This is a genomic window from Flavobacterium alvei (genome assembly GCF_002920895.1).
GTDB classification, from domain to species: domain Bacteria; phylum Bacteroidota; class Bacteroidia; order Flavobacteriales; family Flavobacteriaceae; genus Flavobacterium; species Flavobacterium alvei.
This window is the reverse complement of sequence record NZ_PQVG01000003.1, coordinates 403,700-461,370: the sequence shown is the minus strand read 5'-3', so window position 1 is coordinate 461,370 and position 57,671 is coordinate 403,700. Positions and strand designations below refer to the sequence as shown.

The window sequence follows — 57,671 nt, the reverse complement described above, 5'->3', positions numbered from 1 at the left end:
TCCGCCGGATTACTCGATGGAAACTAGATACTTGTCTATTAAAAAATTCTTGTTTTTCTGTTTTTAATAGTTGGAAAATCACGAGAAGGTTTCTCTTTAATTTACTAATATGAACATAAAAAAAGATCCCACAGGTTTTTACACTTGTGAGATCTGATAAAATGTTATTATTTGATAAAATTGCTTGATTTTTCTAAAAAACCTGACTAGCAATTTGATGAATATTGTCCGATTTTCCCATAGAATAATAATGTACGCAAGGCACACCAAATTCAATTAATTCCTTGGATTGCTGCACGGCAAACTCCACCCCTATTTGACGAACGGCAGCATTATCTTTGGCTTGTTCGATCGAATGAATTAAATCCTGTGGCATATCCAACCAAAAAACTTGAGGCAACAATTGCAAATGACGTTTCACCGCTACAGGCTTGATTCCTGGAATAATTGGCACGGTAATTCCAATGGCACGAGCGGCCTCCACAAACTTGAAATAACGTTGATTGTCAAAAAACATTTGCGTCACGATGTAATCGGCACCTGCATCCACTTTTTCTTTTAGTCGTTTTAAATCAGCTTCCAAGCTTGGTGCTTCGATGTGTTTTTCCGGATAACCGGCAACTCCCACACAAAAATCGGGTGCATTTTGCATTGGCAAAGTATCGTGCAAAAACTGTCCGGCATTCATCGCCTTGATTTGTTTGACCAAATCTACTGCATAGGCATTTCCACCTTTGGTAGGTTCAAAATATTTTTCGCCTTTCATTGGATCACCACGAAGAGCCACCAAATTATCGATTCCCAAATACTGGCAATCTACCAATAAATATTCGGTTTCTTCTTTGGTAAAACCGCCACACAACACATGCGGAATGGCATCCACTCCATATTTATGTTGGATGGAAGCGCAAATCCCAACAGTTCCGGGACGCATACGAGTGATTCGACGATCAAAAAGTCCGTCTTTTTCGATATAAACATACTCTTCTCTTGAAGTAGTTACATCAATAAACGGCGGTTTAAACTCCATCAACGGATCAATATTTACGTATAAATCATTGATATTTGTCCCTTTTTGAGGCGGAACAATTTCGAAAGAAAACAAAGGTTTCCCTTTTGCGTTTTCTATATGTTGTGTTACTTTCATTTGTTTTAGTTTATGGTTTATAGTTTATAGTTTGTTGTTACTATAAACAACAAACTTACAAACAACAAACTTTTTAATCTGCTATGTTTGGGTTCAACCATTTCATTGCCATATCAGTTGAAATACTTCTTCTTTTGGCGTAATCAATTACTTGGTCTTCTTTTATTTTTCCGAGTCCAAAATATTTGCTTTCCGGATTTCCAAAATAATATCCAGAAACCGAAGAAGCCGGCCACATCGCCATACTTTCGGTCAAAGTTACTCCTATTGCTGCCTCAACATTCAGTAATTTCCAAATGGTTGGTTTTTCTAAATGGTCGGGACAAGCCGGATAACCTGGTGCTGGACGAATTCCTTTGTAATTTTCTTTTATCAAATCTTCTTTTGACAAAGTTTCATCCGAATCATATCCCCAAGATTCTTTACGTACTTTTTCGTGTAAATATTCGGCGAAAGCTTCTGCAAAACGATCTGCCAAAGCTTTGACCATAATCGAATTGTAATCGTCTAAATTATCACGGTATTCATCAGCCCATTCGTCCACACCAAAACCTGTAGTCACACAAAAAGCTCCCATATAATCGGTTACACCGTTGTCTTTTGGCGCAATAAAATCGGCCAGCGCCATATTCGGAGCTCCTTTTGTTTTTTGGGATTGCTGACGCAAGGTCAAGAATTTCTCCAATTCTTTTCCGTTTTCATCATACAATTGAATATCATCATCATTGACTTGATTCGCAGGGAAAATGCCGTAAATTCCTTTGGCTTGTAATTTCTTTCCTTTCAGAATCACTTGCAACATCGCTTGTGCATCTGCAAAAACAGAAGTCGCTTGTTCGCCAACCACCTCATCTGTTAAGATTGCTGGATATTTTCCGTGCAATTCCCAAGTTTGAAAAAACGGCGTCCAATCGATGTAAGGAACCAAAACATCCAAATCTACTTCGATCACTTGTTCGCCAATTACATTTGGTTTTACTGGAGTAAAATTAGCCCAATCCAATTGCAATTTATTTTTACGGGCATCTTCAATACTCAAGAAATTCTTGTCTCTGGAACGTCCCAAGAACGACTCCCTAAAAGCATCATAATCGGTCCTGATATCGGAAGTATATTGTTCTCTATTATCGTCCAATAAATTTCCGGCCACGGTTACCGCTCTCGAAGCATCGTTTACGTGAACCACGGTTCCTTTATATTGAGGTGCAATTTTCACGGCAGTATGAGCGCGTGAAGTCGTTGCTCCACCAATCATCACCGGAATATCCATATTACGCTTATCCAATTCTTTGGCGAGATACACCATTTCATCCAAGGATGGCGTGATTAATCCACTCAAACCAATAATATCTACATTATGTTCGACAGCTGCCGCGATAATTTTTTCGGGAGGAACCATTACTCCAAGGTCAATGATTTCGTAATTGTTACAAGCCAAAACCACCGAAACGATATTTTTTCCAATATCGTGAACATCGCCTTTTACGGTTGCCATCAATATTTTTCCGTTACCTTCTTTGTCTCCCACTTGCTTGGCCGCTTCGATGAATGGCAACAAATACGCCACGGCTTTTTTCATTACACGTGCCGATTTTACCACTTGTGGCAAAAACATTTTCCCAGAACCGAACAAATCTCCAACGACATTCATTCCCGCCATCAAATTGATTTCGATGACTTCGATTGGTTTAGTTGCTGCTAGTCTAGCTTCTTCGACATCTTCTTCAATAAAAGCATCCACACCTTTTACCAAAGAGTGCGTGATTCTTTCCTGCACCGTTCCCAAACGCCATTCCTGTACTTCTTTTTCATTGGTTTTTGGTCCGCCTTTTACATTCTCTGCAAAATCCAACAGCCTTTCGGTGGCATCATCACGACGATTTAGAATCACGTCTTCCACGTGTTCCAACAAATCTTTTGGAATTTCGTCATAAATAGAAAGCATTTCCGGGTTTACAATCCCCATCGTCATTCCATTTTTAATGGCGTGATACAAGAAAACCGAGTGCATCGCTTCTCTCACCACATCATTTCCTCTAAACGAAAACGAAACGTTACTCACACCACCGCTGATGTGTGCGTGTGGCAAGTTTTCGCGAACCCATTTGGTTCCCCTGAAGAAATCCAAAGCATTCAAACGGTGTTCTTCCATTCCGGTTGCCACTGGAAATATATTCAAATCGAAAATAATATCCTGCGGTGGAAAGCCCACTTTGTTGACCAAAATATCATACGAACGTTGGCAAATTTCAACACGTCTTTCGTAATTATCGGCTTGTCCCACTTCGTCAAAAGCCATAATGATGGCAGCAGCTCCGTAGCGTTTAATCAATTGAGCGTGATGGATAAATTGCTCTTCACCTTCTTTCAAAGAGATTGAATTCACCACACATTTTCCTTGAGCCACTTTCAAACCGGCTTCAATAATGTGCCATTTCGAGCTGTCGATCATAATCGGCACACGAGCAATATCCGGTTCGGCAGCAATCAGGTTCAGGAATTTCACCATCGCATATTCGCCATCCAGCATTCCCTCATCCATATTAATGTCGATGATTTGCGCGCCACCTTCCACTTGCTCTTTGGCAATGCTTAGTGCTTCATCGTATTTTTCCTCTTTGATTAATCGAAGAAATTTTCTGGAACCCGTTACATTCGTTCTTTCCCCAATGTTCACAAATACGCTTTCCGGCGTAATGATTAAGGGCTCCAATCCCGATAAAACCAAATTTCTTCTTGCTTCTACTTCTGCCATTTTTTTATTTTTTTATTTACAACAACGGAATAAATTCCGTTGCTACAAAATGCGTCGTTCCTACGGAACTCTTATGTTGCTAGCGCGAGCGTCCCGCTCGTGCGTATTTTGTTTTTCAAAATCTTTTACCAGCCTTTGTTTGTGTGCACGAGCGGGACGCTCGCGCTAGCTGGTGGGTTATTTAGTTTTTCTTGTCCTTGATATATTCCTTATATTCGTCAACCATTGCTTTATGTAAAGAATCTTGTTGACGTTTTTCTTCTTCTTCTTTTTTGATTTTTTCCTCTCTGTTTTTCTCAAATGTCTCCTCTAACTTGTCTGAAAGAAAAACATTTCCAAAAGCACCAAATCCTATTATTTTAGTTTCACCTTCCCAAGTTACTTTGGTAGTCGAAAACACAAGATAGTTATCAGAACTTACAATGCTATTAATTAACTGCTCAACTATAACGCCTCCCAAAGCTGTTCCAATACTTCTGCCAACATTGTTATAATTATTGTCTGTACTATTTGCAATGTCACTTACAGCATTTGCCATATTAAAAGCAAGCACTTTAGATTTTACAGCCGATTTATGTTTGTCTTCATTAGGATTTGAAATGACCGCAATTAAAATAATAAATGCTGCTATACCAAAAGTCAAATAACCTTTTTTCATTTTGTTTTTATTTTATTTATTGTTCAACTTTTGTAAATTTATATACAGCACCCACGTTTGCGCTAGCTTGGGAATTGCAAATCTGCAATATCTGTTAAAATTAAAAACTCATTTTTTGTTTATTAAAAATATACTCCTTTTCAATTTCATTTAAAATCAAAAATATTTTTTCAAAACACTCCTCATTAATTTCTTTAAACTCTTTTTTCTTTCTACGAAGATAAAATGATAATTGTTCTTTTCTAATTTGTTTAAAATTTTCGGCTTTATCAACATCTTTTAATATTAGCTTTGAAAAAAAAGGGTCATAATACATTTCAATCATATTTAACTCCTTATCCATATACGAATGCCTATGAACAATAATATTCCTTCTTTCATCTGAATGGCTTTTTAAAATATTATTTAACTCATCAAGAGAATTTATAAGTTTATCAGAACCTTCAACTTTATGTATTTTTTTCAACATACCTGCCTTTCTAACGGAACCCTCTTTGAATCCAAAATTAAAAATTGCGTTCACTACTTGAAGCACACGATCATAAAGAGAATCTAATCTAATAAAATAATTTTCAACATTATAAGAAAGATGATAACCACGACCAACATCATCTTTGATTGAATATCTATAATTAGATAATAAACTTATAGCTTGTTCAAGTTGTCTACAAAGTGAAAATAAATGAACGGCATAAAAAGATGTATAACGAATATAATGCTCCAAATCAGGAATATTATTCTCTTTTATTACTTCCATATCAGCAAATCCAACACCTTTTATAAAAGGTTCTAAATCATTATTAATTTGCTGACAAAAATTATGTTTTATTAAATCATCTATATTCATACTTTAAAATAAAAAATCTTTAACGTTTTCAGAAAACAATTTTAATACATACCTACAAGGTTTTTTTAAACCTTGTAGGTATGTATTCTACATCACCGCAGTCGAAATCCTCGGTTTGTAATCCTTCGCAATATCGGCAATCAACTTGATGTGTTCCGGGGTTGTTCCGCAACAACCGCCTATGATGTTTACCAAATTATCTTCCAAGTAGCTTCGTATTTGTGCTTGCATTTGCTCTGGAGTTTCGTCGTATTCTCCAAAAGCATTTGGCAATCCTGCATTGGGATGCGCCGAAACATTGAAAGACGTATTGTGTGACAAAGTTTGCAAATATGGTTTTAATAAATCGGCACCCAAAGCACAATTGAAACCTACGCTCAACAACGGAATATGTGAAACCGAAATCAAGAAAGCTTCCACCGTTTGCCCTGAAAGTGTTCTTCCTGAAGCATCTGTAATCGTACCTGAAACCATAATCGGAATATCGATGTTGCGTTCTTGTTTCACTTGTTCGATGGCGAAAAGTGCTGCTTTGGCATTCAGCGTATCGAAAATCGTTTCTACCAAAAGTAAATCGCAACCACCATCCATCAAGGCTTCCACTTGTTGTTTGTAGGCAATGCGCAAATCGTCGAAAGTTACCGCTCTGTAACCCGGATCGTTCACGTCCGGCGACATACTTGCCGTACGGTTTGTTGGCCCAATGGAACCGGCAACAAAACGAGGTTTGTCTGGGTTCTTGGCAGTAAATTCATCGGCTACTTGACGGGCAATTTTTGCCGATTCGTAGTTGAGTTGGTAGACATATTCTTCGAGATGATAATCCGCCATTCCAATAGTTGTTCCTGAGAAAGTATTGGTTTCCACAATATCGGCTCCCGCTTCGAAATACAAGGCGTGAACTTCTTTTATCGCTTTTGGTTGGGTTATGGACAACAAATCGTTGTTCCCTTTGAGCGAATGTGGAAAGTCTTTGAAACGTTCTCCACGAAAATCTTCTTCGGAAAAATTATAGCGTTGCAACATCGTTCCCATTGCTCCGTCGAGTACGAGAATTCGTTTTTTGATTTCTTCTAGAATGTTTGGCATATTTTATTTTTTATTTTTTCACCGCAAAGTCGCAAGGATGCAAAAGCTTTTTGTTATTTTCTTTTTTACCGCGAAGACGCAAAGGCGCGAAGTTTTATTTTATTTTGATGTTGCATAAAACCTCAATAAAGAAAATTCTATACGTTAATTACATTTTGATTAGCCTAAAAATGAACTGTTTCCATTACAATTTAGTGCTAAAAATAATCGGTGCAAAGTAAAGACATAGCGCGATTAATCGCAAACATAAGAAGGGTTTATTGTTTGCCTTTTAAGGATTGAGTAATTTCATTCATTTTATCCACTTTTTCCTGAAAATCGCCTTTTAGGGTTTTGCGGTATTCGTTCAGGTTTTCGACCATTTTATTGATGTCGTCGGGGATAATTTCTTCGAAAAATTCGCGCAATCTTTTAGCAGTTGTTGGTGATTTTCCATTGGTGGAAATGGCGATTTTCACGTTTCCTTTGGTTACGATTCCACCTAAATAATAATCACACAAAGGCGGTGTATCGGCGATGTTGCAAATCAAATGTTTTTTTCGACATAAATCGTAAACTCGTTTGTTGACTTCTAAATTATCGGTGCAAGCAATCACCAAATGTCGTTTTTTGAGCATTTTTTTCTTAAACTTGGATTGCGTCAATTTTACCGAAGGATGTTTTTCGACTAATGCTTCTAATTCTGGCAAAAATTGTTTCGCCACAACCTCAACATTGGCATTGGGACTGGATTTGAGCATAAAGGACAATTTTTCTAAACCCACATTTCCTCCTCCAACAATGAGTACATCGAGTTGGTGCAGTTTAAGGAAAATTGGGTATAGTTCATTTCTTTCCATTATTCTCTGGCGCAAACTTTATTGGAAATAAATTCCTTGTAAAATCCTTTTAATTTATTGCGCTCTTTTACCACTTCGCCAATAACGATGATGGCTGGCGAGCTCAAATTATTTTCTTGTACTACTTTCGAAATAGTATCAATGGTTCCAAAACCTACTTTTTCGTTGGACATTGTTCCGTTTTGAATAATAGCCACTGGAGTTTCTCCTTTGGATTCGTTTTGAAATAAACTAACAATTTGTTCCAATTTACTCATTCCCATCAAAATCACAACAGTTGCCGTAGATTTTGCTGCTAAAGCTACATCTTTTGACAATTGATGATCTGAAGTTGTTCCTGTAATGACCCAAAAGCTTTCGGAAACGCCTCTTTTGGTCAAAGAAATTCCCTGATTAGCAGGAACCGCAATGGATGATGAAATTCCAGGAATTACCTCTGTTGGAATTCCAAAGCTTTGAATGTATTCTATTTCTTCGCTTCCACGACCAAAGATGAATGGATCGCCTCCTTTTAGTCGGACCACATTACCATAAGTCAGCGCATTATCCACAATTAATTGATTGATTTTGTCTTGCGAATATTCGTGACAACCTTTTCTTTTTCCAACAAATATCTTGATGGATTTCTTAGGTGCATAAGCCAATATTTCTTCGTTTGCCAAAGCATCATACAAAACCACATTGGCCTTAGCCAACGCTTTTGCACCTTTGATAGTGAGCAAATCGGGATCGCCCGGACCTGCTCCTACTAAAGTTACTTTGGGTTTAACGATATTATCCATTTGCTAATTCTTTAGCTCTGTAGGCTTCGATAGCTTCAAAAAAATCGGTCGCTTCTTGAATGTATTTTGTTGCGAATTCCTCAGACGGTTCGTTTTGATTGATTTGATAAACCAAGTCTTTGAAAGTAGATTTCAATTCAATTTTATTGGTTTCTATAAAAACAGTATCGAATAAATCAATGATTCCAGCGTGGTGATTTGTTTTTTGGTTTTCGGATAATAATAATGCTTTCGCTCCATTTACAAATCCAGCATAAGCTAAATAAATAGCATCTGACCATTTCTTGTCATTCAAAGCTTCACTTGCAAAAATTATTTTTTCTTTAGCTTCAAAAATCAAAGTAGCTACTAAATCAATTACTACACCAGCACATTCGCCCACACCAATAGCTTTTACATAATTATCGGCATTTCCCCAATCGATAAAATCTTCGTCAGTAAGATTAGAAGTTTCAGCAAGAGGTGTCAATAAGTCGAAGAAATATTTTTCGCCTTGAGCATCATAATAGTCCAAAAAGGATTTTTCGTTGGCATTCGCTTCAAAATCATCCAAAATAGAACGCAAAGCAGCTGGCCCACGACGACTAGGAATTTTGATTACTTTATCGGCAAATCTTCCTTGTCCATTTCCTAAATTTCCTCCTCCTAACAAAACTTGAAGCCCTGGAGCCACTAATTTTCCTGAATTGATTGACATTCCTTGAAAACCAATATGTGCCATATTGTGTTGTCCACAAGCATTCATACAACCACTAATTTTTATAACAATTTCTTGATTGTTAGCATATTGAGGATATTCAGCAGCCAAAACTCTTTCTAATTCCGTAGCAATTCCTGTACTGCTGGCAATTCCAAGATTACAAGTATCGGTTCCAGGACAAGCGGTAATGTCGGCAGTAGAATTATATCCTAAAGCTACGAAATCTAATTTCTTCAATTCTTGGTAAAAAAAGACTAAATTATCCTCTTTTATATTTCGAATAAGAATGTCTTGTCTTAATGAAAAACGCAATTCGTTAGCTCCATAATTTTTTATCAAATCGGCTAGTAATCTGGCTTTGTCTGTATAAAAATCGCCCACAAGAACTTTGATTCCAATGGCTACATATCCTGCTTGTTTTTGCTGAATTACATTCGATTTTTTCCAAGCTTCGAACGCTTCAAGATCATCAATTTCTACTTTTGGAGCAACTAATAATGGGTCTGGAATTGGACCATCAAAAGCAGTTGTATCAATCTCGAAAGTTTTACACGACAAAGCTTTTTTCTCTTCTTCGACCAATTTCAAGAACGCTTCTACTCCTAAATCTTTGATTAAGAATTTCATACGAGCCTTCAAACGTTTAGATCTTTCGCCGTGACGGTCAAAAACTCTAAGAATTCCTTCGGTGGTTGGAATAATTTGATTGGCAGGAACAAATTCTGATAATAATTCGGCGTGATGCGGTTGTGAGCCTAATCCTCCACCCAACATAATTTTAAAACCTCTTTCGCCATTTACAATTCTAGGAATAAACCCTAAATCGTGCAAATAACTCAGTGCAGTATCTTTATCAGAAGAAGAAAATGACATTTTGAATTTACGTCCCATTTCCTGACAAACCGGATTTCTCAACAAAAACTGAAACATGGCGTGTGCATAAGGCGACACATCAAAAGGTTCATCAACATCTATTCCAGCAGTTTCACTGGCAGTAATATTTCTAACAGTGTTTCCGCAAGCTTCACGAAGTGTAATATCGTCTTTTTCTAATTCAGCCCAAAGTTCAGGTGTTCTGTCTAAACTCACAAAGTGAATTTGGATATCTTGACGAGTTGTAATGTGCAAACGTCCTCTTGAATATTCATCAGAAACTTTTGAAATTCGATGCAATTGCTCGCTCGTTACTTTCCCGAAAGGTAATTTGATACGAATCATTTGAACGCCTTCCTGACGTTGACCGTAAACACCACGCGCTAAACGAAGGCTACGAAAACGCTCATCATCAATTTTCCCATCACGGAATAAAGCAATTTTTCTTTCTAAATCGATGATATCTTTTTGAACTATTGGGTTTTCTATTTCTGTTCTAAAACTTTCCATATCTTTTTTTTAGTGTTGGTTGTTAGTTGATGGTTGTTAGTTGATGGTTGTTAGTTGCGTTACTAAAAACCATCTATAATCAACTATTTAATAAATCCTACTCCTGCTGTTGTATTAGTTGTTGCATCAATCAAAATAAAGGCTCCATTTGATTTGTTGTCGGTATAAGCATCAAAATAAATGGCTTTGCTCAACTTGATAGTCACTTCTCCAATTTCGTTAATACTCAATTGGCTTGCTGATGTAACCCCTGAATAATCGGTAGCGATTACATTTTTCACGCTATCGATTTTGGCCAAAACCCTGTTGGTGTTGTGTTGTACAAAATATTTGGCTCCAGCTACTAATTTTTTGCTGTCCATCCAACAAACAGTTGTTGTAATGTCTTTTTCTACTTTAGGTAATTCGTTTGATTTTACAATCATATCGCCACGAGTTACATTAATATCATTTTCCAATTCGATTGTAATTGATGAACCCACGCTTGCCTCGTCAAATTGTTGATCAAAAAAGTGAATTTTGGTTACTTTCGATTCTGTCAAAGAAGGAAGAACTGTTACAGCATCTCCAACTTTAATAGTATTACCATATAATTTTCCAGCATATCCTCTAAAATCGTGGTATTCTTCTGTTTTTGGGCGAATAACCGTTTGCACAGGAAAACGAGCTTGACCATTATCATACACATCTTTCGATTCTAAATTTTCTAAATGCTGCAGAATGGTTTGTCCTGTGTACCAAGGCATTTTTCCTAATGTTTCTACCACATTATCTCCAGTCAAGGCGCTCAACGGAATGTAACTCACGTTTTGTTCTTTGTAAGCACTTTTGGCATTCAATGCTTGAAAGTCGGCTACAATTTTATTATAAACTTCTTCTGAATAATCAACCAAATCCATTTTGTTTACAGCAACAATCACATCTTTTACTCTCAATAAATTATTGATAAAAAAGTGACGGTAGGTTTGCTCAATCACTCCTTTACGAGCATCGATCAAAATGATAGACACTTGCGAAGTCGAAGCTCCTGTAACCATATTTCTTGTATATTCTACGTGACCTGGAGTATCGGCAATGATGTAACTTTTTTTGGCAGTCGAAAAATAAATGTGTGCTACATCAATCGTGATTCCTTGTTCTCTTTCAGCTACCAAACCATCGGTAGCCAAAGAAAAATCGAGGTAATCGTATCCTTTTTGCTTGCTGCTTTTTTCTATTGCTTCTAATTTATCTGTAGTCAAGGATTGCGTATCATACAATAATCTTCCGATTAAAGTACTTTTTCCGTCATCTACACTTCCTGCTGTTGCTATTTTTAAAACTTCCATTCTTTTTTTTGGTTGTTGGTTGTTGGTTGATGGTTGTTGGTAGTCTTAACTATCAACCATCAAACAACAACTATTAATTATTAAATTTTAAAGATGATTATTGAAGATACCTAAACTATCAACCAAAAACCATCAACCATCAACTATTAAAAATATCCTTGTTGTTTTCTTTTCTCCATTGCTGCTTCCGAACGTTTGTCGTCAATTCTAGCACCTCTTTCAGAAATAGTCGATTGTCTAATTTCGCCCACCACTTCTGAAATTGTTCCTGCATAAGAATCAACTGCAGCCGTACAACTCATATCTCCAACGGTTCTAAAACGAACTACTCTTTCTTCTGTTGGTTCATCTTCTTCTTGAAAAACAAAAGGGGAATGTGACCAAATCATGCCGTCTCTCAAGAACACTTTACGCTTGTGCGAAAAATAAATCGATGGTATTTCGATTTGCTCTTGCTCGATATAACTCCAAACATCTAATTCTGTCCAGTTCGAAATGGGGAAAACACGAACGTTTTGACCATTTTCAATTTTTCCGTTCAATAAATCAAATAACTCAGGTCGTTGGTTTTTCTCATCCCATTGACCGAAATCATCACGAACCGAGAAAATACGCTCTTTAGCTCTTGCTTTTTCTTCATCACGACGGGCACCACCAATACAAGCATCAAATTTAAATTCTTCGATAGCATCCAAAAGTGTAGTGGTTTGCAAGCTGTTTCTACTAGAATATTTCCCAGATTCTTCCACAACTTTACCTTCGTCAATAGCATCTTGAACATTACGAACAATTAATTCCAACCCTAATTCTTTTACCAAACGGTCTCTGAATTCAATAGTTTCTGGAAAATTGTGCCCAGTATCTACGTGCAACAATGGAAAAGGAATTTTGGCAGGAAAGAATGCTTTTTGCGCCAAACGCACTAATGTAATTGAATCTTTTCCGCCAGAGAAAAGCAATACAGGTTTGTCAAATTGAGAAATTACTTCTCTAAAAATGTAAATCGCTTCGCTTTCTAAAGCATTTGTTTTTAATACTGAACTCATTCTTTTTTGTTTAAGAGTTTAAAAGTTTAAAAGTTTAAGGTTGTTGTAACCTCTACTAAAATCTCATAAACCATTATTATTATTTTCTATTCTCTTGATTCTATTTTCTAAAATCTGCCTTTTTACTTTTGGTGTAAACCACATTCTTTGTGACTCGATTCCCAAGACCATCTTCCCGCTCTAATATCTTCTCCCTCTGCAATTGCACGAGTACAAGGCGCACAACCAATGCTTATAAATCCTTGTTTATGTAAAGCATTTTGCGGAACATTATTATCATCAATGTATTTTTGAACGTCTTTCAATGTCCATTTCAACAAAGGATTGAATTTGATGATGTCGAAATGGGCATCATATTCAAACAAATCTAAATTATTTCTATTCTCTGATTGTTCGGCTCTTAAACCTGTAATCCAAATAGAATTTCCTTTCAAGGCTTTGGTCAATGGCGCTACTTTTCGAATAAAACAACATTCTTTTCTGTTCTCTACCGATTCATAAAAACTGTTTGGCCCTTTTTCTTGAAGTAATTTTTCTACCGCAGCAGCTTCTGGAAAACAAACCTTAATTTCTTTTTTATATTTTTTCAAAGTTCTATGAAAAACATCATAAGTCTCTTGAAACAAACGCCCAGTATCCAAAGTAAAAATAGTAATTGGCAAATCGTTTTTGGCAATTAAAGCCGTAACCACTTGGTCTTCCTGCCCAAAAGAAGTAGAAAAAACCACTTTATCTTTGTATTCATTAGCCAAAAACGCCAAAGTTTCCTCAATGGAAAATTCTTTGGTTTTTTCTAATAAAGTATTCACTATTGATACACTCATCGATATAAAATTATATTATTAAATCTATTACCCTATCGGTTTTGTAGATTAGTGCGCAAAAATACGACTTTATTCTAAATAACAAAATAATATTAAAAAAAAATTAAGAGTTAAAATGCAATGTCTGCCAGGGTGTTATTTTCTAAAATCATCAAAGTATTGTCCCGTACTTCCATCATTAGTTTGCGAACAGCACAAATAGATTCGTCTGTGCAATCATCGCATTTTTCATAAAAATTGTGACTAGCGCAAGGCAACAATGCAATGGGACCTTCAAGAATTCGATACACTTTTGCCATATTGATATCTTTGGGTTCTTTGATGAGATAGTAACCACCACCTTTGCCTTTTTTGGCACCCAAAAAACCAGAATGTCGCAAGAGCAACAAAATACTTTCTAAAAATTTGAGCGAAATATGCTCCGCTTTTGCAATTTCAGCAATTTGAACTGGTGTATTGTCTTTCTGGCGAGCCAAAAAAGTCAATGCTTTGATTCCGTATTTTGTTTTTTTTGAGAGCATTCGGTTAATAAAAAATTAAAAATCTTGATATACTACGAAACTACAAACTTTTTCATATTTAACTCTTTTAAATTTAAATTTTCTTGCGATAAAACAAAAAAACTGTTTAAAATTTCTTCTAAACAGTTTTTGTTCATTTAATTTAAATCTAAAACACAGAGCCTTTTTCTATCTTTTTTGGTCGAAAGTATATCTAATTCCCAAAAGACTCCTAATAGTAACATCATCTTCAACTCTGAATTCAGGTGTTAGTTCTAAAACAACAGCTATTCTCTTAAAATCTTTGATAGGGAAAATTTCTAATGACGCTGGAACTACAATTGCATTCACTTCATCAAAACCACGGAATGGGCTTACATTAAGTCCTATTCCAATTGAAAATCTATGATACTCCTTAGTTTTAAAATTATAAAAAGCATTCAATTCAATTGGCAAATTATCAATATAATTATTAGCAAAAATCTTCATTTCGAAACTTATCTTCTTGGTTTTCTCAGTATTTATTCCAAAAACATAACTAGAATATCCTGTTACTGCAAGTTGCGCACTAGTGTTATTGCTAATAGAAAATAAAGTTAAAAAAACTATATATTTAAAATAATTCCTTTGGATAACATTTTTGTTTAAAATCATCGTTTAAAATTTTATAAGTTTATCAAAATTTATTGATGCTTGCGCTTAATATTAATATGAGAAAGATTATACTCTTGTTCCATTGAATCCGTGAATTGTACTATTGTTTGACCAAGATCATCATCCTTACTTTTACTGGGTACAGTTACTGAGATTGATACTCCTCCTGGTACGGCTGGAGGGATTGTCATAGATACAGACGCAGATTGTCCGCCATCAAGTTCCATCCATTTTTCCACCATTAAATTGCCAAATGCAACAGTAGTCCAATTACCAATAAAAAACTGATAATCGTACCACTTATTATTTCTAAAATGACTTCTTTTACGTTTGTCAAATTCTTTTTTGACTTCATTGCCACTAGTCCCTTTACAAATTATCGCAAATTCTAATTTTCCCGCTACCCAAGGCTCAATTGCACCTAAATCAGTTACTTGCACTATTCCTCCAAACTCCGCTTGACCATCAGACCTTGATGGAATTCCAGTTGTAGAAAAGTAATTCGAAAAAACATCATCTCCAACCGAAGACATATTTACACCTGTTTCCTCTTGTCCAATAACCCAAACATCATTTTCCCAAGCAAAATCTTCTGTAATATTATCATAAAAAATTAATTCACCATCAAAAGTTAATACATAACCAGGACTTGCATTTGTTATTGGATCATAAACATCTTGATTGACACCCACAGTTTGTTCAGCTAATTTTGCAGTTGCAGATGACTTTTGATTTAATCTACTTTCTTCAATAGTTTCAGCTCTTGGATAAAAAAGAAGCGGTTCTATTCCACCATTTAGAGACTTAATTCTAGCAGACAATGCTGCTAATTCTTGAATAGGCTCACTAAAACTAATATTATCCTTATATTCTGCAATAATTTTAGATAAATAAACATTATATTCACCATGTTCCTGTTTTAAACATTCGTTCAAAATAAACTGTTTAAATTGTTTATTTTTGGACATTTCCAAAATTGGAACAATCGCTTTTTGCTTTAATTCAAAAATTTCTTTTGTATTGTCTTTTATTTCTTGAGAACTCACAACATTCCGTGATGAATTATCTTCACAACCAAACAATCCCATTGTAACCACAAATAAAATAATAATTTTTTTCATTTTTGCTATTTAAAATTAATAATTGTTTTCTGATATATCACAGTAAAATTGAAAATTGAAAAAAATTAATTTAACAAATTATTAATTAAATTTAACAAAAATTTAACAAGAAATAAAATATGGTATAACAATAATTATAAATTTTTAAACCAAAGCTTGCTCCAAATCAGCAATAACATCTTTCACCGTTTCCAATCCTACAGAAACACGCACCAAACCATCGGTAATACTTACTGCCAAACGTTCTTCGACAGACAATTTGCTATGTGTTGTTGAGGCTGGATGTGTTACAATGGTTCTGGTGTCGCCTAAATTGGGTGACAACGAACATAATTTTATTTTATTCAAGAAAGCTCTTCCGGCTTCAATGCCACCTTTGATTTCGAAAGCTACAATGTTGCCTCCCAATTTCATTTGTTTTTGAGCAATTTCATATTGAGGATGTGATTTCAAGAAAGGATATTTTACCAAACTCACATTCGGATGCTGTTCTAAAAACTCGGCTACTTTCAATGCATTTTCGCAATGTCTGTCCAAACGTATCGCCAAAGTTTCCAAACTTTTGGACAATACCCAAGCATTAAACGGCGATAAAGAAGGCCCTGTCAATCGAGAAAATAAATATATTTTTTGAATCAATTCGGCATCACCAACAGTGATTCCACCCAAAACTCGTCCTTGACCATCCATCAATTTGGTCGCCGAATGGATAACCAAATCAGCTCCCCATTTTATAGGTTGTTGCAAATAAGGCGTGGCAAAACAGTTGTCGATAATCAAAATCAAATTGTGTTTTTTGGCAATTGTACCAAGCAATTCCAAATCAATAATATCAACAGCAGGATTGGTTGGTGATTCGGCAAAAAGTATTTTGGTATTGGGTTTGATAAAACTTTCAATAGTTTCCGGTTTGTCAATGTCGAAATACGAAGTTTCAATTCCCCATTTTGGAAAATAATTGATAAACAAAGAATGTGTCGCTCCAAAAACACTTCCCGCCGAAACGATATGATCACCCGAATTCAACAAAGCCGCCAAGGTAGAATAGACCGCCGCCATTCCGGATGCGAAAGCAAAACCAGAAGCAGCACCTTCCATTTGGCACACTTTATCCACAAACTCATTGGTATTGGGATTGCTGTAACGACTGTAAATATTTCTATCTTTTTCGTCAGCAAAAGAGGCACGCATATCTTCGGCATCTTCAAATACAAAACTAGAGGTTAAGTACAAAGGCACTGAATGCTCTAAATATTGGGTGCGCTCTAATTGATTGCGTATGGCTTGGGTCTCGAAACCGAATTCTTGTTCGTTCATTCTATTTTGTTTAAAGTCTAAAGTTTAAAGTTTAAAATGGTTGGAAAACTGCATTTCGACTTTTACTCTTTAAACTAATAATTTAATTGATTAAATCTTTTCTAATGGGCTTCCGTTCAAAACTACTTTATAATGTATGGTTGCTGTCGGTTCTACCGTTTTGGCAACCGAGCAATATTTTTCGAATGACAATTGGGCTGCTTTCGAAGCTTTGTCTTCTTTAATAGTTCCTTCCAAATAAAAGACTACTTGAATATCTTTGAATGGTTTGGCATCTCCCACTTGCACCCTTTCGCCTTCTACATCGGCTTTGAAAGAAGTGATTTCTTGACGTTGTTTTTTCAAGATGGAAATCATATCGATTCCACTGCAACCTGCAACACCCATTAAAACCAATTCCATTGGACTTGGCCCCATATCATTGCCTCCAAAATCAGGTCTTGCATCTACATTTACTATATGTCCACGTTCGTTTTTCAATTCGAAGTGGAAGTTTTCGTTTACTCTATTTAATGTTACTTTCATTTTTTATTTTTTTGGACGCGAATGAAACGGATTTCAAACGCGGATTTTATATTTATTTAAATCTAAATTCTACAATCTTAAATCTCTACCCTTTCTCCGACAATCTTAATAAATCACCAAAAACTCCTCTCGCTGTAACAGCCGATCCTGCACCAGCACCTTGAATTACAATTGGTCTGTCTCCGTAAGATTCTGTGTAAATTTCGAAGAAGGAATCGGAGCCTTTCAATCCGCCCAAAGCGGTATCCGAAGGTACGGAAACTAATTTTACTTCTAGATTTCCTTTGTCGTTTTGTAAATCGCCCGACAATTCGCCGATGTATCTCAACACGTGATTCGGTTCTTGCTCTTCTTTTATTTTGTTGTAAATTGGGTCGAATTCTTTTAATTTATTCAAGAAATCGGCAACGTTACCTTCACGCAAATGTTCTGGAATCAGGTTTTGAATGCTAATTTCTTCAAATTCGTTTTGCAAATCCAATTCTCTTGCCAAAATTAATAATTTTCGACCCACGTCGTTTCCACACAAATCTTCTCTTGGATCGGGCTCGGTGTAACCGTTATCAATCGCTTCTTTCAAAATTTCACTAAACGGAACATCTTTGGCTGAAAAATTATTGAATAAATAACTCAAAGTTCCCGAGAAAACACCTTTGATTTTAGTGATATTTTCGCCCGAAAGATGCAATAATTTGATGGTATCAATTAATGGTAAACCTGCACCCACATTGGTTTCATATAAATAATTCTTTTGATTTTCGGCCAATACTTTTCTCAAATCTTTATAGAATTTATAGCTCAAGGTATTCGCCACTTTATTCGAAGAAATCAAGTCGAAACTATTTTCTGCTAAAGTGGTATAATGTTCAACAAATGCTGCACTTGCCGTGTTGTCAATGGCAATCAAATTCTCTAAATTATTAGCATTGGCAAAAGCGATAACATCATCTATTGTATAGGAGAAACCATTGGTTTGAATCTCATTTTTCCAATTGGGTGAAACGCCGTTTTTATTCAAAAGCAAATTCTTAGAATTGGCAATCGCAAAAACATTCAATTTAATATCTTTCCTTTTTTCGATAGCTGGAGCCGATTCTAAAATTTGATTAATCAATGTTCCTCCCACCAATCCGTGACCAAAAACTGCGATATTTATTTTCTTAGAAACGCCAAAAATCTCACCGTGAATCACGTTCAACGCCTTGTTTAATTGTGCTTTTTTGACCACCAAGCTCACATTTTTTCCTGTTACAGTATTATTGAAAAGGATTGGCACAATTCTGTTTTTAATCAAAGCCGTGTAAGGTTTGTGAAAAGTGCTCAAATCCTGCCCAATTATCGAAATAACCGAAACATCATCGGTGATTGAAATTTTGTTTACGTCTTTCGAATAGAAATCATTTTCGAATTCTTTTTCTAATTCGATCATTGCTTTTGTGGCTTGATTAGAGTTGACCACAAGTCCAATTCCTCTTTCAGACGAACCTTGTGAAATGATGCTTACGCTAATATCATTATCGCCCATTACTTTAAAAATTCGAGCGTCAACACCTGTTTTTCCAAGCAATCCTCTTCCTTCAAGATTGACCAAAGCTACATTTTCGAGCACCGAAAGTGTTTTAATCCCTTCTTTATTCGATTTGGATGTGATTAATGTTCCTTGATTTTCGTGATTGAAAGTATTCAAAATTCGAAGTGGAATATTTTTTTCCAACAACGGAATAATGGTTTTGGCGTGTAAAATAGTTGCACCAAAATTGGCAATTTCATTGGCTTCGTTAAAAGACAAACGATCAATTTTTTTGGCATCGGGAACTAAATCTGGATTGGCAGTATAAATTCCGTCAACGTGCGTATAGTTTTGCAATTCTTCGGCATCGACATAATTGGCAATCAAAGAGGCCGAATAATTACTACCATTTCTCCCTAAAGTGGTGGTTTCACCGCTGCTATTTGAACCGATAAAACCTGTAACAATGTTAACAACAGCAGCATTTTCTTTGAAATAATGGATTACATTTTTCTTAGAAATTTGCTCAATAGGTTGTGCATCCCCAAAATTAGAATCGGTTTTTATTAATTCTCTGGTATCAGCAAAACGAGCAGCAATCCCTTTTTCATTCAAGACTGCGGTAATTAATTTTGCCGAAATTACTTCGCCTTGTGACAAAACTTGGTCTTTTATTTTTTCGCTATAATCACCAATCAAACTTACTCCCTCAAAAAGTTTGTCTAAAATGGCAAATTCTTCTGAAAAATCAACCTTGTATTCATCTTGCTGGTAGCTTTTAAAACTTTCTAGCAACGGTTTGTAATTGCCATTTTTGGCTGCAATGGTCAAAATATCTTCCAATTCATCGGTTGCATTTCCTCTTGCCGAAACAACAACTGCAATGTTTTCGCCCTTGCTTTTTTTATCGATAATAATATCTAAAACTTTATTGATTCCCTCTCCGTTGGCTAATGATTTTCCGCCAAATTTTAATATTTTCATCTTATTTTTTTTATTTTTAAAAACAACATCCAATAAATTGTTTAATTGTTCGTATTCCATCAAAAAAGCATCGTGTCCGTGTTGCGATTCGATTTCGCTGTAAAAAACATTGTGTTTGAATTTTTTAATTTCGTTGTAGGTTTCCTTATTTTCATTAGCCGTAAAAAACAAATCCGAATTTATTCCAATGATATAAATATTAGCATCTACTTGAGAAATTAAATCTTCAAAAGAAGTTTTTCCTCTTGTAATATCGATAGTTTTCAGCAACTGATTCATCATTTTATAAGCCGAAAGCTGAAACCTTTTTTGCAGTTTCTCGCCGTGATGATTCAGCCAACTTTCCACTTGAAAGGATTCGAAAGAATCAGTTGAATTTCTTTGAAATTTTTCTTTGAAGGATTCTGGTGTTCTATAACACAACATTGCGTGAATACGAGCATCTTCGATAGGTTTAGACGAATTGCAAAGAATTTTTTCTTGCAAATAGCAATTCGCAATCAACCAATCGGTCGATTTCCAATCGGAAGCAATTGGGAAAAAATTATGGGTTAATTTAGGATCCAAAGCAATCATTTCCCAAGCAATTCCGCCACCAACAGAACCGCCGATGAGTGCAAATAATTCTTTCACTTTTAGAAATCGAATGCCTTCTAAGAAAAGCCTAGCCACATCGCGAGCTGTAAAATCCAAGTAATTTTCGATGTATGTCTTATCAAATCCATTGCCTGGCACGTTAAAAGCTAGAATAGAATATTTATTAGTATCGATGGTTTTGTTGTCACCAATAAGATTATTCCACCAACCTTTTTCGCCCACTACATGGGAATTTCCGGTCAAGGCGTGATTCACCAAAACAATAGGAGCGGTATTCAACACTTGACCAAAAACCTGATAACTTAAGTTTATGGAAGGAATTAGCACGCCACTTTCGGTGGTGAAATTTTGTATTTTAATTGTTGTTGGTTTATTTTCCAATTTTCAAATCTTTTTAGATTTTTTTGATTTGTGTTTGGAAATATTAGAAAGAAAACTAGAAGTGTCTAGATTCTTGTTGTTATCTTTTCCCAATAAATCGGGATAGAATGTAGCACCTTCTTCGTTGGCAAAGGGTTGCTAAGCTTTCATCGGGTCTATTCCCTCGAGCTTTCTTTATAACATTTCAATACGTTTGTGAACTTTAAGTTGCAAAATAACTACATTTTTTTTGAATTACCAAATATTAAATAGTTTGGCATTTCTTTAGAATTAAAGACATCATTGGAAAGAGTTTCAATTTAAACACTTTCCAATGATGGTATGTAAAAGTTTACTTTCTACCTTTTTTTAGATAAAAAGAACTTCATTTTCTTCAGAATACATTTGCGTTAACAAAGATTTTGATTCTTTTTTAACTGCTGAACTTTGGTACAAATTGATCCCAAATTTTGGGTATGCAAATTCAAAGTTAGTCGTTTCCTCTGTATCCTTTTCTGTTTTTTTACTCAAACTTTTGAAAAAAGGAAATACTCTTGCTATATATTTTAGTGTTTTCATAATCGTATATTTTTAATGTTTTTGTTTTTTTTAAAACATATCGAATTCAGTTTTTCCTATGTTCAAATATGTTTGATTTATGCTATTAAATTGTCGAAAACGGCTTTTAAATCGGCCTTCAAATCTTCTATGTCTTCCAATCCAACCGAGAGTCTGATTAAATCCTTGGTAACTCCCGTGGTAACCTGCTCTGCATCGGATAACTGTTGATGCGTGGTACTCGCCGGATGGATAATCAATGATTTGGTGTCTCCAATATTGGCTAAAAGCGAAAATAACTTGGTTTCGTCGGCTACTTTTTTGGCGGCTTCAAATCCTTTTTTAAGGCCGAAAGTTAGCAATCCGTTTTGTCCTTTGGGTAAATATTGTGTTGCCAAATCGTAATATTTACTGGACTTCAATCCTGGATAATTGACCCAAGCCACGGCTTCCTGCTTTTCTAACCACTGCGCTAATTCCAATCCATTTTGGCTGTGTTTCTGGACACGGACTTCTAAAGTTTCTAAACCTTGAAGAATCTGAAAAGCATTAAACGGACTTAAAGCAGCTCCAAAATCTCGTAACCCTTCAATCCGAACTTTGGCAATAAAAGCGGCATTCCCTAATGCTTCGTGATAAACCAATCCGTGATAACTGTCCGAGGGCTCTGTAAATTCAGGAAACTTTCCGCTACTCCAATCGAATGTTCCTGCATCAATAACCGCGCCACCAAGCGAAGTTCCGTTTCCTGCAATGTATTTGGTCAAGGAGTGAATCACAATATTGGCTCCGTGTTCAATCGGATTTAGCAAATAAGGCGAAGGAACTGTGTTGTCCACAATAAAAGGCACTTTGAATGCTTTGGCTTCAGCTGCTATGGCTTTCAAATCCAGAACATCTAATTTTGGATTCCCTAAACTTTCTGCAAAAAATACTTTGGTATTTTCATTAGCAGCTTTGGTAAAATTGCTTGCATCTGATGGATCTACAAACGTGGTGGTAATTCCTAATCTTGGCAAAGTATTGCTAAACAAATTATAAGTTCCGCCGTATAAACTATTGGAAGCCACAATGTGGTCGCCAGTTTTCAACAAGACTAATAACGAAGTGGCAATAGCCGCCGTGCCTGATGCGGTAACTACTGCTGCAATTCCGCCTTCCAGAGCTGCTAAACGTTGTTCCAAAACATCATTTGTTGGATTATTTAATCTGGTATATATAAATCCCGCTTCGGCAAGTCCAAATAAATTGGCCGCGTGATCCGAATTATTAAACACATAAGAACTGGTTTGATAAATAGGTACCGCTCTTGTTCCTGCTGTTTTAGTAACGTCGTGTCCTGCGTGTAATGCGTTTGTAGCGAATTTTGGTGTGCTCATATTTTCTTTATTTTATTTTTTTAATTGTTTTTATTTTTTTAATGTTTGTTCAATGCTTTAAAACAAAAAACCCTTTTAGACACATATCCAAAAGGGTTTTAAGTTTTGTTCAACTTATACTTTCGGAATCAACAGACACGAGCACACATCATAGACTTTGCACAAATCATCGATTTGACATTGCATTTGTTCATTTGTTTTTGTTGTAAGTTGTTCATTGTAAATTATTTTAATTATTTGTGTTGCAAAAAAAAAGCTTCCCGTTAGTTGGGAAGCTTTTTGCTATGTGAATTTGAAATCAAATTTATGCAATAGGCGACCCACAGGATATATCCTTAATCTGTTTCGACATTTTACATACATTTAAAATCATTTTGCTTTCCTTTTTTGTTGTGACAAATATCTAAACTATTATTTAGAAATCCAAATATTTTTAAAAAAAAATTACACAAACAGGCAAATCTTTAAACAATCTATAAATCAAAGGATTCTATGCCTTAATTTTTAACATCAAAAAAAAGTTAAGATTAATTTGCAATTCAATTTGGTTTCATACCTTTGCAGCCGATTAGAGGAAAAATTTGAACTGATTGCAACCTCGTTAAAAAAATGCTAAAGCAGCAACTCTCCTTTAGCACTATTTTCCAGCAATTGTTTTTTTCTTCCTCGCTTAATTTTAAAATTATATTATTATGGCTTATTTATTTACGTCAGAATCTGTGAGTGAAGGACATCCAGACAAAGTTGCGGATCAAATTTCGGATGCGTTAATTGATAATTTCTTGGCTTTTGACCCAGAATCAAAGGTAGCTTGTGAAACTTTGGTGACTACTGGACAAGTTATTTTGGCCGGTGAAGTGAAATCTGAGACTTATTTAGACGTTCAAACCATTGCTAGAGACGTTATCAAAAAAATTGGTTATACCAAAAGTGAATATATGTTTGAAGCCAATTCTTGTGGTGTTCTTTCTGCCATTCACGAACAATCTGCCGATATAAATCAAGGTGTTGACAGAGCTAGCAAAGAAGAGCAAGGCGCTGGTGACCAAGGAATGATGTTTGGTTATGCTACCAATGAAACTGAAAACTATATGCCTTTGGCTTTGGATATTGCGCACGCATTATTGATTGAATTGGCCAATATCAGAAGAGAAAATACTGAAATTACTTATTTGCGTCCAGATGCTAAATCACAGGTAACTTTAGAATATTCAGACGACAACAAACCACAACGTATTGATGCGATTGTAATTTCGACCCAGCACGACGATTTTGCACCAGAGGCTGAAATGTTGGCGAAAATCAAAAGTGATTTAGTTTCTATTTTGATTCCAAGAATTAAAGCCAAATATCCTCAATACGCTCATTTGTTTAACGACCAAATTCAATACCACATCAACCCAACAGGTAAATTTGTTATCGGTGGACCTCACGGAGATACTGGATTGACAGGAAGAAAAATTATCGTGGATACTTACGGAGGAAAAGGAGCTCACGGTGGTGGTGCTTTCTCAGGAAAAGATCCAAGTAAAGTAGATAGAAGTGCCGCTTATGCCACACGACATATCGCCAAAAACCTTGTTGCAGCTGGTGTTGCCGATGAGATTTTGGTACAAGTTTCTTATGCTATTGGAGTTGCAAAACCTATGGGAATTTTTGTTGACACTTACGGAACTTCAAAAGTGAATTTAACCAATGGTGAAATCGCCAAAAAAGTAGAAGAAATTTTCGATATGCGTCCTTATTTTATCGAGCAACGTTTGAAATTGAGAAACCCTATTTATAGTGAGACTGCTGCTTACGGACACATGGGACGTAAACCAGAAACCGTAACTAAAACTTTCAAAGCTCCAGGTGGAATTGAAAAAACAGTAACCGTAGAATTGTTTACTTGGGAAAAATTAGATTTTGTAGATCAAGTGAAAACGGCTTTTGGGTTGTAATCCTCACCCCCAACCCTCTCCAAAGGAGAGGGAAGTAAAAAATCATAACATAGAAAAAACCTGACGAAATTAAATTGGTCAGGTTTTTTTGTTTGTAGCCCAGATAGTAATGAAAATCCTTTGTTGAAAAAAAATTTGTTTTTCTTGCAAAAAAAAGAGCGACCAACGAAAGCTCCTTTTTTTGCTTAGAAAAACTATCTTTTTCAGCGAAGATTGTAATGGATAGCTGGATTAAGCTCCTAAATATTATACTTTAAAGAGAAAATTAAATAGCGAGGTTGAACAGTATATTGTGAAGTTCTAGTAGAAAATTGTGAGAAACTGTCATCGTTGATAGACTTCGTATTTAAGAGATTTGTTGCGCCAATTTTATATTCGAATTTGCTGTCTTTCTTTTGATAAATTAGACTTGCACTCAGAAAATCATATTGATTATTGACCGTTTTGTCGGTGTTGTAATAATGATAAAATTCATATTCTGCCACGAACGAAAAGGCATTTAAAAAGTAATAATCCAATTTAGCAAAGGGTTTGTCAGTATAAAAAACATTACTATCATAATTATTGATTACAATATTATAACCTACTTCTAAATTGGGTAATTTTTTATAATTGGTTGAAGTTCTCAGGGTATAGCTTTGAGTAAAACTCTCTTTTTTGGATGACACATTATTTTGAATATTATTAAATAGCGACCAATTGATATTTGCTGATACAGAGGCTTTATAATTCTTCAAGAAAGAACGCCCATAAGAACCACTTCCTGAAAGCGTTTCGTCGGCAAAGTCTGAATTGTAAGGCACCGATGATTGATTTACTCCATCAAAAAAGGCTTTGGTTTTTATGGCATCAATTCTTTTAGAATAATTCAAAAAGGCCGAAATATTTTCTAAATTAAACATATTGTATTTGAAATAACGCAATGAATGTTGACGTGCAGTTGCGTTTTCGAGTGTTCGACTTCCTTTTCGTAAACTATTATAATTGGAGAACACAAATCCTTCAGACAACTGATTGATGTCGGTAAAATTATTAGTGTATGAAAAATTATAAGTCAAAGATTCCGCTTTCTTGATTTGATAAATCGCTAATAAATCAGGTAAAGCTCTGGTGAAGTTTTGACTGTAATCGGTGTTCAATTGCGTGTTCGTCATATTGTAACTGTGCAAACTTACCCCTGGTGTAAAAGTAAATTTACCCGTTAAAATCTTGTAATGCAATCCCAAAAAGGCATCGTTAAATCTATAATTTACATCATTAACATTGACCTGACTGTCTAATTCATTGACATCCTGATTGTCTAGAATTTGATACATACTGGAATTAAAATTTTGATACGAATAGGTATTCCCTAAGGTAATATTGAAATTACTTTTTGGCGTAATCATATAATAATAATCTACTTTCGCATCTAACTTACTTGTGGTTACAAAACGATTTTGACTGATATTATTTCTATCTTGTCCAGAAACATATCCTACCAAATTAAAAGGTTGCGACTTTAAATTTGCATTGTAAAAAGGATCTTCTTCTTGATACAAATGCTGCATTTCGACTGCAAAAATATTTTTTTCATTCATCGTATAGAACAAACTCAGGTTTTGATTGACCGAAATGGGTTTTTGCTCTTTTTTTGTATTGATCACTTCTGATGTAGTCATAGAATTGACAATCGCTTCTCGAAACAAAGGGGCATCTTCTTGTTGTTTTGAAAGCTTTGCTAAAATATCGTAATCAAACTGAAAATTAGTTGAAGGTTTGTAACTCGAACTGAGTTTAAACATTCCCAAGTTGCTTTTTTGATTGGACAATTCTTTTTTGTTTTCGACTGATTGAATCTCAGAAGAATTGGGATCTAAATAATTCGTTTGCGACAGGGTTTCCGTTTCAGTGACCGAAGAAGAAAGAATTCCGAAACCGCTCAAAGTCCAAGCTTTGTTAACACTATAGGAGAAATTTGCTGCTCCAAATTGAGTTTCAATTTCTTTGGCTCTGTTATTTCGCATCAATGAAATCCCTAAATCATTGGAAGTAATATTGAAACTAGAACCACCTTTAGCTGATAATCCTCGAAAACCACCTGTCAATTTCATATAATCCTGAATGGTAAGTGGCAATTCACCAATATTATTGAAATTTGTGATTAAATTGATACTGTATTTTGGACTGTAATAAAATAATTTTGGGTTAATTAAATAGCGACTATCCAACATTCCGACTCCGATTCCTGCAGTCAAATCGCCAAACCAGAAATTCTTTTTTCCGGATTTGAGTTTGATATTCATCGCCACATTGTCTTGATTGTTTTCGACGCTTTTAAGAATGGAATTTTCGTTATAATTTCGAAGCACTTGAATTTTATCAATAGCATCGGCAGGAATATTTTTGACCCCTAATTTGGTATCGCCATCAAAAAAATCTTTGCCTTCGACCATTAATTTGGTCACTTTTTTGCCTTCTACTTCTACTTCTCCATCAGCATTAACTTCGACTCCTGGCAATTTTTTTAGCACATCTTCTAGTTTTCTTTCAGTCCCGGATTTGAAAGAATCGGCATTATAAACAATAGTATCGCCTTTGATAGAAACCGGCATTTCGCGAATAATTTCGACTCCATCAAGTTCGACAGCACTGTCTTCTAGGGTAATATTTTTGCTAATATTTGTTGCTGTTGTTACAATTTCAACCTCTTTGCTTTGCATTCCTAGAAAACTAATTTTGATGCTATAAGTTGTGTTAGGTTTCAAACTCAGGGAGTATTTTCCTTTATCATTTGTAATAGCATAAGAATCCATTCCTTTTGTGGCTTGGTTTACTGCCATAACATTAGCCATTTCTACAGGAAGTGATTTAGTGTCTGAAATCGTTCCTTCAAGTTTTACAGCTTGGGCAAAAGAAAAAGAGCTAACACAAAAAAGAACAGCAAAAAATATATTTTTCATTAGGTGGTATTTGAACTATAAAATACTTCGAGTTTTTAATAATACTGTTTTAATTCATTCGCGGCGGTCCACTGTTTCCTCCACGAGAACGCATTTCACGGAATTCTTCCATTTTTTTGATCACGGTTTCATCATATTCCGCTTGCGAAATTAGCTTCCCTTTGGTTGAGGCTTTTATTTCTGCTTTTTCTTTTGGATTTAAAACCACTTTAGAACATAAAATAACAGTTTTACCATCATTGATTTCTAAAATTAATCCAGGAAGCCCCCAATAACTGTCAGGACCTTGATTTACTGGAATTTCAGGAGTGTACCAAGCCGTTACAACCACTTCTTTTGGCATTTCTAATCCACTCATAAAATCAGTTTTCTTATCCTCTGTCTTTGGTTTAGCCGCTGACTCATCCTCTTTTTTAGGTCTTAAATTTTGAAAATCGGTTTTACTTACTGGACGAACGGCTGTTGCTTTGAAACAATTGAATCCGCCAATTACTTGGGTTTCACCTTCCATTTTCCATTTTAAACGAGGTAAAGAATCTTTAATTAAAAATTCTTTTCCCATAAACTCTTTATCGACAGTATATGATTTTTCTTTAATGTTTTTGTAAAATGTTCCTCCAGCTCCCATCATTGAACCCATCATTCTAAAACCACCTCCACCTTGTGTTGGTGCTTCTAGTTTTTCTTCTTCTTTATAAATAGAAGCTGTTTTATCGAAATTGAGAATGAATGTTTTTTCGAACATTTTTTTCATTCTTTCTTCCATATTTTTTTGCATTTCGGGAGTAATGTCTTTGTTTCCAGCCATTCGAGCTTTGAAATCTTCAGTACTTGTTTTAGACTGATAAATAGCCATTCCTTGAAATTCCTGGGCTTGAAGTCCGAAATTGATAGCCAAAAATAATGTGACGTAATGAATAATTTTTAACATAATTCTAATTTTTTTATATTCTCAATTTGACTATTAAAAGTTTTTTTTGTTACAATTTTAATACCTATTTAGCTGTTTAGATAAATAGTCTGCTAAAAAGGTTTAATTCATTTATAAATAATTCCTAAACTACTTTTTTGAACACAATCCATTCAAAAGTAAAACTATATGGCTTTAAATTGAAATTAAATATACGAGTTGCGAAAACCAATAGACGAATTGTATTTTTTTGATGATGAGGATAAAAATCTCTTTTTGAAATTAAAAATATCTGACTCTTGCAATCCTATTTTTTGTAATTTGCTACACTTATGAAAAACATTCTACTTATAGCTTTTATTTCAGTCTTCACTTTTTCGTTTGGACAAGATGAAAAATGTATTGCAATCAAACAAAGCTCAACAACACTAAACACTGATTATTTTATAGGATACGATTCATTTGGATATTATTATTCGATAAAAAACAATGTTCTTTCTAAAAATAACACAAAAGAATCGTTTGAATACAAAAATGTTTCTCTTGGAAAACCCACAAAAATCGACATACAAAATCCATTAAAGATTATGTTGTTTTATGAAAACTTCAACACCGCAATCCTTTTGGACAATCAATTGAGTGAAACTCAAAAAATTAATTTTTCGGAAAATGATATTCCAATAGTGGCTAATGCTGCGGGAATTGCTTCTCAAAATCGGCTTTGGGTTTACAATAGTTTGACCCAAAAATTGGGGTTTTTTGATTATTTAAAAAACACAATTCAAACTTTAACACCATCTTTGAGCGGAAATTTAAAATATTACGAAACCAGCTTTACTACTTTTCAATGGATTGACGACCAACTGAATTGGTATTCGTGTGATGTTTTTGGAAAAATTACCACTTTGGGGAAAATTGCTGACTTCGATCAGATTCAAATCATTTCTAACCAAGAAATTGTTTTTTTGAAAGATGGAAAATTGTTTCTACAAGATTTAAAAACGAATAGTATTTACACGATAGAAAATGTGGAAAAATCATTTAAAAATTTCTTCTACAAAGACCAAATTTTGTCTATTTTTACCAACCAAGAAATTACAAATTATAAAATCACAATACCATAATGCACATAGCAGTAGCAGGAAACATAGGAGCTGGAAAAACGACATTGACCCGTTTATTAGCCAAACATTTTAAATGGGAACCTCATTTTGAAGACGTTGTTGACAATCCTTATCTGGATGATTTTTATCACCAAATGGAGCGTTGGTCATTTAATTTACAAATTTATTTCTTGAACAGCCGTTTTCGTCAGGTGTTGCAAATTCGTGAAAGTGGCAAAAAAATCATTCAAGATAGAACCATTTATGAAGATGCCCATATTTTTGCACCCAATCTTCACGCTATGGGATTGATGACCAATCGTGATTTTCAAAACTATTCTTCGTTGTTTGAATTAATGGAGTCTATGGTAGAAGCTCCTGATATGTTGATTTATTTGAGAAGTTCAATTCCTAATTTAGTTAGCCAAATTCACAAACGCGGTCGCGAGTACGAAAACACCATTTCCATAGATTACCTTAACCGATTGAACGAACGTTATGAAGCTTGGATTCAGACTTATACCAAAGGAAAATTACTAATCATTGATGTGGACAACATTAATTTTGTAGATAATCCAGAAGATTTAGGAATGATTATCAATAAAATTGATGCGGAGTTGAACGGGTTGTTTTAGAACAAAAACTAAAAAGGCTGTCTTGAAAAAGACAGCCTTTAAAATAAACAGTTAACTCTTTGCTTTTCCATAATTAAAAGAAATAATACACGAAAATAAAAGAATTTGCAGAGCAAAAGGAATTACCATAACTGAAATATTAATTGTCTCATTTTCACTTGGTTTAATAATATTTTTCCAAATTTAAAGCTAATCACCCCTAACAACAAAACGATTAACAACAAATAAACTAAAATAATAATTTCAACAAAGTTTATTTTAGCAAAACTCCTCACAATTTTTTGAAATATTAAAGGGATGAAATATTCTTAAAAATTATTCACTAAATTTGTTTTAAAAAAACACACAAGATTATGAAAGTATTAGTAGATATTCCCGACAATAAAGCAGACTTTGGATTAGAGGTATTGCGTAATCTTGCGTTTGTAAAAAAAGCGAGTCCTATCTCTGGTAAAAAATTCGTTTTGATAGAAGAAATAAAAGAAGCTGTTCAAGAATTAAATTTGATTAAAGCTAGCAAAAAACAAGCTCGCAACGCTGAAGACTTTTTGAATGAGCTTTAATATAAAAACGATTGCTGTTTTTGAAAAGCAAACGAAAAGGCTTTTGAAGAAATATCCTTCCCTAAAAAGCGAACTAATACAATTGGTTCAGGAACTAAAAGAAAATCCCGAACAAGGAAATAGAATTGGTAAAAACTGTTATAAAATTAGAATTTCGATAGCTTCCAAAGGAAAAGGAAAATCTGGAGGAGCGAGAATCATAACTCATATTGTCATCTCTAAAGATACCGTCTATTTACTCTCTATTTATGACAAAAGCGATCAAGAAACACTTTCTCAAAAAGAACTTGATGAACTTTTAAAATATATTTCTGATGACTTATAAAAATGGAAATACGCCCTATAAAAACAGAAAAAGATTACAACTTTGCTTTGGAAAGAGTAAACACCCTTTTTGATGCGAAACCCAATACCAATGAAGGAGATGAATTAGATATTTTAGTTACGCTCATAGAAAAATACGAACAAATTCACTACCCTATTCCGGAACCAGATCCAATCGAAGCTATTAAATTTATGATGGAACAAAACGGACTTTCAGATGCGGATTTGGGCGTTATTTTAAATAGTCGTTCTCGAGTAACTGAAATTTTCAAACGCAAAAGAGCTTTAACAATTAGACAAATTCGTTTGCTAACAGAAAATCTTCATATTCCAGCTTCCACTTTAATTAAAGAATATGCTTTAGAACAATAGTTTCATACATATTCAAACAAAAATGTCCCGAAATTTTCGAGACATTTTTTTGTTTATGAATTAAAATCTATTCTACTAATGAGTCAATTTGAGCTTTCACTTCAGCTTCAGTTCCTCTAAAAGCTTTGGATGTAGATTCTCCATTAGAAGTAAAAGTAACAAGTCCTAACGTTTTACCATTAGTATTTGTGATTTCAATCTTTACTTCTTTTTGATTTGCTATTTTTTTAACACAACATGCTTTTCCATCAGGAATGAACTTTCCGTTAGCATCGTAATGTGACAAACACATTTCTTTTTGCTCTGGTGAACATCCTTTTTCGTCACACATTTTTGCACATTCATCTTTGGTCATGGTGGCACATTTAGACATATCGCAACCCATTGGCATTGCTTCTTTTCCCATTGGACAAGACATCTTCATTTCCATTTTGCATTTCATCATCTTGTCATCCGAACTAGCGCTGCCATTTCCTAAAATTGGAGCAATTACTAATCCAATCAAACAAGTCAATTTAATTAAAATATTCATCGATGGTCCAGAAGTATCTTTGAAAGGATCTCCAACAGTATCTCCAGTTACGGCAGCTTTGTGTGCATCCGATCCTTTGAAACTCATTGCGCCATCAACTAATACTCCAGCTTCAAAAGATTTTTTAGCATTGTCCCAAGCTCCTCCAGCATTGTTTTGAAAAATAGCCCAAACTACACCAGAAACTGTTACCCCGGCCATATAACCCCCAAGCATTTCGGCTACCATTGAATTGGCATTGGCATCGTTCATATAAACTAGTTTACCCAATAATACAATTCCAATTGGAAAACCAATGGTCAAAATACCAGGAAGCAGCATTTCGTTCAAAGCGGCTTTTGTAGAAATATCGACACATTTTGCATATTCTGGCTTTCCGGTACCTTCCATGATTCCTGGAATATCTTTAAACTGACGACGCACCTCATTCACCATATCCATCGCTGCTTTTCCAACTGAATTCATTACTAAAGCGGAGAAAACTACTGGAATCATTGCGCCAATAAATAACATAGCTAAAACAGGTGCTTTAAAAATATTGATTCCGTCGATTCCTGTAAAAGTAACATAAGCAGCAAACAATCCTAAAGAAGTCATTGCTGCCGAAGCGATGGCAAATCCTTTTCCAGTTGCAGCTGTGGTGTTTCCAACTGAATCTAAAATATCTGTTCTGGTACGCACTTCTTTTGGCAATTCACTCATTTCGGCAATTCCACCTGCGTTGTCCGATATAGGTCCAAAAGCATCGATTGCTAATTGCATAGCCGTTGTTGCCATCATTGCAGAAGCCGCAAGCGCCACTCCGTAGAAACCAGCAAAAGAATACGAAATCCAGATAGCTGCAGCTAGTACAATTACTTTTGGAAAAGTGGACATCATTCCTGTTGATAATCCTGCAATAATATTGGTTCCTGCTCCTGTTGAAGATTTTGCAACAATTGCCAAAACTGGTTTTGTACCTAATCCTGTATAGTATTCAGTAACAGAAGAAATGATTGCGCCTACAACTAATCCTACCATTGAAGCATAAAATACTCGTATTGATGCTATTTCTTTTAAACCTTCACCAAAGAAACTCATATTCATTTTAGAAGGCAACATATAATCAACTAAGAAATAACAGGCAAGTCCTGTTAGCAAAATAGAAGCCCAGTTTCCAATATTCAAAGCTTTTTGTACATCAGCTTCTTTAGCATCATTAGAATTAATTTTAACCAACATAGTTCCTACTACGGAAAATAAAATTCCGAAACCAGCAATTGCCATTGGCAATAATATTGGACCAATTCCACCAAAAGCATCTTGAATGTTTCCACCCATATCCTTAATCACATAATTGCCCAGAACCATTGCAGCAAGAACTGTTGCTACATAAGAACCAAACAAATCGGCTCCCATTCCAGCTACATCCCCTACATTGTCACCCACATTATCTGCAATTGTAGCAGGATTTCTAGGATCGTCTTCTGGGATTCCAGCTTCGACCTTACCAACGATATCCGCACCAACATCGGCAGCTTTTGTATAAATTCCGCCTCCAACTCTAGCGAACAAAGCAATAGATTCTGCTCCAAGAGAGAAACCGGCTAATGTTTCTAGCACAACAGTCATATCTTCAGTTGACGTCCAAACGCCTTTCATATATACATTAAAAAGGATGATGAAAAATCCTGTAAGTCCTAAAACTGCCAATCCTGCAACACCCAATCCCATTACAGTTCCACCACCAAAAGAAACTTTCAAGGCCTGTGGCAAACTTGTTCTTGCGGCTTGAGTCGTTCTAACATTAGTTTTTGTTGCTATTTTCATTCCCATATTTCCAGCCAAAGCCGAGAAAAATGCACCAAAAACAAAAGCAACCACTATTAATAAATGCGTTGTTGCATTAGGCAAAAAAGTGATGCCAGCCAAAACAATACTGGCTACAATTACAAATAGAGTCATCAATCGGTATTCTGCTTTTAGAAAAGCTAAAGCCCCCTCTTGGATATATTCTGAAATTTCTTTCATTTTACCATCGCCAGAATCTTGTTTTAATACCCAAGCTCTTTTTAAAAACATAAAAACCAATCCAAGTAATGCCATTAGCATAGGCACGTAAATCATTATTGCATTCATAAAGTTAATTTTGTTGTGTTTTAGGTTAAAATTACACAGTTATGATGCAAACGTACTATATTGAAACTAAAAAAGCAATATTCAAACGAATGAATATTGCTTTGTATGAAAAAAATTGAAGTGTATTTATTAAATATTAAATAAATCTGCAGGTTTGTTCTCGATCTGATTGAAACGCTCTGTGCATTCATCGATAATCGCTAGAGCTTCACTAAGATCTCCCCAACCTCCTACATCGACAACCTTATTTTCAAGGTCTTTGTAAACCTGAAAGAAATGTTCGATTTCTTTCAATAAATGGGGATTGATGTCTGACAAATCACTCAAAGAATTCCAAATCGGATCTGAAACAGGAACACAAATTATTTTTTCGTCTGGCCCTTTATCATCGGCCATATGGAAAACCCCAATTGGCTTAACTTCCATCACACAACCCGGAAAAGTTGGCTCGTTGATGAGCACTAAAACATCAAGTGGATCGCCGTCTAGTGCTAATGTTTGAGGCATAAAACCATAATCGGCGGGATACATCATCGACGAAAATAACATTCTGTCAAATCGAATTCGTTTCAATTTGAAATCATATTCATATTTATTTCTGCTTCCTCTAGGTATCTCAATCAAGACATCGAAAGTGGTAATTTTATCTGCTGCCATTTTTGTTTTTTGTTATTTAGTAGCGCAAAAATAGATAAACTAAGAACTTATACAACATAAAATCGATAAATAGCCTATTTCTGCGTTTAAATAACTTTTCAATACAACAGTTTCCGGTTTCTTTTATTCAAATAATAATGCCACAAAAGAAAAGTGGCAATAGATTGATAAGGACTCCATTTTGCAACATAAACTTCCATTTCCTTCTTGTCGTGAATGTCCAGCAACTCCTTGATGGTATTTACTACGGCAATATCTCCAAGAGGAATAATATCTGGAGCTTGGAGTGAAAACATCAAATAAATATCGATGGTCCAATGGCCTATGCCTTTGATTTTGATTAATTCCTCACGAACTTGTTCTGATGATTTGGTTGCAAAACTTTCTAAATCAATATAATTGTTAATAATCGAATGAGATAAAGCCTTTATGTAGGACGTTTTTTGTCGGCTAACGCCAATGTTCCGAAACGCCTCATCCGAAAAAGAAAATAGCGATTCAGGATTGAAATTGGGTTGTTCAGCTTTTAATTTTAAAAAAGTGGCTTTGGCCGAATCTATAGAAACTTGTTGTTCAAGAATTAATAAAACCAAAGTTTCAAATCCTTGTGGTCGTTTTGGAATTGTCGGCAAGCCATATTTTTCGATAATAATCTTAAAAATAGCTTCTTTTTCTAAAAGATATTGAATCGCATTTTCCATATTAGAAATAGAATCCAAATGATATTTTTGTAGCAAATTTATTGGCATCGGGCACATTTAAATAATTGCCTCTCCATGAAAAATCAACACGAAAAAATTTGAAAATATTACCTACACCCGCGCTGTATTCCCAATAGACTTTGTCTGGCGCATGGTACTCCAAACCTGAAGCATTTATGGTTCTGTTGTCGTTTGAAACCGTTCCGTAAACCGATTTTACACCAATATTTTCACGCCAATTTAATTTTCTCATAAAAGGAATTCTAGCAAAAAATCGCCCTTGAAAATCGTGATCCCATTTAAAAGTTACATATTGATCCGTAACAAATTCGTAGTATTTCAAATTGCTAAAAGTATTAGAAATATCAAAAAGCGATTGATTCCCAGGCACAACGCTCATCAATCCGAGTGGAATGTAACCAAATGTTTTTCCCGTTTCAAAAGTTATATTAGATCGTCCTAATGGCCCAATAATAATAGGTTGTCTGTAATACAATTGCAGTTTTTTATAGTTGAAATCACTCGAAAATAAGTTCTTGAATCCTTGACTATATGTCACCAGCAGCGTAGTAAAAGGGCTATCGGCATTGTCTCTTTCGACTCCAAAAGCTATAGGAACTCTATTAGGCGTGTATTCAACTTGCAAATTTACTTCAGATTGTTTTACTTGACTTTGAATTTTGGTTTGTGATAAATCAGTATAATAATCCAAACTGAATTCTGGCGAAGCTGATAGCAACGTTCGATAGGAAACTCCAGTCGAAAAAGTCAAATTTTTAATAGGCTCCATTTCAATCTGAACGTTACTCAAATTGACATTTGTTAATTTATTATTGCTCCCAAAAGTAAGCAAGCCAGAAGATGCATAATTGCGCCCTACAATGTCATTTGTAGTAGTAAGCGATGCCCCAATTTGTTCTATATCTCTACGATTTCCTGCCGAAATAATAACCCTTTTTTTAGGTTCAACCATCCATTTACCAGTTACTCCATATTTAAATTTATCATCTTTAAATCCATATGCAACATACGCTTGCAATCGCCAAGGATCATTTGGACCAGTATAAGTTCTTACTCCTGTTCGCAAACGCAATCCTTCGACTGAATTTTGTCCAATTACTGAATAAATAGGGCCATAATCTAAATTTCCAAAATGAAGATAACCACTATCTAATACTTCAACCAAACTATATAATTGTTGAAATTTCTTGACTGTTTGCAGAGTATCAAGCATTTTATAAACCCCTTTTTCATCTTTGGTAAGATTTTCGAATCGGTTTTTTTCCCAATAGTCATCGGATTTGTTATAGACCTCTTTATCTAAATAATTCACCTCTTCCTTGTAAAATTTCTCCGGTTTTTCGATGTTGAATTTATGATCTCGATATAATGAAGTTCGTTTTCCATAAACTCCTTTGGATTTTTCTTTCTTACTTAAAGCAAAATCCGTCATCATATAATCTTTTGTCATCAAAAAAATGGAATCATTCATAACTTCAAATTCCTGCTCGATATAGATATCTTTTACCCAATTTATATTGGCACTTCGTGTGGCAGCCATATTGATTTTTTTGATAGCAAAAGTGGTGTCGCTCACCCAAAAATCACCTTTAAAAGTCAATTCATTTTTGCGTCTTGGATAGAAAACAATGTTATAACACTTTTTGTCATCAATGTAGGCACTGTCTCTTAAAACATAATTATAGACATCTATTCCTGTTGTCGATAATGGACTTGTAAAACTTTTATCGAAAAAAGTAAGGTGATTGTCATAAATATCAAAATCTGTATATAAATCGTTTACAAAAGCCAGAATTTGTTGATTCCCGTTGAAACCCGAAGTTTTGTTGGCTTTAGTTTTCTCTTTAATTTTCTTCAATTTATTATCTCCGTAAACATCAGTCAAAGCTTCATTAATAAAAATAGGCAAATAGGTTTTTCCAGTAACTTTAGAAGTATCAACATGATTGAAAATAAATTCCATTCCTTTGAACAACTTGTTTTTCATATAAGTACTGTCAATAGTGTTCATATCAAACTCTATTTTTTCGTACTTTTCCATTTGATATTGATTAAACAAATGCAAACCGTTTTTGCGCCTTCTTTCCCAAATTTTTCTAAGAATATCTAAAGCAGGATTGTTCTTTTTTGATGTTTTTCCCCTGAAAATTACAACTTCATTTAGCGTTTCAATTTCTTTTAATTGAATTTTAAAATTATAATTAATAGGTTTTTCCAAATCAATTTCCTTGTCTGAATAGCCTACCGATGTAATAATGATGGTTTTATAATCTTTGGAAGATTCTATATAAAAAACACCGTCTTCACTACATACTACACCTTCACTTGAATTCTTGAAGGCAACATTTGCAAAAGGAATAGGTTTGTTTAACTGGTCTAAAACGACACCACTTACTTTGGTTTGCGAAAAAACAGCGCTCGTAAAAACAACAATAAAAGACAGATATAAAATAATATTTTTCAGCATAATCGTAAAAAAAAACTTCATCGAATTTGGATTCCGATGAAGTTTCAAATATAGTTGATTTCTTATATTAGATTTCCTAAATTCTCTAATATTCAGAAAAGTTTAACAGCTTATTTATTCATTACTTTTTTAACCGCTTTGACAACGTCATTAGCATTTGGCAACCACTCTTTTAGCAAAACTGGTGAATACGGAGCTGGTGTATCTGCAGTAGTAATACGTTGAATTGGTGCATCAAGAAAATCGAAAGCTTGTTCTTGAACGATATAGGTAATTTCAGAAGAAATACTAGCAAAAGGCCAAGCTTCTTCAAGAATTACTAATCTATTTGTCTTTTTTACAGAAGTTAAAATCGCTTCATTATCCATTGGACGAACCGTTCTTAAATCGATAATTTCACAAGAAATTCCTTCTTTAGCTAATTCATCAGCAGCTATGTAAGCTTCTTTAATGATTTTTCCGAAAGAAACGATAGTTACATCTGTTCCTGCTCTTTTGATATCAGCAACACCAATTGGAATGGTATATTCGCCATCAGGAACTTCACCTTTGTCGCCATACATTTGTTCAGATTCCATAAAAATTACAGGATCATTATCACGAATAGCCGATTTCAAAAGTCCTTTTGCATCATATACATTCGATGGAACTACTACTTTTAGCCCTGGAGTATTGGCAAACCAATTTTCTAAAGCCTGTGAGTGCGTTGCTCCCAATTGTCCTGCAGAAGCTGTTGGGCCACGAAAAACGATAGGAACATTAAATTGTCCTCCTGTCATTTGACGCATTTTAGCAGCATTATTTATAATTTGATCTATACCTACTAAACAAAAGTTGAAAGTCATATATTCAACAATTGGTCTGCAACCATTCATTGCCGATCCTACTGCAATACCAGTAAAACCTAGCTCTGCGATAGGTGTATCGATTACTCTTTTTTCACCAAATTCAGCAAGCATACCTTTAGATGCTTTGTACGCACCATTATATTCTGCAACTTCTTCACCCATTAAATATATTGACTCATCGCGACGCATTTCTTCGCTCATCGCCTCACAAATGGCTTCTCTAAATTGTATCGTTCTCATAGTTTTCATTTAGTTCTGTAAATTTCGAACCGCAAAAATAATATTTTAAATCAGTTAAAAGCATAATTTTTGTTTAAAATAATATGTAAATGAATCTTAAAAAAGCATTACCAATAATTTTAAATTAAAAAAGATTTACGAAATCGATATAATTGTTAAAAAATATTATGCACGCATAGTATAATATCCGAATTAATATTTTATTTTTGTGCGAGAATCTAAGAATATTAAATACCCACATATGAAAATATTAGTTTGCATAAGTCACGTTCCAGACACCACTTCAAAAATTAATTTCGCCAACGGCGACTCTCAATTTGATACTAATGGCGTTCAATTTGTCATCAATCCGAACGATGAATATGGATTGACTCGTGCTATTTGGTTTCAAGAACAACAAGGAGCAACCATTACCGTTGTAAACGTTGGTAATGCAGAAACAGAGCCTACTTTAAGAAAAGCATTGGCCATTGGAGCAAATGACGCCATTCGTATAAATGCCAATCCAACGGATAGTTTCTTTGTTGCCAAACAAATTGCAGAAGTTGCCAAAAATGGCTCTTACGATATTATCATTGCCGGCAAAGAATCATTAGATTATAATGGCGGAATGGTTCCTGGTATGATAGCGGGAATTTTAGGGTATAATTTTTTAAATTCATGCATCGATTTATTAGTTGATGGATCTAACGTAAAAGCAATTCGTGAAATTGATGGCGGAAGAGAAACCATTTCAACCACTTTACCTATAATAATTGGTGGTCAAAAAGGATTAGTCGAAGAGAAAGATTTACGCATTCCGAATATGAGAGGAATTATGACAGCTCGAACAAAAACCTTAACGGTAGTTGAACCTATTGATGCCTCCATCAACACAAAAGCAGTTAAATTTGAAAAACCTGCTCCTAAATCGGCTGTAAAATTAGTTGCAGCAGATAATTTGGACGAATTAATTAATTTGTTACACAACGAAGCGAAAGTAATTTAACAATCAGTTTGCAGTCTCGGTTTACAGTTACTCAACTCTAAACTCTAAACTCTAAACTCTAAACTTTTACATTTATGTCAATATTAATATATGCAGAATCCGCAGAAGGAAAATTCAGAAAAGTAGCTTTCGAATTAGCTTCCTATGCCAAAAAAGTAGCTGAATCAATAGGTACTACAGTAACAGCCATAACCATAAATACTGAAGATGTTTCGGAATTATCAAAATATGGTGTGGACAAAGTTTTGAAAATTACCAACGAAAAATTATCGAGTTTTTCAGCAAAAGCCTATGCCGATGTCATCAAACAAGCCGCACAAAAAGAAGGGACTAAACTGGTAATACTATCTTCAACAACTGATAGTATTTATCTTGCTCCACTTGTTGCTGTTTCGCTCGAAGCTGGTTTAGCCTCTAATGTTGTAGAATTGCCAATAAACACCTCTCCCTTTCAGGTGAAAAGAAATGCTTTTTCGAACAAAGCTTTCAATATTACCGAAATTAGTAGCGAAGTAAAAATAATTGGCTTAGCCAAAAACTCCTATGGCATTTTTGAAAATACATCAAATTTATCTGTTGAAGATTTTAATCCAACCATTGGTGAGGCTGATTTTGGAATAAAAGTTGAAAAAATCGAAAAAGTTTCTGGAAAAGTTTCTATTGCCGATGCTGACATTGTTGTCTCTGGAGGCCGAGGATTAAAAGGCCCTGAACATTGGGGAATGATTGAAGAATTAGCACAAGTACTTGGAGCCGCAACAGCTTGCTCAAAACCTGTTTCTGATTTAGACTGGAGACCTCATTCAGAACACGTAGGCCAAACAGGAAAACCCGTTGCTGCAAATTTATATATTGCAGTGGGAATTTCAGGAGCTATACAACACATTGCTGGAATCAATTCATCCAAAGTAAAAGTAGTCATAAACACAGATCCTGAAGCACCATTCTTCAAAGTTGCCGACTATGGAGTTATAGGAGATGCTTTTGAAGTTGTACCACAATTAATCGAAAAATTGAAAGTATTTAAAGCGCAACATTAAAAAAAATATAATTCTAATACCAAAAATAGCTGCCTAAAAATAAGATAATCGTATCTTTGCTTTAGGTAGCTTTTTTGTTCTGCTTTTTTTGTTTAAAATTGCATCCTGATTTATTAAAAATAACTTTATATAAACAAGCACACCGTGCTTTTCCTCTAAAAAAATGAGCTTAGTCAAATTATCCATAAAAGGAATATCATATAGTCAAACCCAAAATGGAGCTTATGCCTTGATATTAAATGAAATCGATGGAGAAAGAAAACTACCAATTGTTATAGGTGCTTTCGAAGCTCAATCTATTGCAATTGCCTTGGAAAAAGAAATAAAACCACCTCGCCCTTTGACTCATGATTTATTCAAAAATTTTGCCGATCGTTTTGACATTGTGGTTAAACAAATCATCATACACAAATTAGTAGATGGCGTTTTTTACTCAAGCATCATTTGCGAAAGAGATAAAATCGAAGAAATAATAGATGCCAGAACTTCGGATGCAATTGCATTGGCATTGCGATTTAATGCACCTATTTTTACGTACAAAAACATATTAGATAAAGCGGGTATTTTCTTAAAATCCAATCCCTCGAATCCCGAAAAAGATGCTCAAGAAATTGACGATGTGCTTTCAAATCCAGAAACTTTCAAACAAAAAGAAGAAAGCAATGAATCAGGCGGAACGTATTCAAAATATACTTTAGAACAACTAAATGATTTACTCGAACAGGCTGTAGAACATGAAGATTACGAAAAAGCAGCCAAAATTAGAGACGAAATTTCAAAAAGATAATTTCAGGTAGCAGGTAGCAAAAAAAATGTTGATTAACAAATGTTAAGGTTCCAAATTCCGAAACTTTTAAACTTTAAACATTAAACTTTTAAACCAAGAATGAAACAATATTTAGATTTAGTAAAACACGTTTTAGAAAACGGAAATCAAAAAGGAGATCGAACTGGAACTGGAACCAAAAGCGTTTTTGGTTATCAAATGCGATTTGATTTGGCCGAAGGTTTCCCGATAGTAACCACCAAAAAACTACACTTAAAATCAATCATTCATGAACTACTTTGGTTCTTGAAAGGAGACACCAATATCAAATACTTAAAAGATAACGGAGTAAAAATTTGGGATGCTTGGGCTGATGAAAATGGAGATTTAGGCCCTATTTATGGTCATCAATGGCGCAACTGGAATAGCGAAGAAATAGACCAAATTGCAGATCTTATAAATGAGCTAAAAGCCAACCCAAACAGCAGAAGAATGCTTGTTTCGGCTTGGAATCCAAGTGTTTTGCCAGACACATCCATATCTTTTGCAAAAAATGTTGCCAACAATAAAGCAGCTTTACCTCCTTGTCACGCCTTCTTCCAGTTTTATGTTGCCGATGGAAAATTATCTTGTCAATTGTATCAAAGAAGTGCCGATATTTTTCTTGGAGTGCCTTTCAATATAGCATCATATGCCTTGTTTACTATGATGATTGCTCAAGTTTGTGATTTAGAAGTAGGCGAATTCATTCACACTTTTGGTGATGCTCACATTTACAACAACCATTTTGAGCAACTAGAATTGCAACTGTCACGCAAGCCAAAAAAATTACCAAAAATGATTTTGAATCCAGCAATCAAAAACATTTTCGAGTTTACATATGACGATTTCACCTTAGAAAATTATGAACCACATGATTCCATAAAAGGTAGCGTTGCGGTGTAAAACAGCTTGTCTATTCACTAATAAAAAAACTAAATAAAACACTAACATGCCATCTCCAGTTTCAGAATGTTTGTATTGTCAAGACAATGAAACATTACACAATTTAATGATCAAAATTTGTGATTTAGAAGTATCACAATTATTCCTATTTAAAGAACAATCTCATACAGGTCGCTGCAATGTAGTTTACAAAGACCACGGTGTGGAATTTCACGAACTAAGCGATGACCAGCGCAATGCTTTTATGCGCGATGTTGCAACAACGGCAAAAGCAATAGCAGCAGCATTCAATCCAACCAAAATAAACTATGGCGCTTATGCTGATACCTTATCGCATTTGCATATGCACATCGTTCCTAAATACAAAGAAGGATATGGTTTTGGAGGGGTTTTCGAAATGAACCCTCAAAAAACCACTCTTTCTGATACCGAATATGCTGAAGTCATTGAGAAAATAAAAGCGGGACTGTAAAGCCAGCTTCCATTTGCTTAAAAACAAAAAAGTCCGCTAATTGCGGGCTTTTTTACTATTTTAAATTTCTAATACACTATTTTCGGCTCCTGCAAATTCATTCCATATAAAATAATCTGCTTCAGGCTCATTAACATAAACTCCATCAATCAGATACTTAAATTCATATGTTGTATCTTTTGGTAATTCGAAAACGCCTTTGAAAGTACCATTTTTTAATTTTGACAATTCCCCTTCTGCCGAATTCCAATTGTTAAAATCCCCTACAACCGAAGCAGTAGTCGCTTCTTTTGCCTCAACCGAAAATGTAACTTTACAAACTGGTTTTGTTTTTATAAATTGTTTCTTGATTGACATAACTATTTCATTTATAGATTTATGCCGCAAAGGAAACAAATTCTGCCGAAGATTCAACATCCTAAGACAAGTTTTAGGATTTCGACAAATAAACTCTTAATAATAAATAGCATCACCAATTTTTATCAATAAAAATTCAGATATTCTAAATCCAAAAACGTTTTCACTTTGAATATTCTTAAATTAAAAAATGATTAAATTTCAAAAAATATTTTATCTTTATAATCAAAATCTTGCTTCATGGAAAAAGAACAACACGAACAATATGAATATGCCAGAAAAAGGCTAAAACAAAAAAAGGGACTTTACTTTCATTTTGTACTATTGGTTTTAGGCAGTATATTTATGTTTATTGCTAATCATTATTCAATATTTGGGTTTACAGCAAATTGGGCTATTTGGGTGATTACATTTTGGGCTTTCCTCTTTATTTTGCATTTTATAAAAGTGTATATTACCGATCGTTTTATGAATAAAAATTGGGAAAGAGACCAAATTGATAAACTTGTTGCTAAACAACAACAAAAAATCGTACAATTGCACAACCAAATAGAAGAGAATTCTACCAAATAAGAACAACACTACATGATTATTTTGATTGCGGCTGTTGCCGAAAACAATGCTCTTGGCAAAAACAACGACTTACTTTGGCATTTACCCAAAGATTTTAAACGATTTAAAGAAATTACCTCAGGACATCATATCATAATGGGTAGAAAAACTTTTGAAAGTTTCCCCAAACCTTTACCAAACAGAACTCACGTCATTATTACTCGGCAAAAAGACTATGTTCACGAAGGTTGCATTGTGGTTCAAGATTTAGAAAGCGCCATTGCTGTTTGCCCAAAAAACGAAGATGCATTTGTTATTGGCGGAGGCGAAATTTACTCACAATCGATTCATTTAGCAGATCAACTTGACATTACAAGGGTACATCATTCGTTTGAAGCTGATGTCTATTTCCCAGAAATTAATTCCAAAATTTGGGAATTAACTTCAGAGATTTTTAATCACAAAGATGAAAAACATCTTTATGATTATACTTTTCAAACCTTTGTTAGAAAAACATAAAAATCCTTATTTCAACCCAAAATTTCAGTTTACCATTTATTATCCAAAAATCTAGTTTACCTTTGTCACAAATTTTAGAAAATGTCAAAAAATATAACACCTTATAAAGATTCGACTTTAAGCAAAAAAGAGCAAGTAGCCACCATGTTTGATACTATTTCGGGCAATTATGACAATCTTAATCGGGTTATTTCTTTTGGAATTGATGTGAAATGGCGCAAAAAAGTTTTGCAAATTGTAGCCAAAAACAATCCAAAAACCATTTTGGATATTGCAACAGGAACGGGAGATTTAGCTATTTTGATGGCACAAACAAAGGCCGAAAAAATCATTGGTTTGGATATTTCTCAAGGAATGCTTGAAGTGGGAAAGACAAAAATTCAAGACAAAAATTTATCTAATCGAATTGAGATGGTTTTGGCCGATTCAGAAAACATGCCATTTGAAGACAATTATTTCGATGCCATAACAGTCGCTTTTGGGGTACGAAATTTCGAGAATTTAGAAAAAGGCTTGACTGAAATTTTAAGAGTTTTGAAACCAAATGGAACATTCGTCATCCTCGAAACTTCGGTTCCAGAAAAAACACCTTACAAACAAGGCTACACTTTTTATAGTAAAAACATACTTCCAATCATTGGGAAATTATTTTCAAAAGACAATGTGGCCTACGGATATTTATCAGAATCGGCGGCAGCTTTTCCTTATGGAGAGGCTCTGAACAATATTTTGAAAAAAATTGGGTTTATAGATGTAGTTGCTTTGCCTCAAACTTTTGGCGTGGCCACCATTTATTCAGCTTCCAAAAAATAATATGAAAAAAATAGTTGTTTTAATTTTATTAGCCCTTTCGACACAAGGTTTTGCACAGAATAAACTCTTTGGCAAAGATCCTATTATAAATCTAGAAAATTTTCAAAAGCAAAAATTGTATTTTGGATTCTATTTGGGTTTTAATTCCTATGATTTCAAAGTAGATTACAAAACCGTAAGTGAAGATATTCAAGTGAAAAAAAATACAGGTTTCAATGTTGGACTTGTTGCTGATTTGCGACTTCAAGAATATATTAATTTGCGTTTTGAACCCGGTTTATATTACACCAAAAGAGATTTGGGCTACCCAAGCAGTTATTTTGAATCAACTCCAACCTATTCTGATAGGTTGCGAGAGGTTAATAGTACTTATATTCATTTTCCATTGTTACTAAAATTTTCTTCGCTCAGAACAGGAAATGTTAGGCCTTATTTATTGGGCGGGCTTTCGGCAACATTAAATTTGTCTAGCAATGCAAAATCTATAGATGACAATTACGAACAGATTTTTAGAGTAAAATCCTGGACTACAAACTATGAATTGGGCTTTGGAATTGATATTTTTTCGGAATATTTTATTTTTTCACCTTCCATCAGAGGTGTTTTTGGACTAACCGATGAACTAATTCGTGACAAAAATCCAGATAGTCCTTGGACTGGCAATATTGAGTCTTTAAAAAGTAGAGCCGTTTTTATTAATTTTACTTTTCACTAGAAAAAGTTAGCTGTTTATAATGTTATAAAAATATTATCCTCGTCGAAACTCGCTCAAAACAATTGCTGTTGCTGTTGCCACATTCAAACTTTCTGTTTTTTGAAGTGTTCCAAATCGTGGAATGGTAAGTCTATTTTGTATTAATGTTTCTAAAGTAGGCGAAATTCCATTGGCTTCATTGCCCATAATGATAATTCCTTCTTGAGGCAGGTTTTCTTTATAAATATTTTTCCCATCCATAAAAGTTCCGAAAACAGGTAATTTTGTTTGAACAATAAAGGATTCTAAATCAATATAATTGACATTGACTCTTGCAATAGACCCCATTGTAGCCTGAACTACTTTTGGATTGTAAATATCGACCGTTTCTCTTGAACAAATGAGTTGGTCAATACCAAACCAGTCACACAAACGCAAAATGGTTCCTAAATTTCCAGGATCACGAACCGAATCCAACGCAAGAATTAATCCTGAGTCGATGATTTTTTTTTCGGATGGGATTTTAAATACCGCCAAACAAGTATTGGCTGTAGCCAATGCCGTAATTTTTTTCAATTCACTATCGTCAATCAATACTTTTTTATGATTCGAAACTTCCTGAAAATCGTTTTGAGTGGTGTACAAATGAACCAATTCAAACTTTGATTCTAGCAATTCATGAATTACTTTTATCCCTTCGGCAAAAAACAATTGAGAAGCTATTCGCTGTTTTTTTTGTTGTAAACTTGTAATTAGCTTGATTTGGTTTTTACTAAGCATAAAATAATGTACTTTTGAATTAAATATTTCCCAACACTTGAAAAATATTAGCACAAAAATAGCAACATTTATTGTAATTGGAATAATAATCTCGGCATGTGATGCTGAGAAGCGCGTTCCTAAAGGCAAACAGCTCCTCACTAAAAATGAAATTGTCGTAAATGACAAATCAACAACAAGCGAAGACATTACCAATCAATTGTACCAAAAACCAAATTCCACTTTTCTGGGGTATCATCTGCGATTGAATTTGTTTAATCTTGCCAAACCCAATCCTGATTCTGCTTTTCAAGCGAAGTTTACTAATAATCCAAAGAAATACGAACGAATGTCAAAATGGTTATCGGCCAAACAAGTCGATCGATTGGGACAATCTTTTTGGTATCATGGTCTTCATAATTTTTTAAAAGAAACTGGCGAACCACCTGTAATTGTTGACACAGCAAGAACTCAAAAATCTATTGCAAGAGTAAAATATTATTATTTTAACAAAGGTTTTTTTGATGTAAAAGCTGCCTACAAATTAGACAGTTTAAGTGAGAAAAAAGCAAAAATAAAATACACCATTACTACTGGAAATCCTTTTTTAATTGACACTGTATCGACCTCTATTCAAACTCCGGTTTTGGATTCATTGTATCAAACAAAAATTTCCAACTCTTTTATAAAGACTGGCAAACTATACAATACCGAAGATTTCACCAACGAAAAAGAACGCATTAGTACACACCTCAGAAATAATGGAGTCTATAATTTTCAGCCTAATTATGTGACGTTTGATTTAGATACGTTGAACCACAACAAAAAAGTAAATGTCAATTTGATCATTAAAGATTATTCTTATCAAGACAAAGACACAACAAGAACAGAACCGTTCAAAATGTACAAAATAAGCGATGTAAACATTTATACCGATTATTCTGCAACCAATAATAGCGCTGTATTTGCCGATAGCACCACCTATAATAATTTCAATTTGTACAGTCACTCTAAATTGAAATACAAACCTAAGGCAATTACCGATGCTGTTTTTATTACCAAAGGAAGTTTATTTGCTGATTTTAGAACCGTTTTGACAACACGATACCTTAACAATCTGAAAATTTTTAATTATCCAACCATTTTATATGAAGTAGATAAAAGAGATACCACAGCCCAATCGCTTATTGCAAAAGTGTATTTATCCCCTCGAAAAAAATACAGTTTACAAACAACATTAGATGTGACGCATTCGAACATTCAAGACATTGGAATTGCTGGAAGCATTTCTGAAACCATTCGAAATGTATTTAATGGAGCCGAAACACTAGAACTTTCTGCACGCGGAAACATTGGTTCTTCTAAAGATTTGGCCAATCCTCAAAGCAAGTTTTTTAATGTGTCTGAATATGGAATTGACGCTAAATTAAATTTTCCTCGAATTTGGTTTCCTTTTGCCACCGAAAAAATTATTCCTAAAAGTATGATTCCCTCGACTTTAGTGTCTGTAGGTTTATCAAACCAAAAAAACATTGGTTTAGACAAACAAAATGTTACAGGAATGCTCGCTTATAATTGGAACCCAAAAAAAAATAATACCGCTCGATTCGATATTTTCAATGTCCAATATGTACGAAATTTAAATCCTGAAAATTATTATAATGTTTATGAGTCTTCCTATAATGAATTAAACAACCTTGCAAAAACATACAATTATACTGAACATGTTGACATTGATGGAAATTTATTAATAGAAGAAGGTACAGATGGATTTACAGATCAAGTTTTAACTAAGGCAATTACCGTTTCAGATACAGATTACGAAACTGTGAGCAGTATTGATGAACGAAAAACACGACTAACTGAAGATGACTTTATTTTATCTACCAGTTATTCGTTTTCAAAAACCACAAAATCCGATCTAAAAGACAATACTTTCTATCAATTCAGAACCAAAATTGAATCGGCTGGATCGGTTTTGTCATTGATTTCAAATGCAGCAAATTTACCTAAAAACGCAAATGGCAATTATGAAATTTTCAACTTAGAATATTCTGAATATATAAAAACAGAATTCGATTATATTAAATATTGGGATTTCTCAAAAGAAAAAGTTCTGGCCGTTAGAAGCTTTTTTGGGATAGCAATTCCGTACGGAAATTCAAAAAACATTCCGTTTTCAAGAAGTTATTTTGCAGGAGGATCTAATGATAACAGAGCTTGGGAATCCTATCGTTTAGGACCAGGAAGTACAGGCGCTACTAATGACTACAATGAGGCCAATATGAAAATCGCTTTGAGCGCCGAATTTAGATTTAAAATATTAGGAAGTGTCAAAGGAGCCATTTTTGCCGATGCTGGCAACATTTGGAACGTACTTGACAATATTACTGATAAAAGAGCCACGTTCGATGGAATTCAAGATCTAAAAGAACTAGCACTCGGAACAGGATTTGGACTCCGATATGACTTGAATTTTTTTGTAGTTCGATTTGATTTAGGATTTAAAACCTTCAATCCTGCTAATGAAATGGGAAAACGATGGTTTTACGATTACGATTTCGCACATTCTGTCTTTAATTTTGGTATAAATTATCCATTCTAATGCTAATTAATTCTTATTTTTGCAAACGTAAAAACAACAACAATATAAAAACAACTTAAACAATTTACAATGGCACATAATATAAAACCAGGCGTAGCCACAGGAGATCAGGTACAAGAAATTTTTAACTATGCAAAAGAAAAAGGTTTTGCATTACCGGCGGTAAACGTTACTGGTTCAAACACAATAAACGGAGTTTTAGAAACAGCAGCAAAATTAAACGCACCCGTTATTATTCAATTTTCGAATGGAGGAGCGCAATTTAACGCTGGAAAAGGACTTTCAAATGCTGGAGAAAAAGCTGCAATCGCTGGAGCAATCGCTGGAGCAAAACACATACATACATTAGCCGAAGCATACGGAGCAACTGTAATTTTACACACAGACCACTGTGCCAAAAAATTATTACCTTGGATTGACGGATTATTAGATGCTTCTGAAGCACATTTTGCAGCAACAGGAAAATCTTTGTTTTCTTCACATATGATTGACTTATCTGAAGAACCAATCGAAGAAAATATCGAAATCTGTAAAGGATATTTGTCTAGAATGAGCAAAATGGGAATGACATTAGAAATCGAATTAGGAATCACTGGCGGTGAAGAAGATGGGGTTGACAATTCAGATGTTGACAGTTCAAAATTATACACTCAACCTTCAGAAGTATCTTATGCTTACGAAGAATTATCAAAAGTGAGCCCAAGATTTACAATTGCTGCTTCTTTTGGAAACGTTCACGGTGTTTACAAACCAGGAAACGTAAAATTAACTCCAAAAATCTTGAAAAACTCTCAAGATTACGTTCAAGAAAAATTCAAAACTGGACCAAATCCTGTTGATTTCGTTTTTCACGGTGGATCAGGTTCTACTCTTGAAGAAATTAGAGAAGGAATTAGCTATGGCGTTATCAAAATGAATATTGATACTGACTTACAATTTGCTCTAACAGAAGGAATTCGTGACTTTATGGTTAACAATATCGATTATTTGAAAACTCAAATCGGAAATCCAACTGGTGCCGACGCTCCTAACAAAAAATATTACGATCCAAGAAAATGGTTGCGTGAAGGAGAAGTTACATTCAATGCAAGATTAGAACAAGCTTTTGCTGATTTGAATAACGTAAATACACTATAAAAAGTGTTCAGTGTTCAGTTTTTAGTATTCAGTTTTACACTGATTATTAAAAACTGAATGCTTTTTTACTGAACACTGAATACTGAATACTGAACACTGAATACTAAAAAAATGGCTTGGTTTAAAAGAACAGAAAAAGGAATCACTACAGCTACCGAAGACAAAATGGACATTCCAAAAGGGCTTTGGTACAAATCGCCTACAGGAAAAATAATTGATGCCGAAGAATTAGCTCGCAATCTATACGTAAGTCCAGAAGATGGTTTTCACGTAAGAATTGGAAGTAAAGAATATTTCGAAATATTATTTGACAACAATGAGTTCAAGGAATTGGATGCCAAAATGACATCAAAAGACACCTTGCATTTTGTAGATACCAAAAAATATTCTGACAGGCTAAAAGACACGATTTCTAAAACCAAATTGAATGATGCAGTTCGAACAGCTGTTGGAAAATCAAAAGGAAAAGATTTAGTGGTTTGTTGCATGGATTTTGCTTTTATTGGTGGTTCAGTTGGAGGAGTTGTGGGAGAAAAAATTGTTCGTGGAATAGATTATTCTATCAAAAACAACATTCCATTTGTAATGATTTCAAAATCAGGTGGTGCCAGAATGATGGAAGCCGCTTTTTCGTTGATGCAATTAGCAAAAACATCGGCCAAATTAGCCCAATTAGCTGATGCAAAAATACCTTACATCTCTTTGTGTACCGACCCAACAACTGGAGGAACAACAGCTTCTTATGCGATGCTTGGTGACATCAACATTTCAGAACCAGGAGCATTAATAGGCTTTGCTGGACCAAGAGTTGTAAAAGACACCACCGGAAAAGATTTGCCAGAGGGTTTTCAAACTGCCGAATTTGTTATGGAACATGGATTTCTGGATTTTATTACACCAAGAAAAGAATTGAAAGATTCTATCAATTTGTATATCGATTTGATACAAAATATCGATATTAGATAGTTTTTTACAAACACACAAATACCAAAAAACACAAAGTTATTGCTTTGTGTTTTTTTATATCTTTATTTTAAATTTTGGAAGATGAAAAAAGTAGTTGTTTTGATATTGATTTGTTTGCTTTTTGGGTGTAATAAAAAAGAAGATAGTGAGGTTCAAAAACCTTATATTATTTCTGCAGCAAATATAAAAATTCAAAAATATTCAGATTCTTTAAAAAATAGTGGAAGCAAAATTAGAGTATTACCCTTGAAAGGGTTTTATGGAGAATGTAACCTAATAATTGATAGGAATGGAGATGTTCTGTATTTTCAAAATAAAAAAGTTGGCAGAATATGTGGTACAGAAATGGAAAATGACACTCTGCCTCAATTCCTAGATTTACAGCCAAAGGACTTAATAAAAATACCAAAAGATTGTATTGAGAAATTTATTGATGAAAATGTAATGACTAAAGAAAAAAGAAGACAGATTTTAGTTGTAGGATCGCAAACTGACACCATCAACGACCAAAAGATTTTATCCTTTTTTTATAAAATAAAAGTCCCGACGTATCTAATACGAAGAACAACACAAGAAGAAGACACGGTTCTTAGTTACAAGAAAAAGAATGCTTTTTATTACTCAGATTCAATAAAATGGGACAAAACCAAAATTAAATTTCCAGATTAGGATTTTCAACTGATCACTAAAAACTGACTACTGAACACTTCCTTACATCCCTGTTCTAATCGCCTCAACAGGATCAAGTTTTGCAGCAGAAATGGCTGGAAGAATTCCCGAAATGAGTCCAATAATGGCTGCCAATCCAGTTCCTAAAAGGATATTTCCCATTCCCAAAACAAATTCGAAATCTAATGCTTTGGTCAAAATCATGGCAATAATCCAAACAAGAAGCAATCCAATAATTCCGCCAATTACTGATAGAATAATGGCTTCAAACAAAAATTGAAACAAAATAAAACGGTTTTTGGCACCCAGCGATTTTTGAATTCCGATAAGATTGGTTCTTTCTTTTACAGAAACAAACATTATATTGGCAATACCAAAACCACCCACAAGCAAGGAAAATCCGCTAATAATCCAACCCACAACATTCATTTGAGAAATAATTCCGTCAATAAAATCGGTGAATCCAGAAAACACATTAATAAAAAAATTGTCGATTTCACCCGATTTAACACCGCGAAAGGCTCTTAGTTTTTGAGAGATTTCAGCTTTATAAGCGTCCATATCAACTCCTTTTTCAGGTTTAAAAATAATTACATTCACTAATCCTTTATTATTGTCCCCAAATTGTTGACGAACAAAATTTACAGGGATAAAAGCAGAACTATCATCATTGCCAAACATCCCTGAGCCTTGTTTTTTCAAAACTCCAATAACCGTAAAACGTTGTCCATACATTCTGATTTTTTTTCCAATAGGTTCAGAATCTTCAAACAAAGACTTCGCAATTTCATTTCCAATTACCACTACTGGGGCTGCAGAATTGGCCTCAGACTCGGTATAAAATCTGCCCTCATCGAATTCCAGCCCTTGTATGTCAATAAACTCGTGCGAAACTGGCACAACATTTACAGATGTTACCGTATTCGAACCGTATTTTAAAGATTCGCTTTTGGTAAATATTTGGTAGCCCATTTGATCTGTGTTGGTCATTGCTCCTTTCAAATAGAGATATTCATCGTATTTTACATTCGGAAATTGTTCTCTTTTCCACTGTGGAATTTCAGAAGGACCAAAAGACATTTTCATCAAATAAATAGTATTTTTATCTAATGAGCTCAAATCTTTAGTAATTTTTTTATCTAAGGAATCAACCGCAGCCAGAACAGCAATTATCGAAAAAATACCGATAGTAACACCAAGCAAGGATAATAAAGTACGCAGTTTATTGTTTCGCAAAGCATTCATTGCAAAGCGGAAACTCTCAGATAATAGTCGAAAATAAACTAGCATAAAACGGGGTTTTGTGTTATTGTAAAATTCTAAAAATATTCTTCATAATCCTAATGAAAAATCAATAACTCATTGGTAGCTTTTTTTAAGATATTGTTACAGAAATAGATTTGAATTTTATCATCAAAAAAACTACTTTTGCACCACAAAATTTTAACTACACGATGAGCACAACAAAAAAAATCCAATCAGCATTAATTTCTGTCTTTTCAAAAGAAGGTTTGGAACCAATAATTAAGAAATTACACGAGCAAAATGTAACTTTTTATTCTACTGGAGGAACTGAAGAATTTATCAAAAACTTAGGTATTCCGGTTGTTCCTGTAGAAGATGTAACATCATACCCATCCATTCTTGGAGGAAGAGTTAAAACTTTGCATCCAAAAGTTTTTGGTGGAATCTTAAACCGTCAAGACAATGAAAGCGATGTGCAACAAATGAAGGAATACAACATTCCTCAAATTGATTTGGTGATTGTGGACTTGTATCCTTTTGAAAAAACTGTGGCTTCTGGAGCTAGTGAAAGCGACATTATCGAAAAAATTGATATTGGTGGTATTTCATTGATTCGTGCTGCTGCCAAAAATTTCAAGGACACAGTAATCGTTCCATCGGTGGCTGAATATTCTTTGCTTTTGGATTTGATTAGTACTCAAAATGGTGCCACAACATTAGAAGACAGAAAATTGTTTGCTACCAAAGCATTCCATGTTTCTTCTCATTATGATACCGCAATTTTCAACTACTTCAATACCGACGAAACTATTTTTAAAACAAGTATTGCCAACGGTCAAGTTTTGAGATATGGAGAAAATCCACACCAAAAAGGATTTTTCTTTGGTGATTTCGACGCCATGTTTAATAAAGTTCACGGAAAAGAATTGTCATACAACAATTTATTAGACGTTGATGCAGCCGTAAATTTGATTAACGAATTCAAAAACGATGGCCCAACTTTCGCCATTTTAAAACACAATAACGCTTGCGGATTGGCAACAAGGTCAACTATTGCCGAAGCTTATAATGCAGCATTAGCTTGCGATCCAACTTCTGCTTTTGGAGGAGTTTTGATTGCCAATACCAAAATTGATGTAGCCGCTGCAACCGAAATCAACAAATTATTTTGTGAAGTTGTTATTGCTCCAAGCTATGATGAAGCAGCACTAGCCATCTTACAAGAAAAGAAAAACAGAATTATCTTAATTCAAAACGAAGTAGAATTGCCACAAAAACAAGTGCGCACTTGCCTAAACGGAGTTTTAGTTCAAGAAAGAAACAACATTACCGATACTAAAGCAGACTTAAAAACCGTTACCATAACTGCACCAACTACGCAAGAAGTAGAAGATTTGATTTTTGCGTCTAAAGTTTGCAAAAACACCAAATCGAATACGATTGTTTTTGCCAAAAACGGCACCTTAATTTCATCAGGAACGGGACAAACTTCAAGAGTAGATGCTTTGATGCAAGCTGTCGATAAAGCAAAAGCTTTTGGTTTTAGCCTAGAAGGTGCTTCAATGGCCAGTGATGCATTCTTTCCATTTCCAGATTGTGTACAATTGGCAAAAGAAGCTGGAATAACAGCTGTAATTCAACCAGGAGGTTCTATAAAAGACCAATTGAGTATTGATTATTGCAATGAAAATAAAGTTGCAATGGTATTTACAGGAACACGTCATTTTAAACATTAATTTGTTTAGCTTTGTACATTATTTTTTTATAAATTTTATACCCTTATAAACTTATGGGATTTTTTGATTTCATGACCGAGGATATTGCGATAGACCTTGGTACCGCAAACACTTTAATCATCCACAATGATAAAGTTGTAATTGACAGCCCTTCGATTGTTGCTCGTGATAGAGTTTCAGGAAAAATCATTGCTGTTGGTAAAGAAGCCAACATGATGCAAGGGAAAACCCATGAAAACATTAAAACGATAAGACCATTGAAAGATGGTGTAATTGCAGATTTTGATGCTTCAGAAAAAATGATAAGCATGCTTATCAAAAGTATTCCAGCATTGAAAAAAAGAATGTTTACTCCTGCTTTAAGAATGGTAGTTTGTATTCCTTCTGGAATTACTGAGGTAGAAATGAGAGCGGTAAAAGAATCCTGTGAAAGAGTAAATGGTAAAGAAGTATATCTGATTCATGAACCAATGGCAGCAGCTATCGGTATTGGCATTGACATTATGCAACCTAAAGGAAACATGATTGTCGATATCGGAGGTGGAACTACAGAAATTGCAGTAATCGCTTTGGGCGGAATTGTTTGCGACAAATCGGTTAAAATTGCTGGTGACGTTTTCACCAATGACATTGTATATTACATGCGTACCCAACACAACCTTTTTGTTGGAGAAAGTACTGCTGAAAAAATAAAAATTCAAGTGGGAGCCGCTATCGAAGATTTAGAAACTCCTCCAGAAGATATGTCAGTTCAAGGTAGAGATTTATTGACTGGAAAACCAAAACAAGTATCAGTTTCATACAGAGAAATTGCCAAAGCATTAGACAAATCGATTCAACGAGTAGAAGATGCTGTTATGGAAACTTTGTCTCAAACCCCGCCCGAATTGGCAGCAGATATTTACAACACCGGAATTTATCTTGCTGGTGGAGGATCGATGTTGAGAGGTCTTGACAAAAGAATTTCACAAAAAACAGATTTACCTGTATATATCGCTGAAGACCCTTTAAGAGCTGTGGTTCGCGGTACAGGAATGGCACTTAAAAATCTTAGCCGATTTAAAAGTGTTCTAATCAAATAAAAATGTTTAGTTAGGGTGACGAGTTTCAATTTTCAACATACATTATACAGCTAAAAAATGCAGCAAATATTTAATTTTATTTATAAAAACAGTAATAGATTGCTGTTTTTGCTGCTTTTGGGCATTTCGCTATTTCTTTCTATTCAATCCCATTCTTATCACCGAAGTAAGATTATCAGTTCGGCCAATTTTTTGAGCGGAGGAGTTTATGAAAGAATCAATAATGTTAATGAATATTTGAATTTAAAAACTCAAAACGATGCACTTGCTCAAGAAAATGCTCAGTTAAGGAGCATGCTTTTTCATACCAAAGACACCACTGCAGCTCCTAAATTAGACTCTATAAAAGGTATAAAACCCTCAGATATCATAGTTTCAAAGGTAATTCACAATTCATTTAGTTCACAAGAAAACTACCTTACTTTAAACTCTGGTAGCCTTCAAGGAGTGAAACAAGATATGGGAGTAATTAATAGTTTGGGAATTGTTGGAATAATTGACAATACTTCTAAGAATTATTCTACGGTAATAAGTATTTTAAATAACAAATCTCGAATAAACGCTAAGCTGAAAAAGTCAAATCATTTTGGTTCTTTGACTTGGAATGGAAAAAGCACAGGTTTTGTTCAATTGACAGATGTTCCAAGATTAGCCTCAATTAGAAAAGGTGATACCATTGTAACAGGTGGACAATCAGTTATATTTCCTGAAAACATTAATATTGGAACCATTGATAGAATAAAAATAGATGATCAAACTCATTATTACACCATTGAGGTGAAATTATTTAATGATATGACCAATTTAGGTCATGTGTATATCATCAAGAACGAAAATCGAGAAGAAATTATCAATTTAGAAAAAAAGGAAGAAAAAGATGAATAGTGTTTTATTCGTAAATATTTTTCGTTTTATAATACTGCTAACAGTTCAAATTATTATTTTCAATAATATGAACTTTTGGGGCTTTATTAGTCCATATCCTTATATTCTATTTATTATATTATATCCTGTAAACGGCAATAAATCTGGACTTTTAGCAGCAAG

The 57,671-nt window shown here is 34.4% G+C and carries 52 protein-coding genes and 1 riboswitch (1 of these 53 cut by a window edge); of the genes, 23 read left to right on the top strand and 29 right to left on the bottom strand.

All coding sequences use genetic code 11. The annotated features are described in order from the left end of the window. Positions 1 to 193: 193 nt before the first annotated feature. The 19 genes from metF to C3L50_RS07260 all read right to left on the bottom strand — a co-directional run bounded on the left by metF (position 194) and on the right by C3L50_RS07260 (position 22,903). Positions 194 to 1,147: a methylenetetrahydrofolate reductase [NAD(P)H] gene (gene metF / locus C3L50_RS07350; RefSeq protein WP_103805512.1), complete on the bottom strand. Its 954-nt coding sequence runs from the start codon at positions 1,145 to 1,147 to the stop codon at positions 194 to 196. Between the two features lie 73 nt (positions 1,148 to 1,220). Continuing rightward, the gene (metH, locus tag C3L50_RS07345) at positions 1,221 to 3,902 is read right to left on the bottom strand and encodes a methionine synthase (RefSeq protein WP_103805511.1); all 2,682 of its coding nucleotides are present in this window, start codon (positions 3,900 to 3,902) and stop codon (positions 1,221 to 1,223) included. 181 nt (positions 3,903 to 4,083) lie between these two features. Continuing rightward, positions 4,084 to 4,560: a DUF4359 domain-containing protein gene (locus C3L50_RS07340; protein ID WP_103805510.1), complete on the bottom strand. Its 477-nt coding sequence runs from the start codon at positions 4,558 to 4,560 to the stop codon at positions 4,084 to 4,086. A gap of 100 nt (positions 4,561 to 4,660) precedes the next feature. Further along, the gene (locus C3L50_RS07335; protein WP_103805509.1) at positions 4,661 to 5,407 is read right to left on the bottom strand and encodes a Cthe_2314 family HEPN domain-containing protein; all 747 of its coding nucleotides are present in this window, start codon (positions 5,405 to 5,407) and stop codon (positions 4,661 to 4,663) included. Between the two features lie 87 nt (positions 5,408 to 5,494). Continuing rightward, positions 5,495 to 6,496: a homocysteine S-methyltransferase family protein gene (locus C3L50_RS07330; RefSeq protein ID WP_103805508.1), complete on the bottom strand. Its 1,002-nt coding sequence runs from the start codon at positions 6,494 to 6,496 to the stop codon at positions 5,495 to 5,497. 257 nt (positions 6,497 to 6,753) lie between these two features. Next, positions 6,754 to 7,335: a precorrin-2 dehydrogenase/sirohydrochlorin ferrochelatase family protein gene (locus tag C3L50_RS07325; protein WP_103805507.1), complete on the bottom strand. Its 582-nt coding sequence runs from the start codon at positions 7,333 to 7,335 to the stop codon at positions 6,754 to 6,756. After that, a complete protein-coding gene (cobA, locus tag C3L50_RS07320; RefSeq protein WP_103805506.1) occupies positions 7,335 to 8,117 on the bottom strand; it encodes a uroporphyrinogen-III C-methyltransferase in 783 nt (260 codons plus the stop codon). Before cobA ends, C3L50_RS07325 begins: the two co-directional genes overlap by 1 nt. After that, positions 8,110 to 10,200, bottom strand: coding sequence for a HEPN domain-containing protein (locus C3L50_RS07315; protein WP_103805505.1), 2,091 nt, complete (start codon positions 10,198 to 10,200; stop codon positions 8,110 to 8,112). Before C3L50_RS07315 ends, cobA begins: the two co-directional genes overlap by 8 nt. A gap of 83 nt (positions 10,201 to 10,283) precedes the next feature. Continuing rightward, complete coding sequence (locus tag C3L50_RS07310; protein ID WP_103805504.1) at positions 10,284 to 11,528, bottom strand: sulfate adenylyltransferase subunit 1; 1,245 nt, start codon at positions 11,526 to 11,528, stop codon at positions 10,284 to 10,286. A gap of 146 nt (positions 11,529 to 11,674) precedes the next feature. Further along, complete coding sequence (cysD, locus tag C3L50_RS07305) at positions 11,675 to 12,574, bottom strand: sulfate adenylyltransferase subunit CysD (RefSeq protein ID WP_103805503.1); 900 nt, start codon at positions 12,572 to 12,574, stop codon at positions 11,675 to 11,677. A 122-nt stretch (positions 12,575 to 12,696) separates the two neighbouring features. Further along, complete coding sequence (locus tag C3L50_RS07300; RefSeq protein ID WP_103805502.1) at positions 12,697 to 13,398, bottom strand: phosphoadenylyl-sulfate reductase; 702 nt, start codon at positions 13,396 to 13,398, stop codon at positions 12,697 to 12,699. 110 nt (positions 13,399 to 13,508) lie between these two features. Beyond that, positions 13,509 to 13,919: an RrF2 family transcriptional regulator gene (locus C3L50_RS07295; RefSeq protein ID WP_103805501.1), complete on the bottom strand. Its 411-nt coding sequence runs from the start codon at positions 13,917 to 13,919 to the stop codon at positions 13,509 to 13,511. Between the two features lie 168 nt (positions 13,920 to 14,087). Beyond that, complete coding sequence (locus tag C3L50_RS07290; RefSeq protein ID WP_103805500.1) at positions 14,088 to 14,552, bottom strand: hypothetical protein; 465 nt, start codon at positions 14,550 to 14,552, stop codon at positions 14,088 to 14,090. A gap of 29 nt (positions 14,553 to 14,581) precedes the next feature. Then, positions 14,582 to 15,673, bottom strand: a complete 1,092-nt coding sequence (locus C3L50_RS07285; RefSeq protein WP_103805499.1) for a hypothetical protein — start codon at positions 15,671 to 15,673, stop codon at positions 14,582 to 14,584. Positions 15,674 to 15,817: 144 nt separating this feature from the next. After that, positions 15,818 to 16,990, bottom strand: coding sequence for a trans-sulfuration enzyme family protein (locus C3L50_RS07280; RefSeq protein WP_103805498.1), 1,173 nt, complete (start codon positions 16,988 to 16,990; stop codon positions 15,818 to 15,820). Between the two features lie 90 nt (positions 16,991 to 17,080). Next, positions 17,081 to 17,515: an OsmC family protein gene (locus C3L50_RS07275; protein WP_103805497.1), complete on the bottom strand. Its 435-nt coding sequence runs from the start codon at positions 17,513 to 17,515 to the stop codon at positions 17,081 to 17,083. An 85-nt stretch (positions 17,516 to 17,600) separates the two neighbouring features. Further along, positions 17,601 to 20,987: a bifunctional aspartate kinase/homoserine dehydrogenase I gene (gene thrA / locus C3L50_RS07270; protein WP_103805496.1), complete on the bottom strand. Its 3,387-nt coding sequence runs from the start codon at positions 20,985 to 20,987 to the stop codon at positions 17,601 to 17,603. 76 nt (positions 20,988 to 21,063) lie between these two features. Continuing rightward, positions 21,064 to 21,170, bottom strand: a riboswitch (SAM riboswitch). Positions 21,171 to 21,335: 165 nt separating this feature from the next. Continuing rightward, the gene (locus C3L50_RS07265) at positions 21,336 to 21,545 is read right to left on the bottom strand and encodes a hypothetical protein (protein WP_103805495.1); all 210 of its coding nucleotides are present in this window, start codon (positions 21,543 to 21,545) and stop codon (positions 21,336 to 21,338) included. Positions 21,546 to 21,622: 77 nt separating this feature from the next. After that, complete coding sequence (locus C3L50_RS07260; RefSeq protein ID WP_103805494.1) at positions 21,623 to 22,903, bottom strand: O-acetylhomoserine aminocarboxypropyltransferase/cysteine synthase family protein; 1,281 nt, start codon at positions 22,901 to 22,903, stop codon at positions 21,623 to 21,625. A 692-nt stretch (positions 22,904 to 23,595) separates the two neighbouring features. On the opposite strand from C3L50_RS07260, the gene metK reads away from it, so the two are divergent. Further along, positions 23,596 to 24,846 carry a methionine adenosyltransferase gene (gene metK / locus C3L50_RS07255; protein WP_103805493.1) on the top strand — a complete coding sequence of 417 codons (1,251 nt, stop codon included), beginning with the start codon at positions 23,596 to 23,598 and terminating at the stop codon, positions 24,844 to 24,846. 239 nt (positions 24,847 to 25,085) lie between these two features. Here the strand turns inward: metK and C3L50_RS07250 are convergent, their stop codons facing one another. After that, positions 25,086 to 27,788: a carboxypeptidase-like regulatory domain-containing protein gene (locus tag C3L50_RS07250; RefSeq protein ID WP_103805492.1), complete on the bottom strand. Its 2,703-nt coding sequence runs from the start codon at positions 27,786 to 27,788 to the stop codon at positions 25,086 to 25,088. 49 nt (positions 27,789 to 27,837) lie between these two features. Next, positions 27,838 to 28,719: a GLPGLI family protein gene (locus C3L50_RS07245; RefSeq protein WP_103805491.1), complete on the bottom strand. Its 882-nt coding sequence runs from the start codon at positions 28,717 to 28,719 to the stop codon at positions 27,838 to 27,840. Between the two features lie 311 nt (positions 28,720 to 29,030). Here C3L50_RS07245 and C3L50_RS07240 point away from each other — a divergent pair, with 311 nt between their 5' ends. The 5 genes from C3L50_RS07240 to C3L50_RS07220 all read left to right on the top strand — a co-directional run bounded on the left by C3L50_RS07240 (position 29,031) and on the right by C3L50_RS07220 (position 31,695). Beyond that, positions 29,031 to 29,822: a hypothetical protein gene (locus C3L50_RS07240; RefSeq protein WP_103805490.1), complete on the top strand. Its 792-nt coding sequence runs from the start codon at positions 29,031 to 29,033 to the stop codon at positions 29,820 to 29,822. Next, positions 29,822 to 30,436: a deoxynucleoside kinase gene (locus C3L50_RS07235; RefSeq protein ID WP_103805489.1), complete on the top strand. Its 615-nt coding sequence runs from the start codon at positions 29,822 to 29,824 to the stop codon at positions 30,434 to 30,436. Before C3L50_RS07240 ends, C3L50_RS07235 begins: the two co-directional genes overlap by 1 nt. Positions 30,437 to 30,789: 353 nt before the next feature. Next, complete coding sequence (locus C3L50_RS07230) at positions 30,790 to 30,999, top strand: hypothetical protein (protein WP_103805488.1); 210 nt, start codon at positions 30,790 to 30,792, stop codon at positions 30,997 to 30,999. Then, complete coding sequence (locus tag C3L50_RS07225; protein ID WP_103805487.1) at positions 30,989 to 31,324, top strand: type II toxin-antitoxin system RelE/ParE family toxin; 336 nt, start codon at positions 30,989 to 30,991, stop codon at positions 31,322 to 31,324. Before C3L50_RS07230 ends, C3L50_RS07225 begins: the two co-directional genes overlap by 11 nt. Positions 31,325 to 31,326: 2 nt before the next feature. Continuing rightward, positions 31,327 to 31,695, top strand: a complete 369-nt coding sequence (locus C3L50_RS07220; protein ID WP_103805486.1) for a helix-turn-helix domain-containing protein — start codon at positions 31,327 to 31,329, stop codon at positions 31,693 to 31,695. Positions 31,696 to 31,762: 67 nt separating this feature from the next. Here the strand turns inward: C3L50_RS07220 and C3L50_RS07215 are convergent, their stop codons facing one another. The 5 genes from C3L50_RS07215 to C3L50_RS07195 form a co-directional block, all read right to left on the bottom strand. Further along, positions 31,763 to 34,345 (bottom strand): sodium-translocating pyrophosphatase, encoded by a 2,583-nt coding sequence (locus C3L50_RS07215; protein ID WP_103805485.1) that lies wholly within the window; start codon positions 34,343 to 34,345, stop codon positions 31,763 to 31,765. Positions 34,346 to 34,474: 129 nt separating this feature from the next. Further along, positions 34,475 to 35,002: an inorganic diphosphatase gene (locus tag C3L50_RS07210; RefSeq protein WP_103805484.1), complete on the bottom strand. Its 528-nt coding sequence runs from the start codon at positions 35,000 to 35,002 to the stop codon at positions 34,475 to 34,477. A gap of 98 nt (positions 35,003 to 35,100) precedes the next feature. Continuing rightward, positions 35,101 to 35,751: a DNA-3-methyladenine glycosylase family protein gene (locus C3L50_RS07205; protein ID WP_317044956.1), complete on the bottom strand. Its 651-nt coding sequence runs from the start codon at positions 35,749 to 35,751 to the stop codon at positions 35,101 to 35,103. Then, entirely contained in the window at positions 35,705 to 38,191 is a 2,487-nt protein-coding gene (locus tag C3L50_RS07200) for a DUF5686 family protein (protein WP_103805561.1), read from the bottom strand. Before C3L50_RS07200 ends, C3L50_RS07205 begins: the two co-directional genes overlap by 47 nt. 110 nt (positions 38,192 to 38,301) lie before the next feature. Next, positions 38,302 to 39,279: a pyruvate dehydrogenase complex E1 component subunit beta gene (locus tag C3L50_RS07195; protein ID WP_103805560.1), complete on the bottom strand. Its 978-nt coding sequence runs from the start codon at positions 39,277 to 39,279 to the stop codon at positions 38,302 to 38,304. 241 nt (positions 39,280 to 39,520) lie between these two features. Here C3L50_RS07195 and C3L50_RS07190 point away from each other — a divergent pair, with 241 nt between their 5' ends. The 5 genes from C3L50_RS07190 to C3L50_RS07170 all read left to right on the top strand — a co-directional run bounded on the left by C3L50_RS07190 (position 39,521) and on the right by C3L50_RS07170 (position 43,490). Next, complete coding sequence (locus C3L50_RS07190; RefSeq protein ID WP_103805483.1) at positions 39,521 to 40,267, top strand: electron transfer flavoprotein subunit beta/FixA family protein; 747 nt, start codon at positions 39,521 to 39,523, stop codon at positions 40,265 to 40,267. 74 nt (positions 40,268 to 40,341) lie between these two features. Next, positions 40,342 to 41,307, top strand: a complete 966-nt coding sequence (locus C3L50_RS07185) for an electron transfer flavoprotein subunit alpha/FixB family protein (RefSeq protein WP_103805482.1) — start codon at positions 40,342 to 40,344, stop codon at positions 41,305 to 41,307. 163 nt (positions 41,308 to 41,470) lie between these two features. Further along, the gene (locus tag C3L50_RS07180; protein WP_103805481.1) at positions 41,471 to 42,094 is read left to right on the top strand and encodes a bifunctional nuclease family protein; all 624 of its coding nucleotides are present in this window, start codon (positions 41,471 to 41,473) and stop codon (positions 42,092 to 42,094) included. 99 nt (positions 42,095 to 42,193) lie between these two features. Further along, a complete protein-coding gene (locus C3L50_RS07175) occupies positions 42,194 to 43,018 on the top strand; it encodes a thymidylate synthase (RefSeq protein ID WP_103805480.1) in 825 nt (274 codons plus the stop codon). A gap of 46 nt (positions 43,019 to 43,064) precedes the next feature. Further along, entirely contained in the window at positions 43,065 to 43,490 is a 426-nt protein-coding gene (locus C3L50_RS07170) for an HIT family protein (RefSeq protein WP_103805479.1), read from the top strand. Between the two features lie 60 nt (positions 43,491 to 43,550). Here the strand turns inward: C3L50_RS07170 and C3L50_RS07165 are convergent, their stop codons facing one another. After that, the gene (locus C3L50_RS07165; RefSeq protein ID WP_103805478.1) at positions 43,551 to 43,847 is read right to left on the bottom strand and encodes an isoamylase early set domain-containing protein; all 297 of its coding nucleotides are present in this window, start codon (positions 43,845 to 43,847) and stop codon (positions 43,551 to 43,553) included. Positions 43,848 to 44,087: 240 nt separating this feature from the next. On the opposite strand from C3L50_RS07165, the gene C3L50_RS07160 reads away from it, so the two are divergent. The 4 genes from C3L50_RS07160 to porT all read left to right on the top strand — a co-directional run bounded on the left by C3L50_RS07160 (position 44,088) and on the right by porT (position 46,446). After that, a complete protein-coding gene (locus tag C3L50_RS07160) occupies positions 44,088 to 44,420 on the top strand; it encodes a 2TM domain-containing protein (protein ID WP_103805477.1) in 333 nt (110 codons plus the stop codon). 12 nt (positions 44,421 to 44,432) lie between these two features. Then, positions 44,433 to 44,918 carry a dihydrofolate reductase gene (locus C3L50_RS07155; RefSeq protein WP_103805476.1) on the top strand — a complete coding sequence of 162 codons (486 nt, stop codon included), beginning with the start codon at positions 44,433 to 44,435 and terminating at the stop codon, positions 44,916 to 44,918. Between the two features lie 81 nt (positions 44,919 to 44,999). Next, positions 45,000 to 45,731: a bifunctional demethylmenaquinone methyltransferase/2-methoxy-6-polyprenyl-1,4-benzoquinol methylase UbiE gene (gene ubiE, locus C3L50_RS07150; RefSeq protein ID WP_103805475.1), complete on the top strand. Its 732-nt coding sequence runs from the start codon at positions 45,000 to 45,002 to the stop codon at positions 45,729 to 45,731. Position 45,732: 1 nt separating this feature from the next. Beyond that, positions 45,733 to 46,446: a type IX secretion/gliding motility protein PorT/SprT gene (gene porT / locus C3L50_RS07145; RefSeq protein ID WP_103805474.1), complete on the top strand. Its 714-nt coding sequence runs from the start codon at positions 45,733 to 45,735 to the stop codon at positions 46,444 to 46,446. Between the two features lie 33 nt (positions 46,447 to 46,479). On the opposite strand, the gene C3L50_RS07140 is transcribed toward porT, so the two are convergent. Beyond that, on the bottom strand, positions 46,480 to 47,205 hold the full coding sequence (locus C3L50_RS07140; RefSeq protein WP_103805473.1) for an RNA methyltransferase: 726 nt from the start codon (positions 47,203 to 47,205) through the stop codon (positions 46,480 to 46,482). A 37-nt stretch (positions 47,206 to 47,242) separates the two neighbouring features. Here C3L50_RS07140 and tamL point away from each other — a divergent pair, with 37 nt between their 5' ends. The 4 genes from tamL to C3L50_RS07120 all read left to right on the top strand — a co-directional run bounded on the left by tamL (position 47,243) and on the right by C3L50_RS07120 (position 52,561). Further along, positions 47,243 to 49,789 carry a translocation and assembly module lipoprotein TamL gene (gene tamL, locus C3L50_RS07135; RefSeq protein WP_103805472.1) on the top strand — a complete coding sequence of 849 codons (2,547 nt, stop codon included), beginning with the start codon at positions 47,243 to 47,245 and terminating at the stop codon, positions 49,787 to 49,789. 69 nt (positions 49,790 to 49,858) lie between these two features. Continuing rightward, positions 49,859 to 50,926 (top strand): class II fructose-bisphosphate aldolase, encoded by a 1,068-nt coding sequence (gene fbaA, locus C3L50_RS07130; protein WP_103805471.1) that lies wholly within the window; start codon positions 49,859 to 49,861, stop codon positions 50,924 to 50,926. Between the two features lie 111 nt (positions 50,927 to 51,037). Further along, a complete protein-coding gene (gene accD, locus C3L50_RS07125; protein WP_103805470.1) occupies positions 51,038 to 51,892 on the top strand; it encodes an acetyl-CoA carboxylase, carboxyltransferase subunit beta in 855 nt (284 codons plus the stop codon). Positions 51,893 to 51,973: 81 nt separating this feature from the next. Then, positions 51,974 to 52,561, top strand: coding sequence for a hypothetical protein (locus C3L50_RS07120; RefSeq protein ID WP_103805469.1), 588 nt, complete (start codon positions 51,974 to 51,976; stop codon positions 52,559 to 52,561). 42 nt (positions 52,562 to 52,603) lie between these two features. Here the strand turns inward: C3L50_RS07120 and C3L50_RS07115 are convergent, their stop codons facing one another. After that, positions 52,604 to 53,851 carry an ABC transporter permease gene (locus C3L50_RS07115; RefSeq protein WP_103805468.1) on the bottom strand — a complete coding sequence of 416 codons (1,248 nt, stop codon included), beginning with the start codon at positions 53,849 to 53,851 and terminating at the stop codon, positions 52,604 to 52,606. A 164-nt stretch (positions 53,852 to 54,015) separates the two neighbouring features. Between C3L50_RS07115 and purH the strand changes: the two genes are divergently transcribed. The 4 genes in view from purH to C3L50_RS16465 are tightly spaced (at most 57 nt apart) and all read left to right on the top strand, a layout consistent with a single transcriptional unit that may run on beyond the window. Further along, positions 54,016 to 55,542 carry a bifunctional phosphoribosylaminoimidazolecarboxamide formyltransferase/IMP cyclohydrolase gene (purH, locus tag C3L50_RS07110; protein WP_103805467.1) on the top strand — a complete coding sequence of 509 codons (1,527 nt, stop codon included), beginning with the start codon at positions 54,016 to 54,018 and terminating at the stop codon, positions 55,540 to 55,542. Positions 55,543 to 55,595: 53 nt separating this feature from the next. Next, on the top strand, positions 55,596 to 56,624 hold the full coding sequence (locus C3L50_RS07105) for a rod shape-determining protein (protein WP_103805466.1): 1,029 nt from the start codon (positions 55,596 to 55,598) through the stop codon (positions 56,622 to 56,624). A 57-nt stretch (positions 56,625 to 56,681) separates the two neighbouring features. After that, a complete protein-coding gene (gene mreC, locus C3L50_RS07100) occupies positions 56,682 to 57,509 on the top strand; it encodes a rod shape-determining protein MreC (RefSeq protein ID WP_103805465.1) in 828 nt (275 codons plus the stop codon). Then, positions 57,502 to 57,671, top strand: partial view of a rod shape-determining protein MreD gene (locus C3L50_RS16465; protein WP_103805464.1) — the beginning only. 337 nt of this gene lie beyond the right edge of the window; 170 of the gene's 507 nt are visible here — the first part of the coding sequence; the start codon lies at positions 57,502 to 57,504; its stop codon lies beyond the right edge, outside the window. The genes mreC and C3L50_RS16465 overlap by 8 nt, the downstream gene beginning before the upstream one ends.

Excerpts from the sequence above, each read along its gene's own strand:
- metF (WP_103805512.1), bottom strand. The coding sequence starts at position 1,147 with ATGAAAGTAACACAACATATAGAAAACGCAAAAGGGAAACCTTTGTTT.
- metH (WP_103805511.1), bottom strand. The coding sequence starts at position 3,902 with ATGGCAGAAGTAGAAGCAAGAAGAAATTTGGTTTTATCGGGATTGGAG.
- C3L50_RS07340 (WP_103805510.1), bottom strand. The coding sequence starts at position 4,560 with ATGAAAAAAGGTTATTTGACTTTTGGTATAGCAGCATTTATTATTTTA.
- C3L50_RS07335 (WP_103805509.1), bottom strand. The coding sequence starts at position 5,407 with ATGAATATAGATGATTTAATAAAACATAATTTTTGTCAGCAAATTAAT.
- C3L50_RS07330 (WP_103805508.1), bottom strand. The coding sequence starts at position 6,496 with ATGCCAAACATTCTAGAAGAAATCAAAAAACGAATTCTCGTACTCGAC.
- C3L50_RS07325 (WP_103805507.1), bottom strand. The coding sequence starts at position 7,335 with ATGGAAAGAAATGAACTATACCCAATTTTCCTTAAACTGCACCAACTC.
- cobA (WP_103805506.1), bottom strand. The coding sequence starts at position 8,117 with ATGGATAATATCGTTAAACCCAAAGTAACTTTAGTAGGAGCAGGTCCG.
- C3L50_RS07315 (WP_103805505.1), bottom strand. The coding sequence starts at position 10,200 with ATGGAAAGTTTTAGAACAGAAATAGAAAACCCAATAGTTCAAAAAGAT.
- C3L50_RS07310 (WP_103805504.1), bottom strand. The coding sequence starts at position 11,528 with ATGGAAGTTTTAAAAATAGCAACAGCAGGAAGTGTAGATGACGGAAAA.
- cysD (WP_103805503.1), bottom strand. The coding sequence starts at position 12,574 with ATGAGTTCAGTATTAAAAACAAATGCTTTAGAAAGCGAAGCGATTTAC.
- C3L50_RS07300 (WP_103805502.1), bottom strand. The coding sequence starts at position 13,398 with ATGAGTGTATCAATAGTGAATACTTTATTAGAAAAAACCAAAGAATTT.
- C3L50_RS07295 (WP_103805501.1), bottom strand. The coding sequence starts at position 13,919 with ATGCTCTCAAAAAAAACAAAATACGGAATCAAAGCATTGACTTTTTTG.
- C3L50_RS07290 (WP_103805500.1), bottom strand. The coding sequence starts at position 14,552 with ATGATTTTAAACAAAAATGTTATCCAAAGGAATTATTTTAAATATATA.
- C3L50_RS07285 (WP_103805499.1), bottom strand. The coding sequence starts at position 15,673 with ATGAAAAAAATTATTATTTTATTTGTGGTTACAATGGGATTGTTTGGT.
- C3L50_RS07280 (WP_103805498.1), bottom strand. The coding sequence starts at position 16,990 with ATGAACGAACAAGAATTCGGTTTCGAGACCCAAGCCATACGCAATCAA.
- C3L50_RS07275 (WP_103805497.1), bottom strand. The coding sequence starts at position 17,515 with ATGAAAGTAACATTAAATAGAGTAAACGAAAACTTCCACTTCGAATTG.
- C3L50_RS07265 (WP_103805495.1), bottom strand. The coding sequence starts at position 21,545 with ATGAAAACACTAAAATATATAGCAAGAGTATTTCCTTTTTTCAAAAGT.
- C3L50_RS07260 (WP_103805494.1), bottom strand. The coding sequence starts at position 22,903 with ATGAGCACACCAAAATTCGCTACAAACGCATTACACGCAGGACACGAC.
- metK (WP_103805493.1), top strand. The coding sequence starts at position 23,596 with ATGGCTTATTTATTTACGTCAGAATCTGTGAGTGAAGGACATCCAGAC.
- C3L50_RS07250 (WP_103805492.1), bottom strand. The coding sequence starts at position 27,788 with ATGAAAAATATATTTTTTGCTGTTCTTTTTTGTGTTAGCTCTTTTTCT.
- C3L50_RS07245 (WP_103805491.1), bottom strand. The coding sequence starts at position 28,719 with ATGTTAAAAATTATTCATTACGTCACATTATTTTTGGCTATCAATTTC.
- C3L50_RS07240 (WP_103805490.1), top strand. The coding sequence starts at position 29,031 with ATGAAAAACATTCTACTTATAGCTTTTATTTCAGTCTTCACTTTTTCG.
- C3L50_RS07235 (WP_103805489.1), top strand. The coding sequence starts at position 29,822 with ATGCACATAGCAGTAGCAGGAAACATAGGAGCTGGAAAAACGACATTG.
- C3L50_RS07230 (WP_103805488.1), top strand. The coding sequence starts at position 30,790 with ATGAAAGTATTAGTAGATATTCCCGACAATAAAGCAGACTTTGGATTA.
- C3L50_RS07225 (WP_103805487.1), top strand. The coding sequence starts at position 30,989 with ATGAGCTTTAATATAAAAACGATTGCTGTTTTTGAAAAGCAAACGAAA.
- C3L50_RS07220 (WP_103805486.1), top strand. The coding sequence starts at position 31,327 with ATGGAAATACGCCCTATAAAAACAGAAAAAGATTACAACTTTGCTTTG.
- C3L50_RS07215 (WP_103805485.1), bottom strand. The coding sequence starts at position 34,345 with ATGAATGCAATAATGATTTACGTGCCTATGCTAATGGCATTACTTGGA.
- C3L50_RS07210 (WP_103805484.1), bottom strand. The coding sequence starts at position 35,002 with ATGGCAGCAGATAAAATTACCACTTTCGATGTCTTGATTGAGATACCT.
- C3L50_RS07205 (WP_317044956.1), bottom strand. The coding sequence starts at position 35,751 with ATGCCAATAAATTTGCTACAAAAATATCATTTGGATTCTATTTCTAAT.
- C3L50_RS07200 (WP_103805561.1), bottom strand. The coding sequence starts at position 38,191 with ATGCTGAAAAATATTATTTTATATCTGTCTTTTATTGTTGTTTTTACG.
- C3L50_RS07195 (WP_103805560.1), bottom strand. The coding sequence starts at position 39,279 with ATGAGAACGATACAATTTAGAGAAGCCATTTGTGAGGCGATGAGCGAA.
- C3L50_RS07190 (WP_103805483.1), top strand. The coding sequence starts at position 39,521 with ATGAAAATATTAGTTTGCATAAGTCACGTTCCAGACACCACTTCAAAA.
- C3L50_RS07185 (WP_103805482.1), top strand. The coding sequence starts at position 40,342 with ATGTCAATATTAATATATGCAGAATCCGCAGAAGGAAAATTCAGAAAA.
- C3L50_RS07180 (WP_103805481.1), top strand. The coding sequence starts at position 41,471 with ATGAGCTTAGTCAAATTATCCATAAAAGGAATATCATATAGTCAAACC.
- C3L50_RS07175 (WP_103805480.1), top strand. The coding sequence starts at position 42,194 with ATGAAACAATATTTAGATTTAGTAAAACACGTTTTAGAAAACGGAAAT.
- C3L50_RS07170 (WP_103805479.1), top strand. The coding sequence starts at position 43,065 with ATGCCATCTCCAGTTTCAGAATGTTTGTATTGTCAAGACAATGAAACA.
- C3L50_RS07165 (WP_103805478.1), bottom strand. The coding sequence starts at position 43,847 with ATGTCAATCAAGAAACAATTTATAAAAACAAAACCAGTTTGTAAAGTT.
- C3L50_RS07160 (WP_103805477.1), top strand. The coding sequence starts at position 44,088 with ATGGAAAAAGAACAACACGAACAATATGAATATGCCAGAAAAAGGCTA.
- C3L50_RS07155 (WP_103805476.1), top strand. The coding sequence starts at position 44,433 with ATGATTATTTTGATTGCGGCTGTTGCCGAAAACAATGCTCTTGGCAAA.
- ubiE (WP_103805475.1), top strand. The coding sequence starts at position 45,000 with ATGTCAAAAAATATAACACCTTATAAAGATTCGACTTTAAGCAAAAAA.
- porT (WP_103805474.1), top strand. The coding sequence starts at position 45,733 with ATGAAAAAAATAGTTGTTTTAATTTTATTAGCCCTTTCGACACAAGGT.
- C3L50_RS07140 (WP_103805473.1), bottom strand. The coding sequence starts at position 47,205 with ATGCTTAGTAAAAACCAAATCAAGCTAATTACAAGTTTACAACAAAAA.
- fbaA (WP_103805471.1), top strand. The coding sequence starts at position 49,859 with ATGGCACATAATATAAAACCAGGCGTAGCCACAGGAGATCAGGTACAA.
- accD (WP_103805470.1), top strand. The coding sequence starts at position 51,038 with ATGGCTTGGTTTAAAAGAACAGAAAAAGGAATCACTACAGCTACCGAA.
- C3L50_RS07120 (WP_103805469.1), top strand. The coding sequence starts at position 51,974 with ATGAAAAAAGTAGTTGTTTTGATATTGATTTGTTTGCTTTTTGGGTGT.
- C3L50_RS07115 (WP_103805468.1), bottom strand. The coding sequence starts at position 53,851 with ATGCTAGTTTATTTTCGACTATTATCTGAGAGTTTCCGCTTTGCAATG.
- purH (WP_103805467.1), top strand. The coding sequence starts at position 54,016 with ATGAGCACAACAAAAAAAATCCAATCAGCATTAATTTCTGTCTTTTCA.
- C3L50_RS07105 (WP_103805466.1), top strand. The coding sequence starts at position 55,596 with ATGGGATTTTTTGATTTCATGACCGAGGATATTGCGATAGACCTTGGT.
- mreC (WP_103805465.1), top strand. The coding sequence starts at position 56,682 with ATGCAGCAAATATTTAATTTTATTTATAAAAACAGTAATAGATTGCTG.